This is a genomic window from Streptococcus sp. 544 (genome assembly GCF_013277385.1).
Classification (GTDB): domain Bacteria; phylum Bacillota; class Bacilli; order Lactobacillales; family Streptococcaceae; genus Streptococcus; species Streptococcus mitis_BA.
The window spans coordinates 122930-180600 of sequence record NZ_VMMU01000006.1 but is presented as its reverse complement, the minus strand read 5'-3'; the positions used below and the strand labels follow the sequence as shown (position 1 = coordinate 180600).

The 57671-nt window shown below is 40.1% G+C and carries 57 protein-coding genes and 3 pseudogenes (2 of these 60 running past the window's edge); 11 read left to right on the top strand and 49 right to left on the bottom strand.

What is annotated here, in order from left to right:
* The 8 genes from HT728_RS03605 to HT728_RS03570 all read right to left on the bottom strand — a co-directional run.
* Positions 1-68, bottom strand: partial view of an ABC transporter permease gene (locus tag HT728_RS03605; protein WP_023942990.1) — the 5' portion only. 991 nt of this gene lie to the left of the window's left edge; the window shows 68 of its 1059 coding nt (coding positions 1-68); it begins with the start codon at positions 66-68; the stop codon falls past the left edge of the window.
* Positions 61-1596 (bottom strand): ABC transporter ATP-binding protein, encoded by a 1536-nt coding sequence (locus HT728_RS03600; RefSeq protein ID WP_173233831.1) that lies wholly within the window; start codon positions 1594-1596, stop codon positions 61-63. The genes HT728_RS03605 and HT728_RS03600 overlap by 8 nt, the downstream gene beginning before the upstream one ends.
* A 142-nt stretch (positions 1597-1738) precedes the next feature.
* Positions 1739-2791, bottom strand: a complete 1053-nt coding sequence (locus tag HT728_RS03595; protein WP_049543026.1) for a BMP family protein — start codon at positions 2789-2791, stop codon at positions 1739-1741.
* Positions 2792-2880: 89 nt separating this feature from the next.
* Positions 2881-3270, bottom strand: a complete 390-nt coding sequence (locus HT728_RS03590; protein ID WP_112443532.1) for a cytidine deaminase — start codon at positions 3268-3270, stop codon at positions 2881-2883.
* Positions 3257-3919: a deoxyribose-phosphate aldolase gene (gene deoC, locus HT728_RS03585; RefSeq protein ID WP_112443531.1), complete on the bottom strand. Its 663-nt coding sequence runs from the start codon at positions 3917-3919 to the stop codon at positions 3257-3259. Before deoC ends, HT728_RS03590 begins: the two co-directional genes overlap by 14 nt.
* A 19-nt stretch (positions 3920-3938) precedes the next feature.
* Positions 3939-5216 (bottom strand): pyrimidine-nucleoside phosphorylase, encoded by a 1278-nt coding sequence (locus HT728_RS03580; RefSeq protein ID WP_173233829.1) that lies wholly within the window; start codon positions 5214-5216, stop codon positions 3939-3941.
* Complete coding sequence (locus HT728_RS03575; protein ID WP_345890027.1) at positions 5213-5803, bottom strand: class I SAM-dependent methyltransferase; 591 nt, start codon at positions 5801-5803, stop codon at positions 5213-5215. The genes HT728_RS03580 and HT728_RS03575 overlap by 4 nt, the downstream gene beginning before the upstream one ends.
* Positions 5804-6011: 208 nt before the next feature.
* Positions 6012-6416, bottom strand: coding sequence for a hypothetical protein (locus HT728_RS03570; RefSeq protein WP_173233827.1), 405 nt, complete (start codon positions 6414-6416; stop codon positions 6012-6014).
* 200 nt (positions 6417-6616) lie between these two features.
* Here HT728_RS03570 and coaA point away from each other — a divergent pair, with 200 nt between their 5' ends.
* The 3 genes from coaA to HT728_RS03555 all read left to right on the top strand — a co-directional run bounded on the left by coaA (position 6617) and on the right by HT728_RS03555 (position 8406).
* Positions 6617-7537, top strand: a complete 921-nt coding sequence (coaA, locus tag HT728_RS03565) for a type I pantothenate kinase (RefSeq protein ID WP_173233825.1) — start codon at positions 6617-6619, stop codon at positions 7535-7537.
* A gap of 67 nt (positions 7538-7604) precedes the next feature.
* Positions 7605-7841 (top strand): 30S ribosomal protein S20, encoded by a 237-nt coding sequence (gene rpsT, locus HT728_RS03560; protein ID WP_001274000.1) that lies wholly within the window; start codon positions 7605-7607, stop codon positions 7839-7841.
* Positions 7842-7893: 52 nt separating this feature from the next.
* Positions 7894-8406, top strand: a complete 513-nt coding sequence (locus tag HT728_RS03555; RefSeq protein ID WP_173233823.1) for a DNA topology modulation protein — start codon at positions 7894-7896, stop codon at positions 8404-8406.
* A 228-nt stretch (positions 8407-8634) separates the two neighbouring features.
* Here the strand turns inward: HT728_RS03555 and HT728_RS03550 are convergent, their stop codons facing one another.
* From HT728_RS03550 to HT728_RS03485, 15 genes and pseudogenes are all read right to left on the bottom strand, one after another.
* Entirely contained in the window at positions 8635-9366 is a 732-nt protein-coding gene (locus tag HT728_RS03550; protein WP_112443526.1) for an NAD-dependent protein deacylase, read from the bottom strand.
* Positions 9367-9595: 229 nt separating this feature from the next.
* Entirely contained in the window at positions 9596-10306 is a 711-nt protein-coding gene (gene deoD, locus HT728_RS03545; RefSeq protein ID WP_000022096.1) for a purine-nucleoside phosphorylase, read from the bottom strand.
* A gap of 335 nt (positions 10307-10641) precedes the next feature.
* Entirely contained in the window at positions 10642-11925 is a 1284-nt protein-coding gene (locus HT728_RS03540) for a chloride channel protein (RefSeq protein WP_164225956.1), read from the bottom strand.
* Positions 11919-12155 (bottom strand): annotated as a pseudogene (locus HT728_RS03535) (purine-nucleoside phosphorylase); the annotation flags it as partial. The gene HT728_RS03540 and the pseudogene HT728_RS03535, both read right to left, overlap by 7 nt.
* Before the next feature lie 142 nt (positions 12156-12297).
* Positions 12298-13107, bottom strand: a complete 810-nt coding sequence (locus HT728_RS10775; RefSeq protein ID WP_333503101.1) for a thiol-activated cytolysin C-terminal domain-containing protein — start codon at positions 13105-13107, stop codon at positions 12298-12300.
* 102 nt (positions 13108-13209) lie between these two features.
* Positions 13210-15024: pseudogene (locus HT728_RS10735) on the bottom strand (discoidin domain-containing protein); the annotation flags it as partial.
* A gap of 325 nt (positions 15025-15349) precedes the next feature.
* On the bottom strand, positions 15350-16159 hold the full coding sequence (locus tag HT728_RS03525; protein WP_173233819.1) for a purine-nucleoside phosphorylase: 810 nt from the start codon (positions 16157-16159) through the stop codon (positions 15350-15352).
* Positions 16156-16719 carry a DUF1697 domain-containing protein gene (locus tag HT728_RS03520; RefSeq protein WP_173233816.1) on the bottom strand — a complete coding sequence of 188 codons (564 nt, stop codon included), beginning with the start codon at positions 16717-16719 and terminating at the stop codon, positions 16156-16158. The genes HT728_RS03525 and HT728_RS03520 overlap by 4 nt, the downstream gene beginning before the upstream one ends.
* A gap of 1 nt (position 16720) precedes the next feature.
* On the bottom strand, positions 16721-17932 hold the full coding sequence (locus HT728_RS03515) for a phosphopentomutase (protein WP_173228683.1): 1212 nt from the start codon (positions 17930-17932) through the stop codon (positions 16721-16723).
* A 13-nt stretch (positions 17933-17945) separates the two neighbouring features.
* A complete protein-coding gene (gene rpiA, locus HT728_RS03510; RefSeq protein WP_173233814.1) occupies positions 17946-18629 on the bottom strand; it encodes a ribose-5-phosphate isomerase RpiA in 684 nt (227 codons plus the stop codon).
* A gap of 281 nt (positions 18630-18910) precedes the next feature.
* Positions 18911-19783, bottom strand: coding sequence for an NAD(P)H-hydrate dehydratase (locus HT728_RS03505; RefSeq protein ID WP_173233812.1), 873 nt, complete (start codon positions 19781-19783; stop codon positions 18911-18913).
* 58 nt (positions 19784-19841) lie between these two features.
* A complete protein-coding gene (locus tag HT728_RS03500) occupies positions 19842-20615 on the bottom strand; it encodes an HAD hydrolase family protein (RefSeq protein WP_173233810.1) in 774 nt (257 codons plus the stop codon).
* 4 nt (positions 20616-20619) lie between these two features.
* Positions 20620-21477: a bifunctional methylenetetrahydrofolate dehydrogenase/methenyltetrahydrofolate cyclohydrolase gene (locus HT728_RS03495; protein ID WP_345890026.1), complete on the bottom strand. Its 858-nt coding sequence runs from the start codon at positions 21475-21477 to the stop codon at positions 20620-20622.
* A 155-nt stretch (positions 21478-21632) separates the two neighbouring features.
* Positions 21633-22367 (bottom strand): amino acid ABC transporter ATP-binding protein, encoded by a 735-nt coding sequence (locus HT728_RS03490; protein WP_023942856.1) that lies wholly within the window; start codon positions 22365-22367, stop codon positions 21633-21635.
* A complete protein-coding gene (locus HT728_RS03485; RefSeq protein WP_001011642.1) occupies positions 22367-23050 on the bottom strand; it encodes an amino acid ABC transporter permease in 684 nt (227 codons plus the stop codon). The genes HT728_RS03490 and HT728_RS03485 overlap by 1 nt, the downstream gene beginning before the upstream one ends.
* 190 nt (positions 23051-23240) lie before the next feature.
* Here HT728_RS03485 and HT728_RS03480 point away from each other — a divergent pair, with 190 nt between their 5' ends.
* The 4 genes from HT728_RS03480 (at position 23241) to HT728_RS03465 (ending at position 27052) form a co-directional block, all read left to right on the top strand.
* Positions 23241-23471: a DUF1797 family protein gene (locus HT728_RS03480; RefSeq protein WP_000443574.1), complete on the top strand. Its 231-nt coding sequence runs from the start codon at positions 23241-23243 to the stop codon at positions 23469-23471.
* Between the two features lie 229 nt (positions 23472-23700).
* Positions 23701-25959, top strand: a complete 2259-nt coding sequence (locus HT728_RS03475) for an ATP-dependent Clp protease ATP-binding subunit (RefSeq protein WP_173233806.1) — start codon at positions 23701-23703, stop codon at positions 25957-25959.
* Positions 25960-26089: 130 nt separating this feature from the next.
* Positions 26090-26542, top strand: coding sequence for an NUDIX hydrolase (locus tag HT728_RS03470; RefSeq protein WP_173233803.1), 453 nt, complete (start codon positions 26090-26092; stop codon positions 26540-26542).
* 210 nt (positions 26543-26752) lie between these two features.
* A complete protein-coding gene (locus HT728_RS03465) occupies positions 26753-27052 on the top strand; it encodes a DUF1827 family protein (RefSeq protein ID WP_061439313.1) in 300 nt (99 codons plus the stop codon).
* A 185-nt stretch (positions 27053-27237) separates the two neighbouring features.
* Here the strand turns inward: HT728_RS03465 and ezrA are convergent, their stop codons facing one another.
* The 7 genes from ezrA to HT728_RS03430 form a co-directional block, all read right to left on the bottom strand.
* On the bottom strand, positions 27238-28965 hold the full coding sequence (gene ezrA, locus HT728_RS03460; RefSeq protein WP_173233801.1) for a septation ring formation regulator EzrA: 1728 nt from the start codon (positions 28963-28965) through the stop codon (positions 27238-27240).
* An 81-nt stretch (positions 28966-29046) separates the two neighbouring features.
* Entirely contained in the window at positions 29047-30993 is a 1947-nt protein-coding gene (gene gyrB / locus HT728_RS03455) for a DNA topoisomerase (ATP-hydrolyzing) subunit B (protein ID WP_173233799.1), read from the bottom strand.
* 14 nt (positions 30994-31007) lie between these two features.
* Entirely contained in the window at positions 31008-31571 is a 564-nt protein-coding gene (locus HT728_RS03450) for an HAD family hydrolase (protein WP_173234117.1), read from the bottom strand.
* 84 nt (positions 31572-31655) lie between these two features.
* Positions 31656-32210, bottom strand: a complete 555-nt coding sequence (locus HT728_RS03445) for a DJ-1 family glyoxalase III (protein WP_173233797.1) — start codon at positions 32208-32210, stop codon at positions 31656-31658.
* 10 nt (positions 32211-32220) lie between these two features.
* On the bottom strand, positions 32221-33444 hold the full coding sequence (locus HT728_RS03440) for an FtsW/RodA/SpoVE family cell cycle protein (protein WP_173233794.1): 1224 nt from the start codon (positions 33442-33444) through the stop codon (positions 32221-32223).
* Positions 33445-33480: 36 nt separating this feature from the next.
* Positions 33481-35931, bottom strand: a complete 2451-nt coding sequence (locus HT728_RS03435; RefSeq protein WP_173233792.1) for a bifunctional DnaQ family exonuclease/ATP-dependent helicase — start codon at positions 35929-35931, stop codon at positions 33481-33483.
* A gap of 199 nt (positions 35932-36130) precedes the next feature.
* Positions 36131-37060 (bottom strand): peptidase U32 family protein, encoded by a 930-nt coding sequence (locus tag HT728_RS03430; protein ID WP_173233790.1) that lies wholly within the window; start codon positions 37058-37060, stop codon positions 36131-36133.
* Between the two features lie 139 nt (positions 37061-37199).
* Here HT728_RS03430 and HT728_RS03425 point away from each other — a divergent pair, with 139 nt between their 5' ends.
* Entirely contained in the window at positions 37200-37487 is a 288-nt protein-coding gene (locus HT728_RS03425; RefSeq protein ID WP_173233788.1) for a DUF3270 domain-containing protein, read from the top strand.
* Positions 37488-37515: 28 nt separating this feature from the next.
* On the opposite strand, the gene ciaH is transcribed toward HT728_RS03425, so the two are convergent.
* The 16 genes and pseudogenes from ciaH to HT728_RS03345 all read right to left on the bottom strand — a co-directional run bounded on the left by ciaH (position 37516) and on the right by HT728_RS03345 (position 53525).
* The gene (gene ciaH, locus HT728_RS03420) at positions 37516-38850 is read right to left on the bottom strand and encodes a two-component system sensor histidine kinase CiaH (protein WP_173233786.1); all 1335 of its coding nucleotides are present in this window, start codon (positions 38848-38850) and stop codon (positions 37516-37518) included.
* Entirely contained in the window at positions 38840-39514 is a 675-nt protein-coding gene (ciaR, locus tag HT728_RS03415; RefSeq protein WP_000590639.1) for a two-component system response regulator CiaR, read from the bottom strand. Before ciaR ends, ciaH begins: the two co-directional genes overlap by 11 nt.
* 211 nt (positions 39515-39725) lie before the next feature.
* Positions 39726-42272 carry a M1 family metallopeptidase gene (locus tag HT728_RS03410; RefSeq protein ID WP_173233784.1) on the bottom strand — a complete coding sequence of 849 codons (2547 nt, stop codon included), beginning with the start codon at positions 42270-42272 and terminating at the stop codon, positions 39726-39728.
* Positions 42273-42394: 122 nt separating this feature from the next.
* On the bottom strand, positions 42395-42835 hold the full coding sequence (locus HT728_RS03405; protein WP_173233782.1) for an ASCH domain-containing protein: 441 nt from the start codon (positions 42833-42835) through the stop codon (positions 42395-42397).
* On the bottom strand, positions 42795-43679 hold the full coding sequence (locus HT728_RS03400; RefSeq protein ID WP_173233780.1) for a putative PEP-binding protein: 885 nt from the start codon (positions 43677-43679) through the stop codon (positions 42795-42797). Before HT728_RS03400 ends, HT728_RS03405 begins: the two co-directional genes overlap by 41 nt.
* Positions 43680-43720: 41 nt before the next feature.
* Positions 43721-44449, bottom strand: a complete 729-nt coding sequence (locus tag HT728_RS03395; RefSeq protein WP_173233778.1) for a GNAT family N-acetyltransferase — start codon at positions 44447-44449, stop codon at positions 43721-43723.
* Positions 44450-44504: 55 nt separating this feature from the next.
* Positions 44505-44752: pseudogene (locus HT728_RS03390) on the bottom strand (NUDIX domain-containing protein).
* 10 nt (positions 44753-44762) lie between these two features.
* Entirely contained in the window at positions 44763-45461 is a 699-nt protein-coding gene (locus tag HT728_RS03385; protein WP_173233776.1) for a 3-oxoacyl-ACP reductase, read from the bottom strand.
* Positions 45454-45690 carry a DUF2829 domain-containing protein gene (locus HT728_RS03380; RefSeq protein ID WP_000141912.1) on the bottom strand — a complete coding sequence of 79 codons (237 nt, stop codon included), beginning with the start codon at positions 45688-45690 and terminating at the stop codon, positions 45454-45456. The genes HT728_RS03385 and HT728_RS03380 overlap by 8 nt, the downstream gene beginning before the upstream one ends.
* 99 nt (positions 45691-45789) lie before the next feature.
* Positions 45790-46716, bottom strand: coding sequence for an aldo/keto reductase family oxidoreductase (locus tag HT728_RS03375; protein ID WP_173233774.1), 927 nt, complete (start codon positions 46714-46716; stop codon positions 45790-45792).
* Between the two features lie 74 nt (positions 46717-46790).
* Positions 46791-47606 carry a hypothetical protein gene (locus tag HT728_RS03370; RefSeq protein ID WP_173233772.1) on the bottom strand — a complete coding sequence of 272 codons (816 nt, stop codon included), beginning with the start codon at positions 47604-47606 and terminating at the stop codon, positions 46791-46793.
* Between the two features lie 3 nt (positions 47607-47609).
* The gene (locus tag HT728_RS03365; RefSeq protein WP_000665422.1) at positions 47610-47930 is read right to left on the bottom strand and encodes a PadR family transcriptional regulator; all 321 of its coding nucleotides are present in this window, start codon (positions 47928-47930) and stop codon (positions 47610-47612) included.
* Positions 47931-48249: 319 nt separating this feature from the next.
* The gene (gene metG, locus HT728_RS03360) at positions 48250-50247 is read right to left on the bottom strand and encodes a methionine--tRNA ligase (RefSeq protein WP_173233770.1); all 1998 of its coding nucleotides are present in this window, start codon (positions 50245-50247) and stop codon (positions 48250-48252) included.
* Between the two features lie 123 nt (positions 50248-50370).
* A complete protein-coding gene (locus HT728_RS03355) occupies positions 50371-51630 on the bottom strand; it encodes an ABC transporter permease (protein ID WP_173233768.1) in 1260 nt (419 codons plus the stop codon).
* Position 51631: 1 nt separating this feature from the next.
* Positions 51632-52333, bottom strand: a complete 702-nt coding sequence (locus tag HT728_RS03350) for an ABC transporter ATP-binding protein (protein WP_000811469.1) — start codon at positions 52331-52333, stop codon at positions 51632-51634.
* Positions 52317-53525, bottom strand: coding sequence for an efflux RND transporter periplasmic adaptor subunit (locus tag HT728_RS03345; protein WP_173234115.1), 1209 nt, complete (start codon positions 53523-53525; stop codon positions 52317-52319). Before HT728_RS03345 ends, HT728_RS03350 begins: the two co-directional genes overlap by 17 nt.
* 289 nt (positions 53526-53814) lie before the next feature.
* On the opposite strand from HT728_RS03345, the gene gor reads away from it, so the two are divergent.
* Positions 53815-55161 (top strand): glutathione-disulfide reductase, encoded by a 1347-nt coding sequence (gor, locus tag HT728_RS03340; protein ID WP_112443493.1) that lies wholly within the window; start codon positions 53815-53817, stop codon positions 55159-55161.
* Between the two features lie 196 nt (positions 55162-55357).
* Entirely contained in the window at positions 55358-55894 is a 537-nt protein-coding gene (locus tag HT728_RS03335) for a biotin transporter BioY (RefSeq protein WP_173233766.1), read from the top strand.
* 53 nt (positions 55895-55947) lie between these two features.
* On the opposite strand, the gene HT728_RS03330 is transcribed toward HT728_RS03335, so the two are convergent.
* On the bottom strand, positions 55948-56163 hold the full coding sequence (locus HT728_RS03330) for a YdbC family protein (protein ID WP_000807437.1): 216 nt from the start codon (positions 56161-56163) through the stop codon (positions 55948-55950).
* A gap of 98 nt (positions 56164-56261) precedes the next feature.
* Between HT728_RS03330 and HT728_RS03325 the strand changes: the two genes are divergently transcribed.
* Positions 56262-56582, top strand: a complete 321-nt coding sequence (locus HT728_RS03325) for a hypothetical protein (RefSeq protein ID WP_173233764.1) — start codon at positions 56262-56264, stop codon at positions 56580-56582.
* A gap of 30 nt (positions 56583-56612) precedes the next feature.
* Here the strand turns inward: HT728_RS03325 and HT728_RS03320 are convergent, their stop codons facing one another.
* Positions 56613-56951 carry an ATP cone domain-containing protein gene (locus HT728_RS03320; RefSeq protein ID WP_001196041.1) on the bottom strand — a complete coding sequence of 113 codons (339 nt, stop codon included), beginning with the start codon at positions 56949-56951 and terminating at the stop codon, positions 56613-56615.
* Between the two features lie 11 nt (positions 56952-56962).
* Positions 56963-57671, bottom strand: the 3' portion of a protein-coding gene (gene trmD, locus HT728_RS03315) for a tRNA (guanosine(37)-N1)-methyltransferase TrmD (RefSeq protein WP_138029520.1). It continues 11 nt past the right edge of the window; the window shows 709 of its 720 coding nt (coding positions 12-720); the start codon falls outside the window, past its right edge — the gene reads right to left on this strand; it ends in the stop codon at positions 56963-56965.

Genomic DNA, 57671 nt, shown 5'->3' with positions numbered 1-57671 from the left:
GCTCCAAGTAAAATTCCTAGGAAGACAGAAATCAAGGGAACCGAAATTTGTTGTAATTTTTTAGACATCACTCTTCTCCTTTCCCAAGTTTCCACCAGCCATCAAGACACCAAGTTCTTGTTTATTGGTTGTTTCTGGTGATACAATACCTTGAATCTTCCCATCGTGGATAACGGCAATACGGTCTGAGACGTTTAAAATCTCATCCAATTCAAAGCTGACAACAAGAACAGCCTTCCCATTATCACGCTCTTCAATCAAGCGCTTGTGGATATATTCAATGGCACCGACATCCAAACCACGAGTTGGTTGGCTGACGATAAGGAGATCAGGATCACGATCAATTTCACGAGCAATAATTGCTTTTTGTTGATTTCCTCCTGAGAGTGCAGCTGCAGGAACAAATTCGCTGGCAGCACGAACATCAAACTCCTCCATTAGCTTTTTAGCATAAGAAGTAATATTTGAATAGTTCAAAATTCCATTTTTACTATGTGGTTCTTTATAGTAAGTTTGAAGGGCAATATTTTCAGAAATCATCATTTCCAAAATCAAACCATCACGGTGACGGTCTTCTGGAACGTGACCAACACTCAACTCTGTAATCTGACGTGGGTGCAAGCCCACAATTGAATCTCCTTTTAGCTCAATGCTACCAGATTCAACCTTGCGAAGACCTGTAATGGCTTGAATCAGTTCAGACTGACCATTCCCATCAATCCCCGCAATACCAACAATCTCTCCAGCACGAACATCTAAGGACAGATTTTTAACAGCTGGAACACCGCGGTTTTCATTGACCACCAAGTCTTTAATAGACAAGATCACTTCTTTTGGTTGAGAGACTTGCTTCTCTGTTTTAAAGGAAACAGAACGTCCAACCATCATTTCTGCCAAATCAGCATTAGTAGCCCCTGCAATTTTGACGGTTTCAATTGATTTCCCACGACGGATAACTGTAACGCGGTCAGAAACTGCGCGAATCTCGTCCAACTTGTGAGTAATCAAGATAATTGATTTTCCTTCTTTGACAAGATTTTTCATAATAGCCATCAACTCCTCAATTTCTGATGGAGTCAAAACAGCCGTTGGTTCGTCAAAAATAAGAATATCAGCTCCCCGATAAAGGGTTTTTAAAATTTCTACACGTTGTTGGGCTCCAACTGAGATGTCTGCAACCTTGGCAGAAGGGTCCACAGCTAAGCCATAACGTTCAGAAAGAGCCTTGATTTCTTTGCTAGCTCCAGCGATATCTAGCACACCATTTTTAGTCAATTCACTTCCTAAAATAATGTTTTCAGCCACCGTGAAAGCCTCTACCAACATAAAGTGCTGGTGAACCATTCCGATTCCCAAGCCAGCTGCTTTAGATGGGGAGTCGAGGTTGACAACTTGACCGTTGACCGCGATTTCACCACTAGTTGGTTCAAGAAGTCCTGCTAACATGTTCATGAGCGTGGACTTACCAGCCCCATTTTCTCCTAAAAGTGCATGAATTTCACCCTTTCGTAGGTGCAGGTTGATTTTGTCGTTGGCAACAAATTCACCAAACACCTTGGTAATATCACGCATCTCTATGACATTTTCGTGTGCCATGTGCTCTTCCTTTCAGAGTCTTATTTTATTTCAATAAAACTTGCTAGTTTGTCTAGTAGCAAGCTTTACTGAGACAAAATGACTTTGTCTCAACTCTTAAAAAGCGGCCGATGGCCGCTTCCTAAGAAATAACTTCCATCCATTATTTTGCAGGAACTTTTACGCTTCCATCAAGGATTTTAGCTTTAGCATCTTCGACAGCTTTTTTACCTTCTTCTGAAAGGTTAGTTGTTACCAAGTCAACCCCTTTATCTTTCAATGAGTAAACGATCACTTGACCGCCAGGGAATTCACCTTTTTCTGCCTTGTTAGAAATATCTTTTACAGTTGTACCAACTTGTTTCAAAGTAGATGCAAGAACAAAGTTTGATTCTTTGCCATCTTTAGAAGTGTATTTACCTTCTGCTTCTTGGTCACGGTCAACACCGATAACCCAAACTTTTTCATTTTCAGGACGGCTTTCGTTGAGTGATTTTGCTTCTGCAAAGACACCAGCACCTGTACCACCAGCTACTTGGTAAACAATATCTGCACCGGCTGCGTATTGTGCAGCTGCAATTGTTTTACCTTTAGCAGCATCACCAAATGAACCAGCGTAGTCAACTTGGACTTTGATAGATGGGTCTACTGACGCAACACCAGCCTTGAATCCTGCTTCAAAACGAGAGATAACTTCTGACTCCTGCCCACCTACAAAACCAACTTGTTTTGTCTTAGTTGTTTTTGCTGCAGCTACACCTGCAAGGTAACCTGACTCATTATCAGCGAAAGTTACGCTCGCAACATTCTTTTGATCTTTAATCACATCATCAATCAAGACATAGTTCAAATCAGTGTGCTCTGCTGCTGCATCTTTAACTGCATTGTGAAGGGCAAAACCAACACCGAAGATTAGGTTGTAACTTCCAGCCGCTTGTTGCAAGTTGTTAGCGTAGTCAGCTTCACTTGTTGATTGGAAGTAAGTGAAACCGTTATCTTTTGAAAGATTGTGTTCTTTACCCCAAGCCTGCAAACCTTCCCAAGCTGATTGGTTGAATGATTTGTCATCAACACCACCAGTATCAGTGACGATTGCTGCTTTTGTCTTCACATCAGAAGATGAATCTGCCTTACGAGAAGAGCGGTTACCACATGCAGCAAGTCCAACTGCTGCCACTGCTACTAGGCCAAGACCTAGCCATTGTTTCTTGTTCATTACTGAACCTCCTAAATAAGATGTGCAACGATGTTGCAAGTATGGATTGGTTGGCCACAAGGACCGTGCCACTCAAAGAGCGACTCAGACTAGTTTAAGTCTGTAAAAGAATATGGAAGTAATTCCCCGACCGTCATCTCGACCGTCGATTTATCTTTTGCGACTAAGGTCACTTTTAGATCTTGTTCAAAAAATTCGACCATTACTTGGCGACAAGCACCACATGGTGAAATTGGTTTTTCAGTTTGACCATAAACAATCAGCTCTGAAAACTCTCTTTGCCCTTCAGATACAGCCTTAAAAATGGCTGTTCTCTCACCGCAATTGGTCAAAGGATAGCTAGCATTTTCGATATTCACTCCCGTGTAAACACTTCCGTCTTTTGCCACTAAAACTGCTCCGATAGGAAAGTGAGAATAGGGGACATAGGCACGTTTGCTGGTTTCAATTGCCAGTTCAATCAACTCAGTAGTCGCCATCTGCCAATTCTCCTTTTAGAATTGCTACTCCAGCTGACGTTCCGATACGGGTCGCCCCTGCTTCCACAAAGGCAAGAGCATCTGCATAAGAACGAGCTCCACCAGCAGCCTTGACACCCATATCAGGCCCAACTGTTTCACGCATCAATTGAACATCTGCTATCGTAGCGCCACCAGTTGAAAAGCCAGTAGATGTTTTAACAAAATCAGCTCCTGCTTTTTGGGCTAATTGACAAGCCACAACTTTTTCTTGATCTGTCAGAAGGCAAGCTTCAATAATGACTTTCACTAACTTGTCACCACTTGCTTCCACGACTGCGCGAATATCTGACTCTACCAAGGCTAAATTGCCTGATTTGAGAGCCCCAACATTGATTACCATGTCAATCTCATCAGCCCCATTTTGGATAGCTTCTTTTGTCTCAAAAGCTTTCACAGTTGAAGTTGTTGCTCCCAAGGGGAAACCTACTACTGTGCAGACCTTGACATCTGTGCCTTCAAGCCCTTTTTTGGCATGTTCAACCCAGGTCGGATTAACGCAAACACTGGCAAAATCATACTCCCTAGCCTCAGACAACAAACAATCAATTTGATTTTCTGTTGCATCTTGTTTTAAAAGCGTATGATCGATATATTTATTTAATTTCATATTCGGATTCTCCTGCGGTTTATGAGATAATTTCTATAATTTCTCGTAAACTTTGCACCCTATCATTTATTTTAACATATTTTTGAAAATCTGTAACTAGCTGAGGAGAAATTTTTCCATTTGTGTATACTTTTGCAACAATTTCTCCCTTTTGAACGGAATCTCCAACTTTCTTTTCAAAAACAATTCCTGTCTCATAGTCCAAGGCATCAGACTTGACTGCACGACCAGCTCCCAGTCTCATAGCATAAAGCCCAAATTCCATAGCCGGAAGAGCAGAAATGACACCCGTTTCCTGAGCAGGGATTTCCACCACATGGGCAACATTGACTGGGCGATAGAGGTCCTCCAAGTCTCCACCTTGGGCTTGGACCATCTCCTCAAACTTAGCCAGTGCTTGACCATTTTCAAGATGTTGGCGAACTTCTTCAACTGTCTTGTTTACATTTGCCAGGCCAAGCATAATTTGAGCCAATTCACAGATAAAGTGGGTAATATCCTGACGGCCTTGACCTTGCAAAATCTCCAATGCTTCAAGGATTTCCAGACGATTTCCAATCGCTCGTCCCAAGGGCTGGCTCATATCCGTAATGACTGCTACCGTTTTTCTACCAACTGCCTTACCAAGTTCCACCATGGTTTGAGCCAATTCACGCGCCTCATCAACCGTTTTCATGAAGGCACCCTCACCGACAGTTACGTCTAGCAAAATAGCATCCGCTCCTGCCGCGATTTTCTTGCTCATCACCGAACTCGCAATCAAAGGAATCGTGTCGACAGTTGCGGTCACATCACGGAGAGCGTAGAGAAGTTTATCTGCTTTAACCAGCTGGTCTGATTGCCCAATGACAGATACACCAATATCCTGAACCTGACGAATAAAATCCTCTTGACTGCGCTCGACTTGATAGCCTTTAATGGACTCCAATTTATCAATTGTCCCACCAGTATGGCCGAGACCACGACCACTCATTTTTGCGACTGGAACTCCAAAACTCGCTACTAAAGGAGCTAAAATCAAGGTCACCTTATCACCAACACCACCAGTAGAATGCTTGTCAACCTTAACCCCATCAATAGCAGATAAATCAAACTCTTGCCCTGTCTGAACCATATTCATGGTCAAATCAGATATTTCTCGAGTCGTCATTCCTTTGAAATAGATAGCCATAGCAAAGGCAGACATCTGATAATCAGGAACAGTTCCTGACACATAGCCTTCTACCAGCCATTCAATTTCACTCGAAGTCAGTTCTTGACCATCTCGTTTCTTTTGGATTAAATCAACTGCTCTCATTCTTTCACACTTCTAAGGATATAGTATCCCTTGTCTTTTTTTAGGATTTCACAATTGCCAAACACATCTTCCATCTTAGACTTAGCACTTGGAGCCCCTTGTTTTTTCTGGATGACGATGGTCAAATCTCCACCAATTTCCAAGAAATCTTTACTTTTCTCGATGATTTCATGAACGACTTTTTTTCCAGCACGAATAGGGGGATTGGAAATGATATGGTCAAAATGTCCTTCAACTTGTTCATAGATGTTGGACTGGAAAATCGTCGCTTCTACTTTATTTCGTTCAGCATTTCTCTTAGCCAAATCCAAGGCACGATTATTGATATCGACCATGGTCGCCTGAACGCCGTAAGCCTTGACTAAGAACAAACCTAATGGACCATAACCACAGCCGACATCTAGGACTGTCTCTCCTTGGTTGACCTCAAGACACTTGAGCAAGAGTTGACTTCCGAAGTCAACCATCTTCTTGCTAAAAACACCTGCATCCGTCAGAAAGGTCATTTTTTCTCCCAACAAGTCCACTCTCAACTCATGAATGTCGTGAGCAGCGTCAGGATTCTCTGCATAATACATTTTACTCATGAAACTATTTTACCATAATTTGACTTAAATTGTAAATCGTTTACATATCCAGAATGAGACAAAAAGATTGAAGGAAGTTGCTTTACAATAGCTCCCCTTCAATCTCTTTCAACCTTTATAAGCAAATAGTATTTCATCTAGGACTACAGCTATCATTGCCATGATAAAACAACAAATTTATTGTCTATAATCAAGCGCATTTTTATTACTATTGCTTAACCTTCAGATACTTAATTATCAACAAAATTCCCAACAAAATATTTAGATAAAAGCCCAACTGATACGTTTTTGTCAGGATTTCCAAACTTGTCCAAAGCCGTACCAAATCTTCTAGCGACATGCGGAAGAAATAACCCTCTGTAGCAATCCACAAAATCAAAAATAGATAACTTCCAGCAGCAAGCCATTTCGTCCACCGTTTTTTTAGTAGGCAAGCAATCAAGAGCGAACAGATAAATACAGCTGTTACAATAGCATGTTCCATCAAAAAAGTAAAACCGTAATAGATTTCCACAAAGCGTCTGCCATTATCCGCATTCGCCCCTTTTATAAAAGGTAGTGCAAAACTTAAAATAAAACAAAGTTCCAATATGTAACGTTTTAAGATTTTCATAGTACACCTCCTATAAGTTGTGAATCCCAAAGTCCCCTTTATTAGCTTATAAGTCAGGAGAAAGTAGCTCCTACTTCATCAATAAATTGGTCAACCTCTATCTACCTCTATTATACGATATTGGCTTACTATCATCAAGAAACCGCTTTATTTTTTTAACTTTTTATGATATGATAAACAAAATATCTAGGGGAAAACAAATGACCAACGAATTTTTACATTTTGAAAAAATTAGCCGCCGGACTTGGCAATCTTTACATCGAAAGACCACACCCCCTTTGACAGAAGAGGAATTGGAATCTATCAAGAGTTTTAATGATCAGATTAGCTTGCAGGATGTTACTGATGTCTATCTTCCCTTAGCCCATCTCATCCAGATTTACAAGCGTACCAAGGATGATTTGGCCTTTTCAAAAGGAATTTTCCTCCAACGTGAAAGTAAATCTCAACCTTTTATTATTGGGGTTTCTGGGAGTGTTGCCGTTGGAAAATCCACAACTAGTCGCCTACTGCAAATCCTACTATCCCGTACGCTTACAGATGCTAGGGTTGAATTGGTAACAACTGACGGCTTTCTCTATCCCAACCAAACCTTGATTGAGCAGGGGATTCTAAATCGTAAGGGATTTCCTGAAAGTTATGATATGGAAGCTCTTCTCAACTTCTTGGACCGCATCAAAAATGGACAAGATGTGGATATTCCTGTCTATTCTCATGAAGTCTACGACATCGTACCCGAAGAGAAACAAAGTGTCAAAGCTGCTGATTTTGTAATTGTTGAGGGAATCAATGTCTTTCAAAATCCACAAAACGATCGTCTCTATATCACTGACTTCTTCGACTTTTCCATCTATGTTGATGCTGGAGTGGATGATATTGAGAGTTGGTATCTGGACCGTTTCTTGAAAATGCTGAGCCTAGCCCAAAATGACCCTAATAGCTACTATTATCGTTTTACACAAATGCCGATTGGGGAAGTGGAGTCCTTTGCCCATCAGGTCTGGACCAGTATCAATCTCACAAATCTACAAAATTATATTGAACCAACTAGAAATCGTGCAGAAGTGATTCTTCATAAAACAAAGAACCATGAAATCGATGAAATTTACTTAAAAAAATAATTTTCCCTTGTCAAAACGTAAGTTTTCAGATATAATGGTATAGTTAGTAAATATGGAGGTAAGAACATTGGCAAACATTAAATCAGCTATCAAACGCGCTGAATTGAACGTTAAACAAAACGAAAAGAACTCAGCTCAAAAATCAGCTATGCGTACTGCTATCAAAGCTTTCGAAGCAAACCCATCTGAAGAACTTTTCCGTGCTGCTAGCTCAGCTATCGATAAAGCAGAAACTAAAGGTTTGATTCACAAAAACAAAGCAAGCCGCGATAAAGCTCGTCTTTCAGCTAAACTTGCTAAATAAGAAACAGTCCATAGAGGCTGTTTTTTTGTCCTCAAATAGGAAAAGGTAGAAAATGAAAATCGCAATTATCGGATATTCTGGTGCTGGTAAGTCAACTCTAGCTGAAAAGTTATCTCTCTACTACTCCATCCCAAAACTTCACATGGATACACTCCAATTTCAACCTGGTTGGCAAGACAGTGACCGTGAATGGATGTTAACCGAGATGAAACGTTTTCTCACCAAGCATGAAGCTTGGGTCATCGATGGAAATTATTCTTGGTGTTTCTATGAGGAAAGAATGCAGGAAGCTGACCAAATCATCTTTCTCAATTTTTCACCATTTACCTGTCTCTTTCGAGCTTTTAAACGTTATCTCAAATACCGAGGCAAGGTCAGAGAAAGTATGGCAGAAGGTTGTCAAGAACAATTTAATCGGGAGTTTATTCGATGGATTCTCTGGGATGGTCGAACAAAAAATGCTAAGGATAGATACCAATACTTAAACAATACTTACCCAGAAAAGATGCATATTCTCCATTCTCAAGCAGAGATTGATTGTTTTTTGCGATCTTTAAAAAAGTAAACAATATAGTAGCATTTCATTAAAATCAGCATGTACTGATTGACTAAAAAAGGAAGTTTTTCATCCAGAAGTCATCTTTTTTCCTTTTATTCAACAATTAAAAATAACTCGAGCAATTTATAAATCAACAATAAAATTCCCCTAGAAATGAAGAGAATCTTGTTCATAGTTTCTGAGTTCGTGATACAAAAAAACTGAAGGAAGTATAATCCTACTTCTTTCAGTTTTTTATTGTCTCAATTTAGAAAAAACTTCTCCAATCTTACCTTCGATAACTAAATCAGCTTGGCTGTCTTGAGGAGTGCTGGACTTGTTGATAACAACAAGATTTGACCCTGAAAAATAATTGACTAGACTAGCTGCAGGGTAAACAACTAAGGAAGTTCCACCAATGATCAACAAATCTGCTTGCTGAATGGCTCGAGCTGCGCGACTAAATACATCCATATCTAGCGCTTCCTCATAAAGGGTCACGTCAGGTTTGACCACCTTGCGACAATCTAAGCAGTAGGGAACTGGACCTTCAAGTTCCAAAAAGGCAGTCAAATCATAAAAGCGATGACAGCCCAAACAATAATTACAATCTGCACTACCATGCAGTTTCAAAACTTTCTGAGATCCTGCCATTTCATGGAGACTATCGATATTTTGCGTCACAATCGCCTTTAATTTACCTGTTTTTTCCAACGACGCTAGATAATCATGTGCTAAATTCGGCTTGGCATCAGGATAGACCAGATACTTTTTGTAGAAATCAAAAAAATCCTCTGGATAGCGCTCAAACATAGTGCGTGAAACCAGTTGCTCGGCAGTAAAATGGCGACCCAGTTTCAGACTATATATACCATCTGAACTACGAAAATCTGGAATATTAGACTCTGTAGAAACCCCTGCACCACCGAAAAAGACAATGCTCTGACTTTGATCAATAATACCTTGTAATTGTTCAATCTTATCCATTTTGTACTCCTAGGAATTTTCAAGTTAAAAAGTTGAAAGTCTTGACTTCTTGTCAACTTGGCTTCCAACTTTATTTGATTATGATTTAGATATTAAACTGACTAGTCTCGGTCCTTTGACACAATTAGGCTTCCTTCAATTTCCTTATTCTTACCTATTTCAGGATCGATTCATTGTTGATAGTTATCATTTTGAGAACAAGAGAAATCATTCTGAATATAGCCTACCTTTAGTCTGCAATCAATGTTTCCAAACCGACCTTCATCATATCAGTGAAGGTGTTTTGACGTTCTTCTGCAGTTGTATCTTCATCTGGATTAACCAAACTATCTGAAATAGTCATAATAGCTAAAGCATCAACATGGTGTTGAGCAGCAAGATAGTAAAGAGCCGCTGCTTCCATTTCCACAGCCTTGACTCCCCATTTACCAAGCTCGATATTCTTTTCAAAGTAGTTTGAGTAAAAGACATCAGATGATAAAACGTTCCCAACGTGGGTTGTCATACCAAGTTCTTTGGCGATATGGTAGGCCTTGTCCAGCAAGTCAAAGCTAGCGATTTGTGGGAAATCATACTGTGGCCAGTCATTACGGACGATGTTTGAATTAGTTGCAGCTGCTTGCGCCAAAACCAATTCACGAACGTGTACATCTTCATTCAAAGAACCTGCAGTTCCCACACGGATCAATTTTTTCACGCCGTAGTCAACAATCAACTCACGCGCATAAATCGAAATAGATGGCATTCCCATCCCAGTTCCCATGACAGATACACGGTGACCCTTGTAAGTACCAGTATAACCAAACATGTTACGCACTTCGTTAAAACAAACAGCATCTTCAAGGAAATTCTCCGCAATAAACTTAGCACGAAGAGGATCCCCAGGAAGAAGAATTTTATCAGCAATTTCACCCTGCTGAGCAGCAATATGGATAGACATAATTAAGATATAAAGGGCGACAGAGAACAAAGTAAAAATAGGAAACTGACGAAGCATCTCAGATGCTAGACAGTTTATCTTTTTTACACAGTTCTCCGCCCGTATTCAGTTCAATGAATACAGTTAACCCATCCTTTCTTTTATTGTTATGAAAAGTTTTCCGCTCGTGTTCAAATCAAAACACACGCTCTACCTTTCTTTTTTTATATTATATAGCTAGGAAAAATCGGATTCGATCAAGATTCCAATAGGCCTACTTCATTTTTATTTAAAACAGTTATAAATATTTTTTAATCTTTTAAATCAAATCCTTGACTGGAAGAAATGGGCATTTCCTACCTAATTACTTTATTCTTTGACTTCTGACACAGTATGTTAGCCCAAGAAAAACGGTCTAATATTTTTGCAAATTCATAAGCTAAAACAGCTGTTACTAAGAGATACGGAAGAGAATCTATACCTAGCCCAGTGAAACCTATAACTAATCCAGTTGCAGACCAGGGGGCCCTCAAGGTCACAGACAAAAAGCAAACAGATCCCAAAAGCAAAATGCTTGGCTGGCTATCCCCACCTAGAATCATTCCAAAGAGAGCAGCTCCAGCCATCCCCAAGGCAAAAGATGGCGTAAGTGTACCACCATAGGCTCCTGCCCACAGAGTAATAAGAACGACCAGTGCTTTTAGGATAAACAAGAGGAATACTGTTTTGCCATTGCTACCATTCAATACTTCCTGAGCCATCATACGTCCATTTCCAAGTAGATGTGGAAAATAACTTGCCAACCCAGCAAGAAAAAGAAAAGCTGTAGGCAATGTGAGAAGTACTCGTTTATCTTTTATCCTGTTTGAAGACACTTCTTTACTCAAGCGACCAAAAAGCCAAGCTAGTGGGGTTAAGAAAAAAAGTAATAAGGGAATAATCCACATTTCCTTTAATGACCATGCGATGGCTGGAATCTGGTAGAGAGCCTGATCTGAAATAACCAAGCCTGCTGTATAGGTTGAGACATAGGTAGTCAAACCGACTAAGACAACTCGTTTAATAGATAGAGCAATTCCTAGAGTTTCAAAAACAAAGAAGACACTTGTTAATGGAACCTGGTAGACAGCTGCTAAACCAGCACCAGCACCACAAGCAAGGAGAAAGATTTGATCCTTCTTAGAGAGAGAACATATTTTTCCAATTGGTCCTGCAAATAGAGTTCCAATCTCTCGTGGCGCAGCTTCTTTACCAATAGGTGCTCCCCCTCCAACTGCAATAATCTGCCAAATTGAATGAAATAGCTGTTTTAAAAAATGAAGTTTGTATTGTGAAGTCTCATCCTTCATCTGTGCTTTAATGGAAAAAATCTGTGATTTTTTTTGCAAGAAATACCAGACCAAGGATGAGCTGGCACCCACGATTATTAAACTTAATCCTATCCGCGACGAGGAAACTCCATCTGTCAAGAATACAGTTTGATGCTCTGATTGACCAAAAGCTATCTCCTCTATTATCTTTAAAAGATAATGTAGAAAAATACCAGATAAACCTGAAACTATTCCTTGCAAAATGACTGCTAGGAATAATTTAAGATTATAAGGGATTTTCTGAAAAATACTCCTCACTTCTTTTAACATAGTAATAATTCAGTAAAAACGGCTTTAAGTAAGCCTTTAAAATCACCTTTAACACACTCAGTCACTTCTATAACCTCTTCGTGGTTAATCTCTTCTTTGAAACCAGTAGTATAGTTAGTAATACATAAAATTCCTAGAAGTTTCAAACCCGAGTAGGCTACAACAATAACTTCAGGAGCAGTTGACATTCCGACCACATCTGTTCCAAGCATCTTATAGGTACGAATTTCTACTCGTGTTCAAATCAGAACACCTCACTCTACCTTTCTGTTTAATTTTGTTCTTTCACAGAGAGCTACCTGAGTTCTATTCAAGCTCAGGTAGTACTTCTCTTATAAACTAAATCATCTCATTATTAAATAGTAGGATTTTTTACAAGACATCGTCATCAGAAATCTTAGAATTTAATGTTGTTCCCCAATGGGTAATTTTACGGTGGGGTTGAGCTAAAATTGGTCTGTTTTCATAGATTGTTTGCCATCTATTCCATAGTAGACCTGTCTTTTTCTCAATCTTAATTCGCAAATTTCTCATATTTTCTTTGATTGGGAGGTTGAGGACAAAACCTGCAGTCTGGTTGCGACCGTTTCCTTCCCAAGAACGACTACGAACAACTTGGTTTCCATCTTTATCTACTGTAACTTCTTCCCAAGTTATAGAGTAGCGGGCAATGTAAGCTCCACTATGTTGAATTGTCAATGTTTTATCTTTCACAGGAGTCTGACTGATTGGTTGAACTGGCTTAGAAACTTGTGTCGCCGTCTCACCATTCGTAGCTATAAAGCGGAAAACTTCTACTTCTGCAAGACTGAGGGCTTGATTGTTCTTACGTAGTTGCACACGAACACGGCGTCCCAATTTCCCATTTAATTGAACATCCAAGCTCGTTCCGTCAAGTTTAGAAACATACTGTCTAGCAACTTCTGTTCCTTTTTCATCATACAAAATCACATCAAAGTCTGACAGACGTTTAGAAAGTTCTCCATCCCCACGGTTATGAAGGCGAACAAGTCCTACCTGTTCTGTACGACCTAAATCAACTTCCCACCAAGGTTGATTTTCAAACTTAGTATGGGTAATTGATTGCTGGCTATAACTACTATTGGTATTGCCATCCAAGGCACGACTAGCATCTCCACCAAAATCAGTAGAACTTTGCTTAGCTTGTTTTTTCCAAGCGATATTCTCAGCACGATATACTTGGACTTCTGCAAGACTGAGGGCATTATAGCCTTCTAGCTCAATTCGAACATAGCGCGCTTTTTTATGGTTAATCGCAATTTGTGCTGATACATCTTTAAGAGATGTTATTCGTTTTCTTTCAATTTCTTTACCAGAACTGTCTAAAAGAATGACATCAAAGTTTGCCAATCTATCCTGGGCAGTGTCTGTGCGGTTGTAAATATTGATTTGGCGAATGGTTTCTTCTTTAGCCAAATCTACTTGCCACCAAGGCTTGGATTGGAAGTTGGTGTGAGTGACAGAATTGTGACCATAGTTACCATCAACTTTGCCATCCACAGCTCTTCTAGCATCTCCTCCGAAAGCTGTCGAACTTTGAGTAACCTGTTTCCCTAAGGCAATATTTTCCATTGGTTCAGCGCTTGGTTGACTAGAAGATTGAGGCAGAGCCTGTTTCTTAAAGAATCGCACTTTATCCAATTTCGGATCACGATAACCATGTTTATCCAAGGTAGCTCGTTTACCAATATTAAAGTTAGGAATATCATTCATTCGACTTTCAAAATAGCCACGAGAACGGTGTTTAAAGCGTGAATTACCTGTAAATGTAACGATATCACGATCATTATGAATCAAGGGAGTCACAACATTATCATTATCAACCACATAATGCTTAATTTTTCCACTAACAGCTAATTTACGGCTTTCCAAACCAACATCCCAGAAACCATTCTTAGCATTCCAAACAGTTCTGGAAGTAATCACTTTAGGAGCACTGAAAGTCGTTACTTTCCGTAATACATGGTTATAAAAATCAGGATATTTTTGGTAAGCTTCAACCGCTGCAATCTGAGCTAGGTAGCCTCCAAGAGAATGACCTGTCATATACAACTTGGTAATACTTGTATCCTTGGCTAATTCTCCAACAACTTTGCGGATATCATCCGCTTGAGCTGGTTTATTTCCCCCTAATAAAACCAAATCTGCACTTAAGTCCTTGGCATCATTAACTCGCGTTCCACGAATAGCCAACATGTGCACCGTTCCATCTTTGAGATAAGGAAGGTCGCTCTTGGTCTCAAATAAGAAAGCATCCAAGCCACTATCTGCATGGTAGGCTTTTTTCATCTTCCAGAAAGGAGCCAATTCATTGTGCATGAGTTTGTATTCTTGACGATCAAGATAGAGACTCGGGAAAGGATTCTTATGATCTAAAATTTTCCCAATATAATCATCGTCTCGATAGGCTAACTCCATAAAGAGAAGAGAATCACGGTCTGTGACATACCATTCTTTCTTATTGTCATCTTCTCCATCTGCCAAACCATCCCCATCACTGTCTGCTAGCAAGGGATGACTGTTATATCCTAGATAATCCTTACCATCTTTGTTGTACACATAAAGTTCATCTTTGTTTTTGATGCCATCTTGGTCATCATCCCCTTCCAAATCGAGAACTTTTTCACCATAGAGAGATTCATCAATCAAATCATTTTCTAAATGTAATTCCCCTTTGGAAATCTTCACCAAATCTTCTGCTGTTAAAGAACGAGTATTTGTTGGTTTTTCTGTCACAACTTCTTCTTTAGTTTCTTCTACAGGAGCATGAATAGGCGAGTCTTGAGCTGGCTCTGTTGTCTCTACTTTTGACTCTTCCCTTTTGTTTTCAAGAACTTCACTTGCTTCCAGAAGCGGTTGAGGAGCTAGTCTTGGCTCCTCTTTAAGAGGAGTTTCTAGTTTTGGAGCAACATTTTCCGGCTCTCTCAATTCCTCCTTAGAATCTAGCACTCTTGTTGCCACTTCAGATGTTACATCTTGCTTTAGTTCATTGGCTGAAATTCCAGCTGGAGCTAGAAATGCGAAGCCGACTGCAACAGATACAACCCCGATACTTAATTTTTTTATGCCAAAGCGCATAATTCGTTGACCAATTTTCATTATTTCTTATCTTTCTTTTCGTTTATTTGTAAGCAGACTCAAGCAAAATCTCATTGTGCTATATATGATAAGACTGAGAAATTCAGAAAGTAAATTCATTCTTATCTCTTCTTATCATACTAGTCTGCTTGGCTAGGAAGCTAATTCCAGCTTCCTAGATTCTTGTCTTTCACAATGCTGGCTATCAGACTCTTTCAGGTACAAGAGTAGGAAGAAACCCATAGTCTACCTATGTTTCTTCTTTAATCCGGATAGGCAGTCAATCCTGAAAAGACAGAGACATCCCCCTTTTAAATCTTTTTTCTTACAATTCTGCAAGAATCGCTTTAAGCAAGCCTTTGAAATCACCTTTAACACGTTCAGTCACTTCTACAACTTCTTCGTGGTTGAGTTCTTCTTGGAAACCAGCCGCAAAGTTAGTAATACATGAAATTCCTAGAACTTTTAAGCCTGAGTGGGCTGCCACGATAACTTCAGGAACCGTAGACATACCAACTGCATCTGCTCCCAGTGTCTTATAGGCACGAATCTCTGCTGGTGTTTCATAAGTTGGACCGGTTACACCGATATAGACACCTTCATCAAGCTTGATACCCAGTTTTTTAGCCACTTCATGGGCAGTAGCACGGTATTCTGGAGTGTAGGCCTTAGACATATCTGGGAAACGTGGACCAAAGTCATCCAAGTTTTCACCCATCAATGGATTTTGCCCCGTCATATTGATATGATCTGAGATAGCCATCAAAGTACCAGGACCATAACCAATACCACCAGCTGCATTGGTTACAATAACACCTTCACATCCAAGAACTTTCATGACACGTACTGGGAAAGTCACGACTTCCAGAGGATTGCCTTCGTAAAAATGGAAGCGACCTTGAAGAGCCAAGACCTTGCGACCTGCAAGTTCACCATATACCAATTTCCCAGCGTGACCAACTACTGTTGAACGGCCCCAGTTTGGAATATCCGCATAGTCTACTACAACTGGATTTTCGATTTCTTCTGCCAATTCTCCAAGACCTGACCCAAGGATTAGACCGAACTCAGGCGTTTGGATTCCCTTTTCTTTCAGGAAAGCAGCTGTTTCATTGATTTTGTCTAAAAATGTCATTGTGTGTCTCCTTTATTATTATTTTTTAGCATTTGACCGATTTTGTCAAAGGTTTTGGCATTGCGAATAGTAATATTGCGATAGAAAGGCACCTTGAGCAAGTACTTGTGATAGGCAGTTTTAGAGTAGGTTTCTTCAGAGAATTTTCCCCAGAAAATACCAAGTTTTCCAAAATGAAGCACCTCATCTTTCAGCTCTAAACTTTCAACTGTCGCGATGACTTGCTCCACGTCCAAGCCCTCAGTGTAAAAGAGGACGTCTTTTCGTGCCAAATCTTCATTCCACCAAGCTGGTAGATTCTCCACTTCTGCTTCATAGTCTTCTTGACTCATTATGGAAAAACTCTGAATAAATGGATAATGGACTGCAAAGAAAGTCTCTAATTTTTCAATCAATTGGGATTTTGAGTCTGCCGAAGTAAAGAAAATATTGCCACTGTTGATGTAGCTTTCAACCTTTTCCAGTTCCAATTCTGTCAGTTCTTGACGAAGCTCCGCCATGACGACCTTATTCTTGCCACCAACATTAATACCCCTCACCAGCAAAGCATAGTGCGTCATTTTATACCAATTTATCTAAGAAACTTTCCCCAATCATGGCTGTTTCAACACCAAAGTTATCTGCAACAGTCGCTGAAATATCTGCAAAATGTCCAACTGGAATCAAACCATTTCCTTTAAAGGCAGGACTGTAAGCCAAAAGTGGAATATATTCACGAGTGTGGTCTGTTCCTGCATAGGTTGGGTCATTTCCATGGTCAGCAGTAATCAAAAGAAGGTCATCCTCTCTCATGGCTGCGATAATTTCAGGCAAGCGTTCATCAAACTCATGCAAGCAATCACGATAACCATGAGCATTACGACGGTGGCCGTAAAGGGCATCAAAGTCAACCAAGTTTGTGAATGAGAATCCTTTTTCAAATTCAGCAAGGCCCATGGTCTTCAATAGTGTATCAATTCCATGGCTGTTTGACTTGTTGTGGCCCATGTCATGGTTAATACCAGCACCGTTAAATATATCATTGATTTTACCAACAGCATAAGTATCGATACCAGCTTCATTCAATTTATCCAAAACAGTCGGTGCAAATGGAGAAACGGCTAAGTCACGACGGTTGGCTGTACGAGTGAAGTTGCCTGGTTCACCTACATAAGGGCGAGCAATGATACGACCTAGAAGGGCAGGGCGCTCAAGGGTAATTGAACGAGCGTATTCACAGATACGGTACAATTCGTCCAAAGGAATAATATCTTCGTGGGCAGCAATTTGCAAAACAGGATCAGCTGAAGTATAGATAATCAACTCTCCAGTTTCCATCTGACGTGGTCCAAAATCATCGATAACGGCTGTTCCTGAGTAAGGTTTGTTGGCTTCACGAATGACCTTACGTCCTGAAAATTCTTCGATTTTTGTCAAGATTTCTTCTGGGAATCCATTCCAGAAAGTATCGAAAGGCTCAGTAATGTTGAGTCCCATGATTTCCCAGTGCCCAGTCATGGTATCCTTACCAAGGGATACTTCTTCCAATTTTGTTGCATATCCAGTTGGATTGCTTTCTGCCGGTACAGTCTTAAGAGGAGTTTCACGAGGAATATTTCCAAGACCTATTTTAGCCATATTTGGGACATTCAAACCAACTGTTTTTGAAATGTGTCCCAGTGTGTCAGAAGCTCCATCTGGAACCCCTGCATTGACAAAGTTATTAGCATCTGGTGCAGCTCCGATTCCTACAGAATCCAGTACCACCAAATGAATACGATTAAATTTAGACATCTTATGCCCCCTTCTATTTTTCTTTTCTTGAGGTTAAAATCTGAACCCCATCTCGTCCAGCAACAATGACCTTATCCACCATTTGGTTGAATAAACCGTGCTCTACGACACCAACGACATGGTCCAATTCTTGTCCGAAAGCAATTGGATCTTCAATGACATCCAAGGCAAGATCGATGATAAAATTCTGCATATCCGTCACAAAACGTTGGCCATCTTTTTCACGGAAACTTGGTTTGTAGCCAGCTCGTTCAAAACGACGAAAGACCTGTTCTGCACCATACTGAACCACTTCTACTGGCAATTTAAAAGCACCTAGTTTTTCGACTAGCTTGCTTTCATCCACCACCCAAATGTATTCTTTTGATGGTGTCGCAACAACCTTCTCCATCAGAAGAGCACCACCACCACCTTTGATTCCATTAAACTGACTATCCACTTCATCCGCGCCATCAACTGTCACATCGACAAAGTCTACTTGGTCAATAGATTTGAGTGGGATATTAAGGCCTTCTGCCTGTTTAGTGGTCGCACTAGAAGTCGTTACAGCTATAATCTGCAATCCTTCTTCCTTGATACGACGACCGATTTCTTCGACAAAATAATAGGCAGTCGAGCCTGTTCCAAGTCCAACGACCATGCCATCCTTGACAAACTCAGCAGCCTTGATACCTGCCATTTTCTTCAGATTTTCCACCGATTTACCTCCATCATTCTCAGTTCTTATTTTACTATGAAACCGCTTTTTATTCAAGTGAAAAGATCAAATTTACATTTTTCATCAATCTTTCTTTAAAAATATGCATTTTCTTTTTACCAAACGAATAAAAATGAGTTTATCTTTTATGTATTTGATTTGTTCATCTCTTTCCAGTTCCAAAAATAAGACCTTAACTTTGATACGTCTAGTTTAGCATTAAAGCAGGCGCATTTCAAGAATCATAAATTAAGAGAAGGAAGTAGGTTTATCTATCTATTTTAAACAAGTTTATCTTTGCTTACCCTCTCTTGTTGACAAATAATTTTCATTACTTTAGGAAGACAATTACTAATTCCCGTTGGCAAGACCACATAATGTTCTTGAGCTAGTTCTTGGGCAATAGCTGAATGAAGATGGGTCGCTACTGTCACACGTTCGTAGAGACTGGCCTGTCGGAATTGGCCTGCAAATCCTGCAATCATCCCAGCAAGCGTATCTCCCATTCCCCCAGTCGCCTGATAGGGACCGCCAACCTGTAACTGGTAATAATCAGATTGGCCAGCTTGCCAAATACGAGTAGCTGGACCTTTCTCCACCAAAATTGTTCCTTGAGGGAAGGAAGTTAGGGTACTAGTCGTTGCATCTTCGTTTTGCTTTTCAATCGTAATACCAGACAACTTTTCCCATTCTTTTTGGTGGGGAGTTAGGATAAGCTGGTTAGATGGAAACGACAAACTTGTCCTAGCAAGGATGGTTAAGGCCCCTCCGTCTACAATCAAAATCTGATTCTTTTTTAAGCCAGCAAAGACCTGTTTGACTAGTTCTTCTCCAAAAGCATCGTCTCGTAAACCAGGCCCCATCAAGACAACTTCTGCCTTCTCCAATTGCTCTTGTAACAATTGCTGGTCTTGAAGAGAAAAGGCCATAGCCTCAGGTAAATGACTGTGCAAAGCTGGGATATTTTCTCTATCTGTTCCAACAGTCACCAATCCTGCACCGCTTTTTACTGCTGCCAAGGCAGCCATGATGATGGCACCACCATAAGGATAAGTTCCACCCAGCAAGAGCAGACGACCGTAGTCTCCTTTATGACTTGTACGAGAACGTTCAATAATAATTTTTTCTAGTAAGGTTTGATCAATCACTTTCATCCTTTTTTCCTCTCACTTTTATTATACAACAAAAAGGAGGCGCAAACCTCCTTTTCTACTATTTTCCCTTAAATTCCGTAAAAGTCTGTAAGATTTTGTCTGCTACTGCCGGAGAAGGAGCTACCTTTATCTTTAGCGTTTCATCTGCATATGGAGTAAGGCCAGCGAAATCTCCAATCTGGACAGAATAGAGAGACGTTTTAAACAGTTCAATATCGTTTTGGTCATTTCCAAAAGCAATGAAGTTCTCCTCACATAACTTTTCAACAGTTGTCGCCTTATGAGTATCCAAGGGGTTGACATAAAGACACTTTTCATGCGTATGATAGGACAGATGGGCTAGCCCCAGTCTTTCTAACTGACCAAGCAGATCATCAAGCAAATCCTCATGGTCACCCATATAAACGACTACCTTAATCGGAGTCCCTAAGTCCTCAAGCTTCTGATGACGAGCTACCTTTAGGGGATCCACACTGGAGATAAATGGAATCTTCTCTAGAATCTGACCACTATAGTCAAAACAATCATCTACAAAGAAAGGGTGATTATAGGTCTGGCAATAATCCACTAGCGTCTGATAAATCCTAACATCGAGATTCCTTTCATAGATAGCTTTTCCCAGATAATAGGCTACACCACCATTCAAACCTATGACCAAGCGCTGACTAAGCTCGGAACCTAATAAGCCCAAACAATCCCGATAAGAGCGAGCTGAGGCAAATACAACCTCATGTCCATAATCTTCAGCCTTTAAAAGAACCTGCCTAATCTCTTCATCTATGGTCATATAGTCAAAAGACAGCGTCCCATCCAAATCAAATACGAATTTCATTTTCCTAGTCCTTGTCCAATGTCCGAACTGCCGCCTGATAGGTTTGCTCCATCAGCATAGTAATGGTCATAGGACCGACACCTCCAGGAACTGGCGTAATATGGCTAGCAAGTGGGGCAACTGCCTCATAATCAACATCACCACAGAGCTTACCATTTTCATCGCGGTTCATCCCAACGTCAATGACTACCGCACCTGGTTTCACAAAATCAGGAGTCACAAACTTGGCGCGACCAATTGCGACCACAAGAATATCTGCTTTAGCAGCCACCTTGGCAAGATTATGAGTCCGTGAGTGAGTCAAAGTTACTGTCGCATTTTTGGCCAAAAGAAGCTGGGCCATGGGCTTTCCAACGATATTGGAGCGACCGATGACGACCGCATTTTTACCTTCTAAGTCAATCCCATATTCATGGAACATTTCCATAATTCCTGCCGGTGTTGATGGAATCATGACTGGATGTCCAGACCAAAGGCGTCCCATATTTAGGGGATGGAAACCATCCACATCCTTTTCTGGGTCAATAGCTAATAAAACCGCCTCTTCATCAATGTGTTTTGGTAATGGCAACTGGACCAAAATCCCATGCCAAGCTGGATCCTGATTGTATTTGGCAATCAGGTCTAACAATTCCTCTTGCGTAATGTTCTCTGGAACTCGCACTACTTCGCTACGGAAACCAGCCGCAAGGGCAGAACGTTCCTTGTTGCGAACGTAGACTTGGCTGGCTGGATTGTCCCCAACCAAAATCACTACCAAACCAGGCACTAGACCTGTTTCTTCCTTTAATTTTGCAGTCTTTTCAGCCAACTGCCCCTGCAATTTGGCCGCTAAAGCTTTCCCATCAATAATCTGTGTCATATCACTTCTCTTTTCTTTCAAATATCTTCCATTATACCAAAAACTGCCAGCACCCTCTAACACTTCTTTCCTAGGCTATCCTATAGTTTCAAACTATAAGAAAAAGCTCAGGTCGAGCTTTTCTTTAATATCTTGTCTTGAAATTTTAAAATAGATTATAAAACCTTACTCAAGAAGTCTTTAGTTCGTTGTTCTTGGGTTTGTTCAAAAATCTGCTCAGGTGTCCCGTCTTCAACAACTACACCGTCTGCCATAAAGATGACACGGTCTGCCACCTCACGGGCAAATCCCATCTCATGTGTTACGATAACCATAGTCATCCCTGACTTGGCAAGATCTTGCATAACAGCCAATACCTCACCTACCATTTCAGGATCCAAAGCTGAAGTTGGCTCGTCAAAGAGCAAAACATCTGGTTCCATGGCCAACCCACGCGCGATGGCAATCCGTTGTTGCTGTCCGCCCGACAGACTCTGTGGATAAGCAGTTGCCTTATCTGGCAAACCAACTTTTTCCAAAAGCTCTTTGGCCCTCTTCTCTGCAATTGCCTTGCTTTCACCTTTGGTCTTGATAGGTGACAAGGTGATATTTTCCATCACAGTCATATTAGGAAAGAGATTGAATTGTTGGAAAACCATGCCCATCTTCTCACGCATGGCAAAGAGGTCATTCTTCTTGTCCGTAATATCAACTCCCTCAAAGATAACCTTCCCTTTGGTTGCTTCTTCCAACAAATTCATAGAGCGAAGCAAGGTAGATTTCCCGCTTCCTGAAGGACCGATGATAACGACAACTTCTCCTCTTTTAATCTCGAGGTTGATGCCCTTCAATACTTCATTCTTTCCAAAGGATTTATGTAAATTTTCAATTTTTATCAAGGTTTCTGTCATTATTTCTTATCTCCTTGTCCCATACGTTTTTCAAAAGCTTTCAAGGCTACGGTCAAAATAGAGGTCATAATCAAGTAATAAAAGGCTGCAAATAAAAGTGGTGTCAAAGGCAAATAGGTTGTTGTAGAAACTGTTGTAGCCCCATTCCATAACTCCATAACACCGATAGCTGATAAGAGGGAGCTGTCCTTGATAATGGTGATAAATTCGTTCCCCAATGCTGGCAAAATATTTTTGATTGCTTGTGGCAAAATCACATAGCGCATCGCATTTTTAGGACGAATCCCTAACGAATAAGCCGCTTCTAGCTGACCTTTTGGAACCGCATTAATCCCAGCACGAACAGTCTCAGAAACATAAGCACCACTGTTCATAGAGATAATCAAAATCCCTGGAATCAGACGAGAAAGATCAACACCCAAAATTCCAACCTGAATAGTCGGGGCATTGATATGCATAAGAGCAAAGGCAATCATAATCTGAACCATCATCGGTGTCCCACGGAAAATCCAAACGTACAAGTTGGCGAGCCAGACAAGCGGTTTAAACTTTGAACGTTGCCCAAAAGCCAAGACAACACCTAAAATGGTTCCCAAAAAGACAACACAGATAGAAATGAGAACCGTCACGACAGCCCCATAGTTAAAATAAGGTAAATACTTAGGTAAAAAAGAAAAATTCATAGTCACACTGCTTTCTAAAATAGAATACTGTATGATTATAACATGTATTGAATTAAAATTCAAACTTTTTATTTGATTTATTCAAAAAAACTTTAAGCTAGTAGAATTAGCGAGAAATCTTAGTTTTTTCTAGTCAATTTGGCCTCCTTTATGGTAAAATAGTAACGATAAGAAATGAAGGAGAATCAAAATGGAATCACATTTGGTTAGAATCATCAACCGCCTTGAAGCAATGGCAAACGATGGCGGAAATTTAAAACGTAATTTTGAACGCGAAGGAGTTGTTGTTGCAGAAGTTGCGTACAGCCACGACGAAGAAAACGGCTCAATCTTTACCCTTCGTGATGTAGAAGCTCGCGAAACCTATACTTTTGATAGCATTGACTTGATTGCAATGGAGATTTACGAACTTCTCTACTAATCTAAAACAAGCAGGATTACCCCCTGCATGTCTAACCAAAATCCTTTTTGTCTCACAAATAGGATTTTTTTATAGTCCAAATTCACAAAAATTTTCATTGTAACAACTTCTCAAAGCTGCAATCTTTTTACTTGCTTTACACCCCAATCCTGTTATAATGAAAGTATAGAAATTTGACTATTTTTGACCTTTAAACAGGTCAGGCTAAAGAAAGAAATGAGGTAGATGTATGCTTTGTCAAAACTGTAAAATCAACGACTCAACAATTCATCTTTACACCAATCTCAATGGAAAACAAAAACAAATTGACCTCTGTCAAAACTGCTACAAGATTATCAAAACAGATCCTAACAACAGTCTCTTTAAAGGAATGACAGATTTGAACAATCGTGACTTTGACCCCTTTGGTGATTTCTTCAATGATCTAAACAATTTCAGACCTTCTAGCAATACTCCTCCGACTCCCCCAACCCAATCAGGTGGAGGTTACGGTGGAAATGGCGGTTATGGTTCCCAAAATCGTGGACCTGCCCAAACTCCGCCCCCAAGCCAAGAAAAAGGCCTGCTGGAAGAATTTGGTATCAATGTAACTGAGATTGCCCGTCGTGGAGATATAGACCCTGTTATTGGGCGCGACGATGAGATTATCCGTGTCATCGAGATTCTCAATCGTAGAACCAAGAATAATCCTGTTCTTATCGGTGAACCAGGTGTCGGAAAAACGGCCGTTGTCGAAGGTCTAGCTCAGAAAATCGTTGATGGCGATGTTCCACATAAACTCCAAGGTAAACAAGTCATCCGTCTGGATGTGGTTAGCTTGGTTCAAGGAACGGGTATCCGTGGACAATTTGAAGAACGCATGCAAAAACTCATGGAAGAAATTCGCAAACGTGAGGATATCATTCTCTTTATCGATGAAATCCATGAAATTGTTGGTGCTGGTTCTGCGAGTGATGGTAATATGGATGCTGGAAATATCCTCAAGCCAGCCCTTGCCCGTGGGGAACTACAACTGGTCGGTGCCACTACCCTAAATGAGTACCGTATCATTGAAAAGGATGCTGCCCTAGAGCGTCGTATGCAGCCTGTCAAAGTCGATGAACCAACAGTGGAAGAAACAATCACTATCCTCAAAGGAATTCAAAAGAAATACGAAGACTACCACCACGTCCAGTATACCGATGCTGCAATTGAAGCAGCTGCAACTCTTTCCAATCGCTACATCCAAGATCGCTTCTTGCCTGACAAGGCCATTGACCTCCTAGATGAAGCTGGCTCTAAGATGAACTTGACCTTGAATTTTGTCGATCCTAAAGTCATTGATCAACGCTTAATCGAGGCTGAAAATCTCAAGTCTCAAGCTACACGAGAGGAAGATTTTGAGAAGGCCGCCTACTTCCGCGACCAGATTGCTAAGTATAAGGAAATGCAAAAGAAAAAGGTCACAGACCAGGATACTCCTATCATCAGTGAAAAAACCATTGAGCATATTATCGAGCAGAAAACCAATATTCCTGTTGGCGATTTGAAAGAGAAAGAACAATCTCAACTTATCCATCTAGCTGAAGACCTCAAGTCTCATGTTATTGGGCAAGACGATGCTGTCGATAAGATTGCCAAGGCTATTCGCCGGAATCGTGTCGGTCTCGGTACCCCTAACCGTCCAATTGGAAGCTTCCTCTTTGTCGGACCAACTGGTGTCGGTAAGACAGAACTTTCCAAACAACTAGCTATCGAACTCTTTGGTTCGGCTGACAGCATGATTCGCTTTGACATGAGCGAATACATGGAAAAACATAGTGTGGCTAAGTTGGTCGGCGCTCCTCCAGGTTATGTTGGCTATGATGAGGCTGGGCAATTAACTGAAAAAGTTCGCCGCAATCCATATTCTCTTATTCTATTGGATGAAGTAGAAAAAGCCCATCCAGATGTCATGCACATGTTCCTTCAAGTCTTGGACGATGGTCGTTTGACAGATGGGCAAGGACGCACCGTTAGCTTCAAGGACTCCATCATCATCATGACTTCAAATGCTGGGACTGGAAAAGCCGAAGCCAGCGTTGGATTTGGTGCTGCTAGAGAAGGACGAACTAACTCTGTCCTCGGTGAACTCGGTAACTTCTTTAGCCCAGAGTTTATGAACCGTTTTGATGGCATTATCGAATTTAAGGCTCTCAGCAAAGATAATCTCCTTGAAATCGTCGAGCTCATGCTAGCGGATGTTAACAAACGCCTTTCTAGCAATAACATTCATTTGGATGTAACTGAAAAGGTCAAGGAAAAATTGGTTGACCTTGGTTATGATCCAAAAATGGGGGCGCGCCCACTTCGTCGTACTATTCAAGACTATATTGAGGATGCAATCACTGACTACTACCTTGAAAATCCAAGCGAAAAAGATCTCAAAGCAGTTATGACCAGCAAGGGCAAGATTCAAATTAAATCTGCCAAAAAAGCTGAAGTGAAAACTTCTGAAAAAGAAGTATAAATCCTATAGAAAAGGAGTAGAAAATGAAAATTTTCTGCTTCTTTTTTACTAAAATAACTGTAATTTCTTGACAGCTTGCCCTTTGTCCATTATGATAATAATAACGATACTAGATAATGAGGAAAATTCAATGGCAAACCCAACTTTCGGAGAAAAAAAAGCGAATACAGACTATGTTGCACGCTATGGAGTGTATGCAGTTATCCCTGACGCTGAACAAAAACAAATAGTTTTAGTTCAAGCTCCTAATGGTGCTTGGTTCTTACCAGGTGGCGAAATTGAATCAGGTGAAAATCATCAGGAAGCCCTAAAGCGTGAATTGATTGAAGAGCTTGGATTCACAGCTGAAATTGGTACCTACTACGGACAAGCTGACGAATATTTCTACTCTCGTCACCGTGACACCTACTACTACAATCCTGCCTACCTCTATGAAGCGACTTCTTTCAAAGAAGTACAAGAGCCACTAGAAGACTTTAATCATATTGCTTGGTTCCCTATTGACGAGGCTATTGAAAATCTCAAACGTGGTAGTCATAAATGGGCCATCCAATCTTGGAAAAAACAGCATAAGATTGACTAATACTCTTCGAAAATCTCTTCAAACTACGTCAGCGTCGCCTTACCTTAGATATGGTCACTGACTTCGTCAGTCTTATCTACAATCTCAAAACTGTGTTTTGAGCAACCCGCGGCTAGCTTCCTAGTTTGCTCTTTGATTTTCATTGAGTATAAATCAAGCGACTTTATTCAAAAAGTGCTATAATAGAATTAGAAAATCGGAGGAAATATTATGAAGCTTATCAATACGACAAACTCACACTCGCAACTTGTAAAAAGTCAGCTAGAAAGTACCGATGCAACCCTTGTTGAGGTTTATTCTGCAGGGAATACAGATGTTATTTTTACCCAAGCTCCGCTTCACTATGAAATCCTCATCTCAAATAAACACCGTGCTATTCGTGAGCCTGAAATCGAAACCATTCAAGAATTTTTCTTGAAACGTAAAATTGATAAGGAATCTATTGATGAGGCCAATATCAAGACACTCTACTCAGAAAAATTGATTGGAATTTCAATCCCAATCAAGTAAAGAACTTGAGTAAAAACTCGATTTGAGAGAAAGTCCAATAAGTCTTTCCATAATAAAACGCATAGTAGCAAGAGTTCCTAAACCCGCTATTATGCGTTTTTATCATTTTGAATCCTTTTGCTCACGATATTACTATAGAAAAAGATTTGATTCTGCTCCTCACACAATCAAATCTTTTTCTTTTATTAAAAACGAATCGTTTCACGTGTTTTCTCATATGAGGTAACAAAGCGATTGGTTACACCAGGCTCTGCCACTTCCAATGCTTGAGAAATCTTGTCAAATGAAGCATGATAATCAAATTCTTTTTCAAAAATATCTAAAGCTTCGTTAAATGCTTCTTGAATGCGTTCATCAAATGAGCGGTAACGGTTAGAATACTGTAATAATTGTTCTGTCAAAGTTGCATATTGTACAATATTATAAGTTTCCGTTTCTAAAGCTTCCATATCATTCGTTGCAATTTCAAGAACTCGGGTAACAGATTCAATGTTAATCATTTTCTGTTCTAACTCAACCATTAAATCCTCGGTATTATTGCTTGCCGTAAAGAATAACTTCAAGAAAGTTTGTGGAATACCTGGCAGATTGCGTTTTTCCATGTATCGCTTGATAGTATGGAGACGATTGACATAAACATTGGCCTTTTGACGTGCATTGATATCATCTTTCTCAATTTGTGTCAGGCGCTCACTAACTGAAATTTGCTCATCTTCAATATCTTTTAGTTGAGTTTGTAAATCCTCAAGATTTTCTTCAAGAACTGAATAAGCTTGGGTTGGTTCTTCTTGATTTGAAGTTACCTCAACAATAGCTGCCTCAAAATTCTCTAATTCTGTCTGAATACGACGAACATGGCTTGCAGCTGTCTCAGGAAGTAAATAGGTCTTGCTCAAACGTGCAATATCTTCTCCCAATAAAGTATTATTCTCTTTCATATGTTGAAGGTAAGTTGGAAGAGTTGCAAGTAGATTTTCCACTACTTTCTGAGCAGCAATTTCTCGAGTAAAAATATCATACAAGGCATTGATTTCCTCTTGTGCCTGTCCATTCTCATATTCGGCATTATCCAATTCCAACTGACGAATATTCTCTTGGTTTTTCTTGAATGCTTCATAAAGCAAGTGGAAACGTGCTTCAATATCCGTTTCAACAAAATGATAATTAGCATCAATTAGTTTACGATAACCATCTTCTAAATCTTCTAGTTGATCTGGTAGCTCTTTAGATAATGTTGTTACAATTGCTGGTATACGATCAACAATATGTGTCAAAGCCAAGATATGATTTTCAGCATTATCCAAAATCACTGCGGCTTCCACAGGGTCACCCGATGAATTCAAGGTTACAAATTGTGAAAATTCAGATTGGATATTTTCTAATTGTTTTTCAATTTCATCCAAGGCTTGACCATACTGTTCTGAATTTTCAGCAACTCTATGCTGAAGTTCCTCAAATAAATCCAAAGCATGAAGAACACGACCACTATTTTTAGATTCTTGCTTCTCTAAGTCTGCCAAAGCATTGCGAATTTCAGCAATATCTTCTTCAATCAAAGTAATTTGACTCTCAATTTGGTCAATTTGATGACTGGCCTTGAGAAAACGAAATGAATGGTTATAGCCTTCTGCTTCAAAGAGATTATTTTCAATATCGGCAAAAGAGTTGAGAGATAAATCGACCCATTTTTGATTCCATTCACGGAAAGCCACTTGACTTTGTCCAATCAAGTGCATATTTTTTACAGCTTCTACTTCATCATTTACTGGAAGATTGTATAGTTCTTCTTTTCTTTCTTCTAGCGCCTCTAATCTTCCCTCATTTCGCTTACGTAGAAAGATTGCCACTACATAAGCCAGAACTAAAATGACTGCAATTGCAACCATTAAATAAATTAGTTGTCCATTAGACATATCAAACTCCTTTTTTACTTGAAACAATCGTAATGATTATATCATATTTTTTAGACCAAGGGAACTACTTCTCCCGATTTTTTAGACATCAAGTGTACTATAAACGGCATTTTCTTCGATAAACTCACGACGAGGTTCTACTCGATCCCCCATCAACATATCAAAGATTTTATCTGCTTCTGCAGCATCGTCCACAGAAACTCTGGCCATCAAGCGATGTTCGGGATCCATGGTTGTTTCCCATAATTGGTGATCATCCATTTCACCCAGACCTTTATAACGCTGAATGGTTGGTTTGGCACGTCCTTCACTATGGCGAGCCAAGGCTTCTTGGAGTTTAATTTCTTGATCTGCTCCTGGCTGAATATATTCTTTAATCTCGCTTCCAACCTTGACACCATAGATTGGTGGTTGGGCGATATAAACATATCCAGCTTCTAGGATTGGTTTCATATAACGATAAATCAAGGTCAAAAGAAGGGTACGAATGTGGGCTCCATCGACATCGGCATCCGTCATCAAAACGAGTTTTTGGTAACGGGCTTTCGAAACATCAAATTCTGCGCCAAATCCTGTTCCCATGGCTGTGAAAAGACTACGAATTTCTTCGTTAGCTAGAATCTTATCCATACTTGCTTTTTCAACGTTCAAAATCTTACCGCGAATTGGAAGGATAGCCTGAAACTCACGGTTACGACCAGATTTGGCTGATCCACCAGCTGAGTCTCCTTCGACGATGAAGAGTTCTGTTTCAGCAGGATTGTTAGAAGAGCAGTCTGCTAGTTTCCCTGGAAGGTTGGAAATTTCCAAACCAGATTTTTTACGAGTGACTTCACGCGCACGCTTGGCAGCCACACGAGCCTTAGCAGCTAAAATCCCTTTTTCCACGATACGTTTGGCAATCTGTGGATTTTCCATGAGGAAATCGGAGAAGGCATCACTGAAGAGGCGATTGGTAATCTTGACCACTTCGCTATTCCCCAGTTTGGTCTTAGTTTGTCCTTCAAACTGTGGATTTGGGTGTTTAACTGAGATAACTGCAGTTAATCCTTCACGAACATCTTCCCCTGTTAGGTTGTCTTCATTGTCTTTTAGTAACTTATTCTTACGAGCATAATCGTTGATGACACGTGTTAAGGCTGTACGGAAACCTTGTTCATGCGTTCCACCTTCATGGGTATGAATATTATTGGCGAAACTCATGACATTTTCATGGTAACCTGTTGTGTACTGCATGGCTACCTCAACTGTGATATCATCCATCTCACCATCTGTGTAGATTGGTGTATCAAAGATTACATCCTTGTTCTCGTTGATATATTCAACATAACTAGCAATCCCACCCTCATAATGGTAATGCTTGGTTTGTTCCAAACCTTGGCGCTTATCTGTAATTGAAATTTGAAGACCGCGATTTAGAAAGGCCAACTCTTGAATCCGTTTATTTAATTTATCAAAATCAAAAGTTGTTGTTTCAGTAAAGATTTCTGGATCTGGTGTGAAGTGAACCGTTGTTCCAGTTCTATCTGTATTCCCAACCACCTCAAGGTCTGCGACAACATGACCACGACGGTATTCTTGGTAATGAATTTTACCGTTTTTGTGGACATGGACGTCTAATTGAGTGGAAAGAGCATTAACGACTGATGACCCTACTCCGTGAAGACCACCTGAAACCTTGTATCCGCCACCGCCGAACTTTCCTCCAGCGTGAAGGACTGTAAAGACGGTCTCAACAGCAGGACGGCCTGTTTTTTCCTGAATATCGACTGGGATACCACGCCCATCATCGACAACAGTAATCGAATTATCTGGCTCAATAAAGACTTGGATATGGCTGGCAAATCCTGCCAAGGCCTCGTCAATTGAGTTATCAACAATTTCCCAGACTAGATGGTGAAGACCTTCTTTTGAGGTTGATCCAATGTACATCCCTGGACGCATACGAACAGCCTCTAAGCCCTCTAAAACTTGAATTTGACTGGCATCATAATCCTGTGCCTGCAGATTTTTGATTTCTTCTGTCATCTTATTCCTTTTTCTTATATGTCTAATACTTGTCTTAAATTCACGATACTGGTAAACAAGTGGGTATCGAGTCTTGCAGCTTGACCTGCTTCGATATCAATCGGTCGATCACCAATGACAAGACCAGAGCCAATCTGATATTTTTCTCTTAAATAAATCATAGACTCAGGATTTGGCTTTCTCTTAAAACCTGAGCTAGAAGTCACTACTTCCGTAAAATAGGTTGCTATAGAAGTTTTTTCTAAAATTTCTAAGACCTGATTATTTCGATGAGAGACCAAAAAATGACGGCCACCTTGATTTGAAATGTCTTCCAATAATTCAGAAACTCCTTCAAACAAAATCGGGTGTTCAAGCTCTCTGGCTTCATTTTCCTTGTATTTTTCTAAAAAATTCTCTAAATTGGGAGCGAATGTCTCAATCGCAAAAGGAGTAGAAACCTTTAAAGCTTGATAGACACTGTCATGGTCTTGTGTGACGCCATACAGTGCCAATGTTTCAACAAATGCGGCTGTTGAAGTTTCATAATTATCCAGTAAAGTTCCACCTAAATCCCAGATATAATCGTGATATTTCATACCCTTCATTATAGCATTTTTTTATGAAAAAAGCGATGATTTCCCTGATTTTTCCACATAAAAAACGAGAGAATAACTCCCGTTTTACTGATTTTTACCAAAGACATCTCGATAGAGCATTCCTGTTCGTAAACTCTCTTCGTCCCCTCCTAGTTGCTCCACCAACTCGTAGGCAAAGGCAAGAGCTGTCGAAGGGCCTCGACTGGTTGTCAACTGACCATCTACCACTACTGTTTCCTTGACATATTGACCATCAAGGATTTGCTCTTGAACGCCGTCATAACAAGTAAACTTCTTGTTTTTCAACACTCCTGCTTGATTGAGGGCAATTGGTGCCGCACAAATGGCTGCCAGTTTCTTCCCTTCTTGCTCGAAGCTTTGCAATTCTTGCATCAAGGCCTGATTGTCCCGTAAATGTGCAGAACCAGGCATGCCGCCAGGAAGAACAACCATATCATAGTCTGATAAATCACCATCAAAGACACGATCTGCTCTTACTTGGATTGCGTGCGAACCTGTCACTTGCTCCTCAAAACCAACCATATCACAAGTAATATTTGCCCGACGCAAGACATCCACAACTGTCAAAGCTTCAATTTCTTCAAAGCCCTGAGCCAACATAACTGCTACTTTTACCATGATTTTCTCCTTATTTGATTTGTTTTAATACAACCTTTTTCCGCTTGAATGGGACTTTTCCGCTCTTTTCTTCAGCTAGATTGGTCTGGTAACTCATCGATAAAAGCAAGCCAACACCAATCAGATTACTGATAATAGCTGATCCTCCTTGAGAAATGAAAGGCAGTGGAATCCCGGTCAAAGGAAGCAAGCCCGTTACAGCACCGATATTCTCAAAGATGTGGAAGAGCAACATCATAATCAAACCTGTGGAAATATAGGTGTAGAACTGGTTATTTGATTTGAGAGTAATCTTCAACATACGATAAATGAGCATGAGATAAAGGGCGATAACAAGGACAGAGCCAATAAAGCCAAAATCTTCTGCGATCACCGTGAAAATCATATCCGACTCTCGAACCGGAATAAGCAGATTCGAAGCATTAAAACCTTGACCAAATAAGCCACCACTCCCAATGGCAATCTGCCCTTGAGCCTGCTGGTAAGTCGTTGTTTGGGCAAACTCAAAGGGATTGAGCCAAGCCAAAATCCGATTGATTTGGTAGGTCGGCATTCCAATCTGGTGAAGAAAAGCTCGTCCGTCCTTGCTAATAAAGATAGCTAAGAAACCAGCAACTCCTGTTACAGCAGTCACAAATACTGGGATAATAATTTTCCAAGAAACTCCTGATAGCAAGACGATGCCTGAGAAAATGGCTACAAAAACCAAAGCCGTCCCCAAGTCACTTTGAAGTGCTAAAAGAACTAGGACTGGAATGGTAAAGACAATCATCCAAAAAATTAATAAAAAGTCCAGCGGAACTGTGCGTCTCCATTCCTTATGTTTCTTTGTAAATTGAACAATCACACGAGCCAACATGAGAATATAGGATATCTTCATAAATTCTGACGGTTGGAATAGGGTAATTCCATTTATTGATACCCAGTTTTTGGCACCCGTTGATGCAACTAGGCTTGGATTATAAAAGACGATCGGCAAGACCATGAGTCCCAAGCCTAAAATATACAGAAAGGGTGTCACCTTCCAAAGAAATTCTGTATTAAAGAGCATGACGATAAAACCAATCACAAGCCCCAAGGCGATCCAGGCGACCTGCTGCCCTAAAATGGGCAGAATATTGTTTGGATAATCATGACTAACAGCTATATAAATAGCCACCACGCCAATAACCAGTAGAAAAAATACTGGCAATAGCAAACTATAATCGACTCTAGAGTCGAGAGAACGTTTCATATACACTAACCTTATACTTTCATACAATACTATTTATCAAAGTTCATTTAAAAATTTATCAACAGCCTCATCAACTTCGGATCGAGAGACGGTTTTAACAGTCGCTTCTTTTGCTAGAGATGCTACTATCTGTTTGCCATATCGCTTTCCGACAATTCTCCTATCCAAAACAAGGGTTAAGGAACGTTGGTGTTCGCGTCTCATACTTCTTCCCAAAGCTTGCTTTAAACGAATAATGGCCATTGGCAATTGATAATCATAAAAGGCATTTTTCCCTTCTTGAATTAGTTCCTGATTGATCTTTTTCGTCAAGGGCTCTTGAGGATTTTGGAAAGGAAGTCTTGGTACAACCTGAATCACAAAAGGATGGCTTGAAAAATCAACTCCCTCCCAGAAACTTGCTGCACCAAGCAAGATTTGTTGTTCTCCTTTTTCAAAGCGTTTCTTCAGTTGATGAACATCGCCATTTTTATACTGGGCTAAATGACTTACAGGGAGTAAATTTGATACTGCTAGAAGCATGTCTTTGGCAGTAAAGAGAGCCAAAATCGGTTGTTGGAAAGCTTGAACTCCCATCAGTAAATCAGCTACCTCCTTGGCATAAACTTCTAAGGAGGTTTCTGTTACCAGGGGAAAATCTTTGACCAAGACCACTTCTTGATCCTGTTTTTTACAAGCTTCAATCTTAACAAATTTAGCTTCGGGATAGCCTAACAGGTCTGCCAAAGAAACTCTTTGACTAATCTCAAGAGTGGCCGACACTCCCAAGACTTGACATGAATCAGGCACTAAGGAAGATAGAAGAATACGGCCTGATTTCGTAGAAGAAATCTGAATTTTCTTTTGACTCGTTTCAATTGCTTCAAGCCAGTAATCTCGGTCAGCTGTAAAATAGCGAACCAGCTCCTCAAAGCCTTCTACTTCTAGTTCTGAAAAATACTGGTGGAGATTGGCAAGAGAATCTAAGATATTTTTCTTAGATTTTCCAGACTGAAATTGTTCAATCAAGTAAAGGCACTCAAAGCGAATACTTTCTAGTATTCGTTGTTGGACCTTATTTTGCTCCTCCAGTAAAGCCTTATCAAGCAAATCGATAATAGACTGGATATCGTAGGTTTCTTGAAGCAGATTTTCTAGGGCCAACAAAACTTTTTGGACTTCATCAATAATCAGTAAACGGTCGCTGACAAATTCAGGATTATCTTCAAGTCTGGTTACAAGATAGGCATGATTGGTCACTAAAAGTTTGCAGGTTTGTGCCCTTTCTTGACTACGTTTCCAAAAATCTTCCGTCACAAATAAACTTTTAGAAGATAACTTCCCATCATGACGAAGGTCTGTCAGAAAATGTTGGTAACGGTAGAGCTGACCAATCTCATCCAAATCTCCGGTTTCTGTCTCTGTCAACCAGACCAAGAGTTGCATTTTAAAGCGTCTAAATAAGCGATTTTCATCATTTTCCTGCAAGGAACGATAAAAGGCATCCAACTTCAGGTAATTTTGCGGCCCCTTTAAAGAATGAATATCTGTATGGAACACCTCTTTAAGACGTTTACCTTCTTCTTCCATGATTTGATTTTGAAGAATCTTTGTCGGAACACTAAGGACAATCTGACGATTTTCCACTTGGGACAAAGCGGGTAAGAGATAGCCATAGGTTTTCCCAATTCCAGTCGGCGCTTGAATTAATGATACAGGCTCATCCTTCAATAGCAAACCAACCTCTTTAGCAAAACGTTCTTGCTCCTCCCTCACTTCAAGATTTAACAGAGAAATATTCTTAGAAAAATCTTGAGATAGTTTTCGTGACTCATTTGGGGTTGCAGGTTTCTTGAAATATAGCCCTTGAACTTCGACCAAGTCAGAGGAAGTCAGGATAGATTGGTTGCGAAAAATTTCTTCAATAACCAGGTAAGACTCATATAAGAGAGCGTCAGCCATTTCCAGCAAGCGTTCCAAGAGTCCTTTAGGAAGTTGGGCCATCTTTTCTCGTAAAAATAAGAGTAATTCTGCTGTAGCTTGGGCATCTGAAAGAGCTGTGTGGGCGTGTTTTAGAGGAATTCCTAATTCTCGACACAAAATCGGCAAACTATATTTTTCCAGTTCTGGGAAAAAGACCTGAGCCAATTCGACCGTATCAACACGAGGATTTCTTAGTTCATAGCCTTCAAAAAATAAATTTTCCGCCAAAAGATTGGCATCAAACTGAACATTGTGGGCTACAAAAATCCCATCCTCCACCAAGTCAAAGATTTTTCTGGCAACTTGCGAAAAATCAGGTGCTTGCGCCAGACGTTGGTCTGTCAATCCTGTCAGTTCTTTGATATGAGCATCTAAGGGTTCATGTGGATTGACATCCGTCGTATAGTGATCAACGATTTTTCCGTCCTCAATCACGACAATTCCCACTTGGATAATTTTAGCCTTACTACCTGTGCTAGTTGCCTCTAAATCCACCACAACATAGCGATTACCAATCGTTTTCATTATAAAAAATTATACCAAAAAAAGGGCCATTTGGCACCTGCAAACATGGGATAATTTTCAAACTCAAGAAGGTTACTTGTATTAAAATTCCCAGTAAACAGAGCATCCTAGCTTACTGATTTGTTGAAAATGGTGAAGAAATACGAAAAATTGAGAGAAGAAATATTTGCATCTTCCTTCTCTCAACGAATCATTTACTTTATTTAACCATGTCAGGATCGTAATCATAAAATCCTGTATCAAGGAAACGGTTTTTAGGGTGAAGTTTACGAACTTCTTCATCCAGCAAGAAGGCTTGGTCATGGCTAAAGTTGTCCTCTTGAATCAAGCTACGCGCTTGGATAAAGAGTTTTGCAATCTCAACAAAGTTCTGACCAGGTGTATAGAGACCTTCTAATTTCCAGTGAGTAAAGCCATGCTCCACCAATTCTGTTAATTTTGTCATCAAATCAAGGTCGTTATTAGCAAAGATGTGGGTACCATGATTGTCTTCAAAAATGGAATAATGGCTCTCTGGGTCACTTGGCTCAGCCAAGAAGAGGTCACGCTTGCGCGTCTTTTCATCATCGATATGCGTAAAGTTATAGTAGTTTTGCAAGAGCGGACGTTTAGAATGATGGATGACACTAGCACCGTACACCAAAACTTCAGCAGGAATTTCCAAAATCTCTGGCATTTTGAAGAGTTCAGCCGATGGAATTTCACGCGCCAAAACAGCCTCAGATGCGCCAGCCTTTTGTCCCCAGAAGTTAATCTGGCGACTACTTGTTACCATAGTCGAAGCATCGTAGATGGTCTTAAAGGAATAACCATCGCGATTGACTACGTAAAAAACACCTGCATCCCCAATCGTAATGTAATCGGTCTCAATTTCTTCCAAGAAATCGAGGAAGGGCTTAATACAATCCATCATGCCTTGGTGCATGAGGGCGTTAACCGCAACGATCAATTTCTTACCAGCATCATGAACCAGATTAGCGATTTCACGCAATTGGTCATGACTAAAGGTTGTTGGCAGACGAAGGCCAAAATCTTTCTCACCGACATAGATACGGTCTACGCCAGCTTCGAGCAATTGTTTAACTTGTTCAATACTTTCAGCAGTTGCTGTAATGATAATCTTTTCCATAGGAAAAATTATACCATATTTCTCCAAAATCAGCTATTCTTTAAAAATGAAAAGGGACCTTATTCTTTTTGTAACCTTTCTGTAATAATTCTCTGCTGAAAAAATGATAAAATAGGTATGTACTGTTAAGGAGAGAATCATGCCCGTAAGAAAATTACAATCCTATGAGGTAGACTATCAAGAAGAATTAAACTCGCAACTTCCTCATTATCAAGCTTATACACCTGAAGCACAAGCTGATAGCAATTTCAAAGAAATTTTATTTTTTGTCAATATCGCTGTTTTTTGTATCTGCATTGCCATCTTTAGTTTTATCTTTTTGTCATTAAAATTAACAACTGTGCTCGCCTTACCTGCAGCAATAGTATCCAGCTTACTTGTTTTAAAAGTCCAACGCTCTATTATCAAACGAAAACTAAAAAAATAAACATATCGCCCCATCTGGAGCGATATGTTTATTTTTTCTTTTTCGATGGTGTGTGGATAGCAATCTTCACTTCAAAGATCGTTCCCTTGGGTTTATTATCTTTGACAGTAATGGTTCCTTTTAAGGCGTCTACAATTTGCTTGGCCAGAGATAATCCTAAACCAAAACCACCTTTTTGTCGGGTTCTAGCCTTATCAACTCGATAAAAGCGGTCAAAAATTTTCTTCTTATCTTCTGTCGAAATACCGACTCCATTATCAGAAACAAGTAAATACAGATTGCGATCGGTCGCCGAGATAAGAAAATCAATTTCACCATCCTCTTCAGTATACTTGACAGCATTATCAAATAGGATAGTCATCAACTGCTTCAAGAGAAGCTGATCTGTGACAATCGTGCGATGGATCCGATTTTCAAAACGGAAGACACGATCATTTTCCGAAGCAATCATCTCATAGTTTGTGAAAGTCGTATTAAAAAAGCTAGTTGGAACTTCTGCAAGTTCTGGCTTAATCCCATCATCTCTCCGAGCTAAGTTCAGCAAGTTTGTCGTCAAAAAACGCATATTTCGGACTTCTTCCAAGCTCGATGCAATGCTTTCACTCACATCCATAATGGTAGCTTCTGGCTTACGAAAAAGGGTCTCTAAGCGATTTTGCAAAACTGCGAGTGGAGTTCGTAACTCATGACTGGCATTTTCCACAAAGGACTGTTGCTTCTGCATGCTCTCAAGCAGGGGCCTAACACTAACCCTAGCTAGATAGAGACTGGCAAGCAAAGACAAAATCCAGAAACTTGCCATCACAATCACAATCAATTTCTCATGCTTTTGACTGGCCTGCTCTAACTGACTGGTATTTATCAAGACAGCAGCATACTTGATATTGGTTGAAACCGAACTAATATTGGTTTCCATCAAAATCATACGATAGATTTCTTCCTGCCCATAGCTATTAAAAACCTGAATCTGATAGATATGGCCTAGTTCTTTCTTTTCTAACTCAATCTTATCCAAGCCCAAAAATCGATTTCCAGAAAGAAGTTGAGTAAAGTTCTTATCAAAGAGAATGACTTCCGTATTGGAACTGACATTGGGTTTTATCTCAGTCTTGCTAGTATCTGTAGCGGCATTTTCTAAATCTTTAATCTCTTCTGTTGCCCTATTTACTGCCAGCTGAATAACTGCTTGAGGATTTTCACTCAGTCCGTGGAGCTTATCATCCACCGAAGTATAAAGACTCGAATGCATGACTTGTAAAATAATCAGAGTCATGGTAGAGAAAATCAGAGTGAAGACACCAAAGTTGCGGATAAAATAACTAAAGTCATCCGCACACCATGTTTTTTTTAGTTTACTGAACATCTTTTAAAATATACCCAACACTGCGCAAGGTTTGCAAATTCTCTGCAAAAGTGGTTCCTTTTAATTTCTTACGGACTTTTGAAACATAAACTTCGACAACCGAAATCGTTGTATCACTATCAAATCCCCATAGACGATCAAAAATCTGAGTCTTAGGCAAAATAACATTTTGATTTTGAAGGAAATAAACTAATAAATCAAACTCTTTCCCCAGCAATTCGACAGGAGTATCTTCGACTTTAACGGTATTGGTTGACAAATTAACCACAATATTTCCATAAGTCAAGGTATTTTCATTAAACTTACCTGAACGTTTGAGAAGGGCTTGAATCCGCATTTTGAGTTCTTCTAGGTAGAAAGGTTTAGTCAGATAATCATCTGCTCCCAGTTCAAATCCATGTCCCTTGTCATCCAAACTTTCCTTGGCAGTCATAATCAGAACTGGAGTCGTAATCCCCTTTTCACGCAATTCTTTCAAGACTTGGAAGCCATTTTTTTCAGGTAACATCAAATCGAGCAAAATCAAATCATAGACGCCACTTTCAGCTTCATAGAGACCTTCTTCTCCATCAAATACCTGCATGACATCCGCAAAATCGTCTAAAAAGTCAAATACTGAATTTGACAGGCCTAGGTCATCCTCAACTAATAAGATTTTTATCATGAGAAACTCCTCCTTATTAAAACCATTATACCAAATTTGCCTTAAAAAAAACTCAACTTTCTGCATTTTATACTCAATGAAAATCAAAGAGCAAACTAGGAAGCTAGCCGCAGGCTGTACTTAAGTACGGTAAGGCGACGCTGACGTGGTTTGAAGAGATTTTCGAAGAGTATTACATGAGATAGCTGAGTTTTCTTTTATTTAGTCTTAATTATTTAGTTCCGTATTGAAGAACAACTGCTTCCACTGCAGCTTTTTCACGGTTAATCAAGTCAACACGCGCTGCAATTTCCTTGATTCCCATACCGATGTTACGGCTAAGAGCAAGGTCAGAAAGTTGCGGTTCAAAGAATTCCTTGTACTCTGCCAAGCGTTGCTGAGTCTTAAATACGTGAGCAGGAAGGATAACAAAGCTATCAAAGCTCATATCTCCACCAAGGGCTGCCTTAATCCAAGCCCAGTTTTCACGCGCCCAAGACCAAGCTGGTTCCTGAGTTACTTGGTGAGCTAGGAATTGGTAATACCAAGCAGACAAGTCCTGTGGTTTGACCACAAATTTGTCCTTCCAAGAAGTAATCAAGTTTTGGATATTATCCGCATCTGTACTGTAAGCAAGAGCTGCTGCCAACTGGCGTTTAAAGACAGCATCTGTTGCATGAGTATAAGTATCAAGATAAAGTGCTAACAAGTCTTTAGTCTCATGATGTTTCATCTCATTGATCAGAACTTGTGAGCGAATAGCTGCTGGAAGTCCTGCAAGCTGATCCTTGTGGGCTGCGAAGATTTGGCTAGCGACTTGACTAGCTTCTGCATCATTTGAGCGAATCATCATAGAAACAGCCACCTGACGAACCAATTCATCCTCATCTGATTCGCCATCTTTAGCTTCAAAACCAAGACGGTCATAATTATGACGAGCCAATTTAGCAACCAATGCTTTGAAGGCTCTTTCAGCTTCTGTTCCTTCATCGATAAAGCGCTCAAGGGCCGAAATCACTTGAGAAACAGCTGAAACAACAAGGTAAGATTCTTCCTTAGCAAGTTTATCAAGAACTGGGAGCAAGTCAGCATAAGAAATGTGTCCTGCCTCAGCAAGCAAACGACGTTCTTGGACGATTTGCAATTTGCTTGTGTTATCAAGCTCAACTAGGTCAGCAAGAACTGCATCCAACAAGTCTCCTTGATAGTCGGTAATGTAGTGAGCTGTATTTTCAGTATTGAGACGAAGTGCTCCTTCATTTTCAGCAAGAAGAGCTGCGTAGCCTGGAATTTCGATATTTTCAGTTTCAAGTGTATCAGGCAAGCCTTTCCAGTTACTATTGAGTGGCACAACCCAGAGACGGTTCTTGTCTTCGTGCTCACCGATAAAGAATTGTTTTTGTGAAATCTTCAAGACATCATTTTCAACTTTGACAGTGAGAACTGGATAACCAGGTTGTTCCAACCAAGAATCCATGAAGGCTGCGACATCACGTCCTGACGCTTGACCAAGGGCATCCCAAAGGTCACGACCAATTGTATTGCTGTATTGATGTTTTTCAAAGTAGGCATGCAAACCTTTGGCAAAATCCGCATCACCTAGCCAACGACGAAGCATGTGCATGAGGCGACTTCCTTTGGCATAGACGATAGCTCCGTCAAAGAGCGTATTGATTTCATCTGGATGTTTAACTTCGACGTGGACAGACTGAACACCATCTGTCGCATCGCGTTCAAGAGCGTGAGGTACTCCACCTGTTTGGAAATCTTCAAAGATGTTCCAACTTGGCTCGATGGCGTCCACACAGACGTACTCCATCATGTTGGCAAAACTTTCATTGAGCCAAAGATCATCCCACCATTTCATAGTAACGAGGTTCCCAAACCATTGGTGAGCCAATTCATGTGCCACAACTAGGGCAACTTGTTGACGGCTAGCAAATGTAGAGTTCTCATCCACAACCAAGTAAACTTCACGGTAGGTCACAAGACCCCAGTTTTCCATAGCTCCAGCTGAGAAGTCAGGAAGGGCGATATGGAGAGATTGAGGGATTGGATACTTGACTCCGTAGTAATCTTCGTAAAACTCGATGGAGCGAACGGCGATGTCGAGTGAGAAATCAAGGTTAGATAGTGGGTGAGCTTTGGTTGAGTAGACACCTACAAGAGTACCGTTTTTAGTTTTAGCCGTCACACCTTGCAAATCACCCGCAACAAAGGCTAACAAGTAAGAAGACATGCGAGGTGTTGTCTCAAACTTCCAAATACCTGTTTCCTTACGGTTTTCAACTTCAATTTCTGGCATGTTAGACAAGGCCAATTCACCTTCTGCTTGGTCAAAACGTAGAGAGAGATCAAAAGTTGCTTTGGCTTCTGGCTCATCCACACATGGGAAGGCTTCGCGCGCAAAATGGCTCTCAAATTGAGTAGACAATACTTCCTTCTTCACTCCATCAACTGTGTAGTAAGATGGGTAAATCCCTGTCATGTTGTCTGTAATTTTTCCTGAGAAAGCGATAACCACTTCAACTTGACCAGCCTCAGCCAATTCGATATGAAGGGTTTCATTTTCATGGTCAACTGTAAATGGACGAGCTTCCCCTGCAACTTCTACAGAAGCGATTTCCAAGTCTTTTTGGTGGAGGGAGATGCGGTCACTCTGTGCTTGACCAGTGATGGTCACTTTCCCTGAAAACGTCTTGGTCTCACGACTCAAGTCTAAAAATAAATCATAATGTTCAGGAACAAATTGCTTAATAAAATGTTCAACTGCTTGCATAGTTTTCTCCTATTCTAAGTTTAAGAGCTAGAGCTCTTCTTCAAACAAACTTATTATATCATGTTTTGCCCAAGAAAAAAGGATTGGACAGCGATTTCCAAAACTTTCTTCCTTCTAACAGTCTACAGTGGGTAGACCTTGCGAAATTCTTCTAAAACAACCTTGCTTTCAGGTGTAAAAGTCAGTCCTGCTTCTCTCAGCCACTCGTCGAAACAATCCTCATGAACCTGACGCCAATAGGCTAGGGATTTGTCTCCTTCCCCTTCCTTAAATGCATGGTCAGCCGAAACATACTTGAAAGATTCAACAGAAACCCTTGTAATTTCGACAATGCAGACAGCCTGATTTTGACTGTCTAAAATGACATCAAAAGTTCCTTCTTGAGGAAGAGACTCGGCTTCTAGTGCATAGAGGTCGTAGGCTGATGCTGTTGCAGTCTTTTCACCTCTTAAAACCAAATCTGCTAAAAGGTCTGGTTCCACTCCAAAAGCCCAAGCATCGATTTCATCTCCTATAGAGGGATTAATTTTCTTGTATGCATTCCACATTTCTTGCGGTGTCATGGGTGCTCCTTTGTAATTTCTTACTTTCTTCTTTTATATGTTTGAGATGGTCTGGATGGTCAATTTCTAAATCAAAAATCTCCGGAATAGAGCTATAATGGAGAATGCATTCGATACCCATCTGATTCATTTTTTGTATGAGAGAAACATTCAGATAGCCTGCTACAGCAAAGTCAATATTTTTAATCCTTGCTTTATCCTGCATCTGTATTAACATATATAACATAATTGGACTTTCCATATCATGCCATTGACTGTTTCTCACAGTCGCAAAAACAAAAGAAGTCAAATCATTCATTCCAACTATAATCTTTGAAATGCCCGTTTCCAGTATCCTGTCTAAGTCAAAATACGCTGACGGTAATTCAATCATCGTGGCAATTTTCCCAGTAAAACCCTGCTGACGCAATACTGTAATAGCTTGGTTTAATTGGTCGGCATCATTGACAAAAGGAAAAATAAGAGACAGATTGGGATTAGTTTGATAGGCTTCTGTAACAACATTTGCTTCAGCCTGAAATTCATCCGGACACGCCAGTAGACGCCTAGTCCCTCTATATCCAAATAAGGGATGATTTTCATCAAAATACTCTTTAGTCCCCTTTAGGCAATTAGCTTCTGTATTCGTTAATTCAGAAAAACGATACCAGATCTCCTCATCTGAGTACAAGGAACAGATAGTATCTAGATAATCTTTTACAAATTGCTGACAACTTGGTAATAGTATATTTTGATTGAGCTCTCTCAACAAGTATTCCCCACGAATCATGCCAACATGATGAAATAGTTGTGGGTAAACTTTTTCATCAAGTTTTTCGCCACTAAGGGCAAGTTGGTTTTTCATAGCCATTCACCTCGTCTTAAAAGATACAATATCATATATAATTATATGAAACTTTCCTCTAGTTCAAAAGCCTCATAAGGTTCAACTAACTCATATCCTAAAAATTCTGCTACTTTTTTGGAAGCCTCGTTATGAGCATCCCAAAGTGGAAACATATCTCTATTTAAACTCTCTAGAATCATTGCAGCACCAAGCTTTTTAGCAAATCCATTTCCTTGTTCGTTTGGTCTAGTTGCAACTTCCACTTCAACTGCTCCACGGTAAACTAACCCTGAGGAAATTCCAGCAATCAGTTCATTATTTTTAAGAATCACAAAGCCAAATCCACCTTTTAAAACAAAATCCTGATAGGACTCAAAATCCCCCTGTAAATCTTGTGACCATTCTTCCTCAGAAAAGCAGTTATAAATATGATTATCAATAGGCACAATATTGTAACCTTCCTCTAAATGAGTAACTAGATTATTTAAAAATTCAACTTGAAAATTTGCCTTATCTTTAAAAGAATAGCGAGTAAAAGAATTTAACCCCACTTTCCGATGCAGAAAATCTTGCCAATTAGTATTTTCTGAAATAATAATCTTATAATCTAAACCATATTTTCTAACAAAATCTTCCCAAAATCTGGAATCCAACTCCCCTGCTAGGTATAGAAAATTCCCAACATCATAAAAGCTTGTTGTCCTATCACTGTTTCGGTAGACAGTTCCGATTTGAGATTTAAGACCATAGAGAACCATATTTTTCTTCCATGTTTTAAATAGTTCCATTATCCCCCTACTTCACCTTCCAATTTCTATAGCTTGTCATATCTAATTCTGGAAATCATAATAATTCTGATTTGACTTTCAAGACTAGTGGCGATGCATTTTTTTGGAATAACTTCTAACAGTAAATCCCGTCTCTTCCATAACTTCTCTAGTCAGCGTTTCCGTCAGTCCTTCACCAAGTTGCTGACTGCCTCCAGGTAGATCATACCGATGTTAATAAGGGCCTCTCGTTTTTTCAATGCAGAGTAACTTCCCATTTTCAAAGCAAACACCATAGACACCAAAGTGATTTTTGATTTCCATTCAACTACTTCTACTTCAAAGACCAGCCACCGTCTACTGTAAGGATTTGTCCTTGCATGGCGCTTGCTTTTCTACTTGCTAAGAAAAGACTGATCTCTGCTACTTCCTCTGGCTCAATCCAGCGTTTGATTGGGGTTTCACTAGCCACCCAGTCCGCTAAACCACCTGGTTCAAAGTCGGTAGCGGTCATAGCTGTCTTGACTGCTCCTGGAGCGATACCAAAGACCTGAATCCCAGCTTCAGCATAATCTAGAGCCAACTGCTTGGTAAATCCAGCCAAGGCATGCTTAGATGAAGTATAGGCGTGACCACCTCCACCTGCTAGGCTAGAAGCAATAGAGCACATATTGATAATGGAGCCTTTTTTATTCTCTAGCATTTGTGTCAAATAATGCCGAGTCAACTCTACTGGAGTAACGTAGTTGATTTCAAAAATCTCTTGAATTTCCTGCGCTGATTGTTCCAATAGGGGTTTATAATCATCCAACACTCCAGCAGTATTGCACAAAACATCCACCTGAGGGCACCAGTCAAAAATAGGCTCCAAGTCCAAGGTCAAATCTCTCTGTAAAAAGTGAAAATCACCCTCTAAGAGTGGATTTTCACCTTGGTCAACTCCATAAACTTGATAGCCCTTCTCTAACAAGAGTCGAGCTTGAGCCAGACCAATCCCTGAACTCACTCCTGTAATGAGTACACGTTTAGTCATGCGCTTCTACCCAATCCGTCGCCAAAACATCACAAGGTGTCGGACTCCACATGGAAAAACCTTCTCCCTCCCCAGAAACGTTGATTAGGAAATAAGGTGTCACTTCAAGTGCAACCCCATTTTGCTCGATAGTGTCAAAAAGTTGGACATAGTTTTCAGCACCTCCCCAACCAGTTCGTACATATTTTTTCTTAGCCTTTAACCCAGGTAGAATTTCTTCAAATGTCATGTTTTTCTCCTTTAAAATCAATAATTCTTCCCTTCATTATAACAAAAAAACCGCTTTGCAACGGCTTTTTGACTGTGATTTATTTACATCTGCTTCTACTTACGGCAAATTATTCCCTGCTGCAAGATAAATTTCATACCATTCTTTTCTTGTTAAGCTAAAGTTTGCCGCTTGGCTAACTTCTCTCAAGTGATTAGGATTTGTGGTACCTACGACTGCCTGCATTTTTGCTGGATAACGCAATGTCCAAGAAATGGCAATAGTTGAAGAGGTTACTCCATATTTAATAGCTAAACGATCAAGTACTTGATTTAAAGCTTGAAATTTCTCATTTCCAACAAAATTCCCTTTAAAATACCCGAATTGTAAGACAGACCATGCTTGAATGATCACATCGTGTAATTTACAATATTCAAAAATGCTGCCATCTCGCATAGCTGCTTGACTATCTTCCATATTAACATGAAAACCTGATTCGAATCCTGGAGTAAAAGCCGCACTCAATTGTAGCTGATTAACAGCTAACGGCTGCTTGACATCTTTTTTAAGCAACTCCATCATCATAGGATTTTGATTAGAAACTCCAAAATTTCGAACCTTACCTTGTTTATAAAGGAGATCAAAGGCTTCTGCTACTTGGTCAGATTCCATCAAAGCATCTGGTCGATGAAGAAGCAAGCTGTCCAGATGATCAATCTTCAATCTTTGCAAAATACCGTCTACTGATTTTATAATATAGTCCTTAGAAAAATCAAAATAGGTAAATTCTTCTATGCGAATGCCACATTTGGACTGAATCCACATCTTTTCTCTTAAATCTGGACGATTTTTTAGGACAAGACCTAACAGTTCTTCACAACGACCACGACCATATATATCAGCCAAGTCGAAAGCATTGATTCCAACAGAAAGTGCTGTTTCTACAAGCTCTTCAACTTCTTTTACAGACTTATCTTTTATTCTCATCATTCCGAGAACAATTTCTGATAATTCTTTGTCATCTTGACCAAGAGTTATGTATCTCATCAAATTTTTCTCCTTTAATTTCTAACATTCTTCCCTTCATTATAACAAAAAACCGCTTTGCAACGGCTTTTTGACTATATTTCACTCCATTTTATCTTCTTAAACCCACGGAACAGGAGAAAGATACCAATAAAGAGAACAGCTAAAGGAATAACTTTTGTAAGGAAAACATTTGAAATGCCCATCCACTCATAGTAACGAAGCAGAGAACCTACCACAAGATGGGCAATAATCATACTAACAAATGGACGAAAAATCGGTTCTTTCCAATTCCAAATACTGATGACTAGGGAAATCGTAAAGACAGACAAACTATCCCAGGGAGCCGGAAGATAAAAGGCTCCTTCTTGAATGAAATTTGCCATTCCTACATATCCCAGAACAACTAGCAGAACAAGAATCCCAACGACAATATAAGTGCCAATTTTCATCTTAGGAGAATCTTGGACTAGCCCCCAACGTAAGATTGTGGCCACAAGAGCAAATCCAATCAGAAAAAGAAGAAGTTGCCCTAAAAAAGTAAGCAAATTGACTGTTAAGAGAGGACCTTTAGAAAAATCACCCAGTAGATGATAGTAACGTAATATCGCTAGGACAAAAATTGGCGTCAAAAGGGACTCCTTGATAGAACTCCGTGGTGCTTCCTTGAGAATCTCTTTCATTATTTTTTTAGGATTCTTACCTAAATAATCCTCTGCACTCATGCCATCTCGTTCTGCTTCTGAGAAATCTAACATCATCAAATAAATCTGCTCTCTGAGATAGTCTTCATCATAGAGAAATCCAGCAAGATTAAAACTATCCCACAGCTCCTCAAAATACTGCTGATTCTCCTCAGAAAACTCATGCAACAAAGCGCTTGTTTCTTCGTAATACTTCATTTTCGTCATGGTTTACCCCCCATTCTTAATTCCTTCTACTTTTTGACTCAAATCGTCCCATTGTTGCCAAAAGACCGAGACACGCTCTTCTCCTTCTTTAGTTAACGAAAAATACTTCCGATCTGGACCATCTGGCGACGGACGCATGTCGCCTCTTATCCATTGATTTTTTTCTAACTTTTGCAACAAAGGATAAATAGTTCCTGGAACGATAGTATCAAATCCAGCCTCTCGCAAAGTCTGAACCAACTCATAACCATATCGCTCTTTTTGACCAATCATATCCAAGACACAACCTTCAAGAACACCTTTTAATAGCTGAGTTTCCTTCATCCCTTCCTCCTTCTAATCTATTTTGTAATACCTACTAGTAGCTTCATCTATAGTATACTACTTCTACACTAGTTTGTAAAGCATAATAGTTAATACTCTTCAAAAATCTCTTCAAACCACGTCAGAGTCGCCTTGCCGTATGTATGGTTACTGACTTCGTNNAACCTCAAAACAGTATTTTGAGCTGACTTCGTCAGTTTCATCTACAGCCTCAAAGCAGTTCTTTGAGCAACCTACGGCTAGCTTCCTAGTTTGCTCTTTGATTTTCATTGAGTGTAAATAGAAAAACAGAACTAGCATAAACTAGTCCTGTCTATTTTTACCCAATCACACTTCCATTTGGTACAGCTGGATCAACTGTGAGAAGGGTTAATTGTCCATCATGTTCAGCTGATAAGATCATACCTTGGCTGACATATTTTTTCATCATATTACGTGGTTTGAGGTTGGCAACAATCTGGACTTTCTTGCCGACCAATTCTTGTTCATTTGGATAGTATTTTGCAATTCCTGAAAGAATTTGACGATCTTCACCATCACCTGCATCTAGGCGGAATTGAAGCAACTTATCTGAACCTTCTACTTTAGACACTTCTTTGACTTCTGCGACACGGATTTCGACCTTGTCAAAGTCTTCGAATTTGATTTCGTCCTTGTTGAGTTTGAGTTCAACTTCGTCTGGGTTCCACTCTTTTTCGACTGCTGGTTTGTTGCCTTCCATTTGTTCCTTGATATAGGCGATTTCTTCTTCCATATCCAGACGTGGGAAGATTGGAGTTCCCTTAGCAACTACTGTTACACCTGCAGGAAAGTCTGCTAGATTTAAATTTTCAAGGCTAGAAACTTCTGCTAAACCAAGTTGAGTCAAAACTGCACGACTAGTTTCCATCATAAACGGCTCAATCAAGTGAGCGACGACACGAAGGCTGGCTGCCAAGTGACTCATGACACTTGCCAATTGGTCACGAAGAGCTTCATCCTTGGCCAAGACCCATGGTGCGTTCTCATCGATGTATTTATTGGTACGAGAGATAAGGGTCCAGACTGCTTCAAGGGCACGTGGGTAGTCAACTGCTTCCATGTATTTATGGTAATCAGCAATTGATTCAGCAGCTACTTGAGCAAGAGCATTGTCAAATTTAGTCACACTTTCTACATAGGCAGGGATTTGACCATCAAAATACTTGTTAATCATAGAAACCGTACGGTTAAGGAGATTCCCAAGGTCATTGGCCAATTCATAGTTGATACGGCCTACATAGTCTTCTGGAGTGAAGGTTCCGTCTGAACCAACTGGAAGGCTACGCATGAGATAGTAACGAAGTGGATCTAGTCCATAACGCTCTACCAACATTTCAGGGTAAACCACATTCCCTTTAGATTTAGACATCTTGCCGTCTTTCATGACGAACCAACCATGGGCAATCAAACGATCAGGTAATTTAACATCCAACATCATAAGAAGGATTGGCCAGTAGATGGAGTGAAAACGAAGGATGTCTTTCCCTACCATGTGGAAGACTGTTCCATTCCAGAACTTATCAAAGTTACCATGTTCGTCTTGACCGTAGCCAAGAGCTGTCGCATAGTTAAGAAGGGCATCAATCCAAACGTAGACAACGTGTTTTGGATTTGATGGGACAGGCACTCCCCATGTAAAGGTTGTACGAGATACCGCCAAATCTTCCAAACCTGGCTCGATGAAGTTACGTAGCATTTCATTGAGACGACCATCTGGAGTGATAAATTCAGGATGGGACTTGAAAAAGTCTACCAAACGGTCTTGGTATTTGCTGAGGCGAAGGAAGTATGATTCTTCGGATACCCATTCAACCTCGTGACCTGATGGAGCAATACCGCCAGTCACATTTCCAGCTTCATCACGAAATACTTCTGCAAGCTGGCTTTCTGTAAAGAATTCTTCATCTGATACTGAATACCAGCCAGAGTATTCACCCAAGTAAATATCATCTTGAGCCAGCAAGCGCTCAAAGACCTGTGCGACAACTTTTTCGTGGTAGTCATCAGTTGTACGGATAAATTTATCGTATGAAATATTTAGTAATTGCCAGAGTTCTTTAACTCCAACTGCCATTCCATCAACATAGGCTTGTGGTGTAATGCCAGCTTCTTCCGCTTTTTGTTGAATCTTTTGACCATGCTCATCAAGACCTGTCAGATAAAAGACATCGTAGCCCATTAGGCGTTTGTAACGGGCTAGGACATCACAGGCGATGGTTGTGTAGGCAGAACCGATATGAAGTTTCCCAGATGGATAGTAAATCGGCGTTGTAATATAAAAATTCTTTTCAGACATAATTTTTCCTTTCCAGGCAAATGAAACCTGTTTTTCTAACACTTCATTATATCACATTTTTAAGGATTTTCGATAGGGAAATCTATACAAAAACAAGATAGACGAGTGTCCATCTTGTTGATCTTATTCATAACGAAGGGCTTCGATTGGATCAAGTTTCGATGCCTTATTGGCTGGCAAGACCCCAAAAATCATACCCACACTAGCCGAAACCGCAAGACTAAATAGGGCAACTGGGATTGATACTCCCACCTCTATACCCGCAATCAAACCTTGTAATAGCAAACCTGCTAAGGCAGTTAAACCACTTGCAATTGTCAAGCCAATTAATCCACCTAACAAAGTCAAAATCATGGATTCAATCAAAAACTGGATTAAAATATTAGCACGTGTTGCACCCAAAGCCTTACGGAGACCAATCTCACGGGTACGCTCTGTAACAGAAACCAGCATGATGTTCATAACACCAGTTCCTCCAACAAAGAGAGAAATTCCTGCAATGGCACTAATAATCGTCGTCATAAAACTAAACGATTGTTGAACTTCTGCAAATGCAGCTGACTCATCTGATACTTGATATTCTCCCTGTTGCAAGCCAGCAAGCTCTGTCATTTTTCGTGCTAATTCTGGACCCAGAGTTTGAGTCAAGCTTGTGTCATTCACTCGAAAGACAATATTAGCTATTTCATCTACATTAAAATTCGCAGCAAGGGAAGTATTTGTAGTAATGGGCAAGCCACCAAAACCATATATTTTTGAACGTTTAGCCTCTGGACTAGTATAAACCCCAATGACTCGATAACTAAAACCATTGACTTCTACAACCTTGTTAATAGCCTCTTGAGGAGAGCCAAATAAACTAATGGACAATTCTTCATCAAGCAAAATAACACTTGCAAACTCTTTGAAATCTTGCTCTCTCAGACTACGACCTGCAATGATTTCATTCTTAACAGCGTCCATATAGGTTCTATTCCCGCCTGTCAAATTGGCATTTTCAACCTTTTTATCTTTATAAGTCAAGATGGCGTTCGTTGAGTTGGTTACATAGTAATTATCCACTCCCTTGAGTTTGGCTGCCTCTTTAACCCAGGATTCTTGCGGTTTTGGCGGTTCAACATGAACTTCCTCTTCTTTTCCAGAAACCGTAAAAGCTGATTGTTTCTGAGTAAAAGACCCATCTTTACTTTTTTTAGAAGAGAAAAAGACACTAATATTCTTCTGAGATTTGGTCATATCTTTGTTGAGTTGACGAGATAGGGAATCACCTAGAGCCATAATCACAACAACTGATGAAACACCGATAATAATCCCAATCATGGTAAGCAAAGAACGCATCTTGTGAGCCATGATAGATGAAAAGGCAAATTTCAGATTCTGCATCTTAGTTTTCCTCCTTTTCTAACTGAGCACTATCAGATGAAATAACTCCATCTCGAATGACAATCTGGCGTTTAGCATAAGCAGCTATTTCAGGCTCATGCGTTACCATGATAATGGTTTTTCCTTCTTTGTTCAAGTCAACCAATAGTTGCATAATTTGATTCCCTGTTTTGGTATCCAAGGCTCCTGTCGGTTCGTCTGCTAAGATAATAGAAGGATTGTTTACCAAGGCACGCGCAATAGCCACACGTTGCTTTTGACCACCAGATAATTCCGAAGGCAAATGATGACTACGCTCAGTCAATTCAACCTTGTCTAAATACTCCTCAGCTAACTTGCGCCGTTTTGAAGCCGAAACTCCTGCGTAAATCAAGGGCAATTCTACATTTTGCAGAGCATTGAGTTTAGATAGAAGAAAGAACTGCTGAAAGACAAAACCGATTTGTTGGTTGCGGACCTTGGCTAGTTGTTTTTCACCCAGTCCAGCTACTTCTTGACCTTCAAGATAATATTCTCCACTGCTTGGTGTATCCAACATCCCAATCGTATTCATGAGAGTAGACTTACCAGAACCAGATGGTCCCATGATGGCAACAAACTCACCCTCATTCACTTCTAGGTTGATGTTTTTGAGAACCTGCAGTTCTTGGTCACCGTTACGGTAGCTTCTGCAGATATTTTTTAGACTAATTAGTTGCTTCATCAGCCTTCACCTCTTTTCCTTCCTCTAGAGAAGACGTTGGGTTACTGATGACCTTGACTCCATTTGTCAGACCTGAAGTGATTTCTTGGTTGTCTGCATCAGCATTGCCCAAACCAACTTCCACTTTCTTGGCCTTTTTCTGCTCGTCAAGCACCCAGACATAGTTCTTATCATTTTCAGTCACAACACTTGTTAGAGGAACCAAAATGGCTTTACTCTTATTCTTGACCTCAACACTTACTGAGAATCCTTGTTTCAAATCACCGATTTCACTTGTAACATCGATGGTATATGGATATTTAGAACCAGAATTACCACCTGCTGCGGCAGTAGCTGCACTTGCTGCTTCACCATTGTTTTTAGGGTAGTCAGAAATGTAGCTAATCTTACCAGTCCAGCTCTTATCTTGGTAAACTTTAGAAGTAAAGGTTACTTCTTGGCCTACAGAGAGGTTGGCAAGGTTATATTCAGATAGTTCCCCCTTAACTTGCAAGTTTTCATTGCTAACGACATGAACTACCACCTGGCTAGCTCCAGTTGGAGATTTAGAAACATTACGGTTGACTTCGACCACAGTTCCCTCTAAGGTACTGAGAACCGTCATTGCATCCAACTGACTTTGAGCCTTGCTTAATTGCGCTGCTGCATCTGCACGAGCATCACGAGCATCACCTAGTTGTGCATCAATAGAGGATACCGAATTTCCTGCGACTGGAGCTTGAGTTTGGGCTGCAGCTCCTTCGTCTCCTGCTGGTGTTGGCAACTGTGGAGTCGGAGCTGAAGCGGCTTCATTTCGCGCTTGATTGAGTTCATTGATATGACGATCTGCCTTCGCAACTGCTCGACTCGCTGAATCATAGGCCGCCTGGGCTTCTGAACTACTGTACTTGACTAAAGCCTGCCCTTCACTGACTTTATCACCCACAGAAACAAGGATTTCATCTAAATCACCCTTACTAGCATCAAAATAAACATATTGTTCATTTTTTGCTGTTACTGTCCCTGATAATAAAACAGAGGATGCCACGCTTCCTTCCTTGGCAACAACAAGATGAGTAGCCTCATCTTTTACAGCAGTCTGAGAAGGTTGTCTAAAGAGCAAAATGCCCCCAGCACCCAATACAACCACACTTGCAGCACCGATTGCTGCATACAATTGCCACTTTTTAGCTTTACCATTCTTTTTCATAATGAAACTCCTTTTTGATTTAAAGTTCTTAACAATATTATACAAAAATTATCAATTTGAAACAATAACATTTCAGAACGAAATAATGACATTTCAGGATTTAATTATTGTTCGGAATTTATTTTACAATCGTTGTACTAGTTATATAATACACTTTATTTTTCTTTTTTGCAAGCCTTTTCTTTAATTTTTTTGAACGTAGCAGATTTTTGCAATCACATCAAAAAAAAGATAGAATATGACTATCAAAAAATGACACTCTACTATTTAAAAGAGTATAAAGGAGTTTTCAATGAGAGAATATGATATCATTGCTATCGGTGGAGGTAGCGGAGGAATTGCTACCATGAACCGTGCTGGTGAACACGGAGCCAAAGCGGCCGTTATTGAGGAAAAGAAACTAGGCGGAACATGTGTCAATGTCGGTTGTGTTCCTAAAAAAATCATGTGGTACGGGGCGCAAATCGCTGAGACTTTCCATCAATTTGGAGAAGACTATGGTTTTAAAACTACTGATCTTAACTTTGACTTTGCAACCCTACGTCGCAATCGTGAAGCCTACATCGATCGCGCTCGTTCTTCTTATGATGGCAGTTTTAAACGCAACGGAGTAGACTTGATTGAAGGTCATGCTGAATTTGTAGATTCTCATACTGTTAGCGTAAATGGTGAGTTGATTCGTGCTAAACATATCGTGATTGCTACAGGTGCCCATCCAAGTATTCCAAATATTCCTGGTGCTGAGCTAGGTGGCTCTTCTGATGATGTATTTGCCTGGGAAGAATTGCCAGAATCAGTTGCTATTCTAGGCGCTGGTTATATCGCCGTTGAATTGGCTGGCGTACTCCACACTTTTGGTGTCAAGACAGACCTCTTTGTTCGCCGCGATCGTCCTTTACGTGGTTTTGATTCTTACATCGTTGAAGGTCTGGTCAAGGAAATGGAAAGAACAAACTTACCACTTCATACTCACAAAGTCCCTGCCAAGTTAGAAAAAACTACTGACGGCATTACCATTCATTTCGAAGATGGTACTAGTCACACAGCTAGCCAAGTTATCTGGGCTACGGGTCGCCGTCCAAACGTTAAGGGCTTGCAACTTGAAAAAGCTGGAGTAACTCTGAACGAACGTGGCTTTATCCAAGTGGATGAATACCAAAATACTGTTGTTGAGGGAATCTACGCTCTAGGTGATGTAACAGGCGAAAAAGAACTAACTCCAGTAGCTATCAAGGCTGGGCGTACCCTATCTGAACGTCTCTTTAACGGAAAAACAACTGCAAAAATGGACTACTCAACTATTCCAACTGTTGTCTTTTCACACCCTGCTATCGGAACGGTTGGATTGACCGAAGAGCAAGCTATTAAAGAATACGGTCAAGACCAAATCAAGGTTTATAAATCAAGCTTTACGTCTATGTACTCTGCTTGCACTTTCAACCGTCAAGAAACTCGTTTCAAATTGATCACAGCTGGTTCAGAAGAAAAAGTTGTCGGACTTCATGGAATTGGATACGGTGTTGATGAAATGATTCAAGGATTTGCTGTTGCTATCAAAATGGGAGCAACCAAGGCTGACTTTGATGCAACTGTGGCGATTCACCCAACTGCATCTGAAGAATTTGTAACTATGCGTTAATCGAAATAAAAGAAGCTGATACAAATGTGTCTGCTTCTTTTTTGATGTTTTCGAATCAACAAAACAATTATCCAACTTAACCAGTAAGCAAAATCGGCCGTTACAGTTTTTTGTTACCTTCGCTATAAAAATAGATTGACAATAATTACTCTACGAGTATAATAGTTACTATACATTATAAAAGAGGTTAACTATTTTGAAAAAAGCTCACGTTTATGCCATCCCTGCTATTGGGGCTGCTCTCATTGCTGTTTTGGCACAAATCAGTCTTCCAATTGGACCTGTGCCCTTCACTCTGCAAAACTTTGCAATCGGCTTGATTGCTACTGTCTTTAGACCGAGAGAGGCTGTACTTTCTGTTGGACTCTATCTTCTTCTAGGTGCCATCGGTCTTCCTGTTTTTGCAGGAGGTGGAGCTGGATTTCATGCTTTGATTGGTCCTACTGCAGGCTATCTTTGGTTTTATCTTGTTTATTCTGGACTTACCTCTTCTCTAACTAACAGTGATAGTGGTTTTGTTAGAATTTTTCTAGCAAATCTCTTGGGAGATACACTTGTTTTTGTTGGTGGGATCATTGGATTGCATTTCCTAGCTGGAATGCCATTTGAAAAAGCTCTTGCTGTGGGAGTATTTCCCTTTATCATCCCAGATCTTGGTAAAATTATTGCTATTAGTATTATTAGCCGTCCATTACTTCAACGCCTTAAAAATCAGGCTTACTTTACTAACTAAAAAAGGATATCGAGTTGTCATGACTCAATATCCTTTTCTTTCATTTTGAAAACTTAGTTGCCTTTAAAGGCATCCACCATTGTTTGAAATTCTTCATTGGAGAGTGTAATCCCTTTGCCCATTTTAGTATGGTCTGGACTCCAAGCACGAATATCAAACTTTGCAGGGGCACCATTAAAGCTCACACGGTTGATTTCCTTAGTCCAACCTTTTTCGTTTTCAGAAAGAGTCAACAAGTGCTCTTCGATTTTAAATGTAAATTCTGCCATTTTCTTCTCCTTTTTTAGCTTTCATTTGATTATTCGTAAAATCTTGTAGATTTTAGGAAAATTTTATATAATATTGATATAAAAGAAGGGAGGCCAATATGAGACATAAATTCCAGCAAGTTCTAGGTAAAATACATGACTTTTTAAATGGACTTGAAGAACCAGATCAGACTGAAAGCAACTCCCTTACAGCCACTATTGAAGAGGCTATCCAGAAACAAACCGCTGTTCACCTTATCTTGTCTGAGACAAGTTTTACAGGTGACATCATCAAATACGATCAACAAGGCCAACAACTTATCGTGAAAAATTTTGCCAAAAATGTGACCCGTATTATCCGCATAAGCGATATTCAACGTCTTCGCTTTGTCCCTTCAACCGTCCAAACAGCCCAAAAAAATAGATTTAAGAAAGAGTGAGATGTAGTTACTTCATCCCACTCTTTTTTCTTAGCGAACTTGTTCAAAATGTAAATGAACGGCGATATGATCTCCATAACCACTTCTTTCCAAGTCACGTTGTAAACGATAGGAAATGTAGTGTTCTGCAATGGTAATGTAACCTGCACCCAGCAAACGATGTTCAACCATAGACTGAATCATGCTAATGGTAGCACGTTCTACCTTGGCTTCTTCCAAGTCCAAAACCACTTTTTTAGTGACTTGTGCAAGGTTTTGACGTAAATCATCTGTCAATACATAGACAGTCTGGGCTGCCTTTAAAATAGCTTGGTAAATCTTGTCTGGATTAAATTCAGCAATTTCGCCATCACGTTTGATTACTTGCATAGGTTTCTCCTTTATTCTTTGTTTTCTTTGATTTCTGCCAGCATTTTTTCTTCTTCTGCTGTCAGTTGATAATGTTCAAGCAAATCCGGTCTGCGTTCATAGGTTTTCTTTAAACTCTCATACAGGCGCCACTGACGAATCTTTTCATGGTGCCCGCTCATCAATACATCTGGCACAACCATACCTCGATAATCATAGGGACGTGTGTACTGAGGGTATTCAAGAAGGCCTGAAGAAAAACTATCATCTTGGTGGCTAGACTCCTTGCCAATCACTTCTGGAATCAGGCGAACCGTAGCATCAATCATGGTCATGGCCGCCAATTCTCCTCCAGTCAAGACATAGTCTCCCAGGGAGATCTCATCTGTCACTAAGGTCTTAATGCGCTCATCATAACCCTCATAGTGCCCACAGATAAAGATTAGCTCTTCCTCTTGAGCCAAATCTTCAGCATAAGCCTGATCAAACTGCTTTCCAGCAGGATCGAGGAGAATAACGCGCGGATTTTTCTTTTCAATAGCATCAAAGGAATCGAAAATGGGTTGTGCTCTGAGCAACATGCCCTGACCGCCTCCGTAGGGCTCATCATCTACATGACGGGCCTTTTCAGCATTTTCTCGAAAATTATGATACTGGATATCCAAGAGCCCTTTTTCTCGAGCCTTTCCAACGATTGAGTGCTCCAGTGGAGAAAACATCTCTGGAAAGAGGGTTAAAATA

Excerpts from the sequence above, each read along its gene's own strand:
- HT728_RS03525 (WP_173233819.1), bottom strand. The coding sequence starts at position 16,159 with ATGACATTTTTAGACAAAATCAATGAAACAGCTGCTTTCCTGAAAGAA.
- HT728_RS03450 (WP_173234117.1), bottom strand. The coding sequence starts at position 31,571 with ATGAAATATCACGATTATATCTGGGATTTAGGTGGAACTTTACTGGAT.
- HT728_RS03475 (WP_173233806.1), top strand. The coding sequence starts at position 23,701 with ATGCTTTGTCAAAACTGTAAAATCAACGACTCAACAATTCATCTTTAC.
- HT728_RS03430 (WP_173233790.1), bottom strand. The coding sequence starts at position 37,060 with ATGGAAAAGATTATCATTACAGCAACTGCTGAAAGTATTGAACAAGTT.
- HT728_RS03350 (WP_000811469.1), bottom strand. The coding sequence starts at position 52,333 with ATGAAGCAACTAATTAGTCTAAAAAATATCTGCAGAAGCTACCGTAAC.
- HT728_RS03555 (WP_173233823.1), top strand. The coding sequence starts at position 7,894 with ATGAAAATCGCAATTATCGGATATTCTGGTGCTGGTAAGTCAACTCTA.
- HT728_RS03505 (WP_173233812.1), bottom strand. The coding sequence starts at position 19,783 with ATGAAAGTGATTGATCAAACCTTACTAGAAAAAATTATTATTGAACGT.
- HT728_RS03465 (WP_061439313.1), top strand. The coding sequence starts at position 26,753 with ATGAAGCTTATCAATACGACAAACTCACACTCGCAACTTGTAAAAAGT.
- HT728_RS03470 (WP_173233803.1), top strand. The coding sequence starts at position 26,090 with ATGGCAAACCCAACTTTCGGAGAAAAAAAAGCGAATACAGACTATGTT.
- HT728_RS03355 (WP_173233768.1), bottom strand. The coding sequence starts at position 51,630 with ATGCAGAATCTGAAATTTGCCTTTTCATCTATCATGGCTCACAAGATG.
- HT728_RS03480 (WP_000443574.1), top strand. The coding sequence starts at position 23,241 with ATGGAATCACATTTGGTTAGAATCATCAACCGCCTTGAAGCAATGGCA.
- HT728_RS03495 (WP_345890026.1), bottom strand. The coding sequence starts at position 21,477 with ATGACACAGATTATTGATGGGAAAGCTTTAGCGGCCAAATTGCAGGGG.
- HT728_RS03485 (WP_001011642.1), bottom strand. The coding sequence starts at position 23,050 with ATGAATTTTTCTTTTTTACCTAAGTATTTACCTTATTTTAACTATGGG.
- HT728_RS03445 (WP_173233797.1), bottom strand. The coding sequence starts at position 32,210 with ATGGTAAAAGTAGCAGTTATGTTGGCTCAGGGCTTTGAAGAAATTGAA.
- HT728_RS03370 (WP_173233772.1), bottom strand. The coding sequence starts at position 47,606 with ATGACGAAAATGAAGTATTACGAAGAAACAAGCGCTTTGTTGCATGAG.
- HT728_RS03435 (WP_173233792.1), bottom strand. The coding sequence starts at position 35,931 with ATGAAAACGATTGGTAATCGCTATGTTGTGGTGGATTTAGAGGCAACT.
- HT728_RS03500 (WP_173233810.1), bottom strand. The coding sequence starts at position 20,615 with ATGAAATTCGTATTTGATTTGGATGGGACGCTGTCTTTTGACTATATG.
- HT728_RS03515 (WP_173228683.1), bottom strand. The coding sequence starts at position 17,932 with ATGTCTAAATTTAATCGTATTCATTTGGTGGTACTGGATTCTGTAGGA.
- gor (WP_112443493.1), top strand. The coding sequence starts at position 53,815 with ATGAGAGAATATGATATCATTGCTATCGGTGGAGGTAGCGGAGGAATT.
- HT728_RS03365 (WP_000665422.1), bottom strand. The coding sequence starts at position 47,930 with ATGAAGGAAACTCAGCTATTAAAAGGTGTTCTTGAAGGTTGTGTCTTG.
- HT728_RS03325 (WP_173233764.1), top strand. The coding sequence starts at position 56,262 with ATGAGACATAAATTCCAGCAAGTTCTAGGTAAAATACATGACTTTTTA.
- ezrA (WP_173233801.1), bottom strand. The coding sequence starts at position 28,965 with ATGTCTAATGGACAACTAATTTATTTAATGGTTGCAATTGCAGTCATT.
- HT728_RS03405 (WP_173233782.1), bottom strand. The coding sequence starts at position 42,835 with ATGACACCGCAAGAAATGTGGAATGCATACAAGAAAATTAATCCCTCT.
- deoC (WP_112443531.1), bottom strand. The coding sequence starts at position 3,919 with ATGAAATTAAATAAATATATCGATCATACGCTTTTAAAACAAGATGCA.
- HT728_RS03380 (WP_000141912.1), bottom strand. The coding sequence starts at position 45,690 with ATGACATTTGAAGAAATTCTACCTGGGTTAAAGGCTAAGAAAAAATAT.
- HT728_RS03580 (WP_173233829.1), bottom strand. The coding sequence starts at position 5,216 with ATGAGAGCAGTTGATTTAATCCAAAAGAAACGAGATGGTCAAGAACTG.
- HT728_RS03600 (WP_173233831.1), bottom strand. The coding sequence starts at position 1,596 with ATGGCACACGAAAATGTCATAGAGATGCGTGATATTACCAAGGTGTTT.
- ciaR (WP_000590639.1), bottom strand. The coding sequence starts at position 39,514 with ATGATAAAAATCTTATTAGTTGAGGATGACCTAGGCCTGTCAAATTCA.
- HT728_RS03540 (WP_164225956.1), bottom strand. The coding sequence starts at position 11,925 with ATGTTAAAAGAAGTGAGGAGTATTTTTCAGAAAATCCCTTATAATCTT.
- HT728_RS03320 (WP_001196041.1), bottom strand. The coding sequence starts at position 56,951 with ATGCAAGTAATCAAACGTGATGGCGAAATTGCTGAATTTAATCCAGAC.
- HT728_RS03490 (WP_023942856.1), bottom strand. The coding sequence starts at position 22,367 with ATGACAGAAACCTTGATAAAAATTGAAAATTTACATAAATCCTTTGGA.
- ciaH (WP_173233786.1), bottom strand. The coding sequence starts at position 38,850 with ATGTTCAGTAAACTAAAAAAAACATGGTGTGCGGATGACTTTAGTTAT.
- HT728_RS03575 (WP_345890027.1), bottom strand. The coding sequence starts at position 5,803 with ATGAGTAAAATGTATTATGCAGAGAATCCTGACGCTGCTCACGACATT.
- HT728_RS03330 (WP_000807437.1), bottom strand. The coding sequence starts at position 56,163 with ATGGCAGAATTTACATTTAAAATCGAAGAGCACTTGTTGACTCTTTCT.
- HT728_RS03520 (WP_173233816.1), bottom strand. The coding sequence starts at position 16,719 with ATGACGCACTATGCTTTGCTGGTGAGGGGTATTAATGTTGGTGGCAAG.
- HT728_RS03410 (WP_173233784.1), bottom strand. The coding sequence starts at position 42,272 with ATGCAAGCAGTTGAACATTTTATTAAGCAATTTGTTCCTGAACATTAT.
- HT728_RS03440 (WP_173233794.1), bottom strand. The coding sequence starts at position 33,444 with ATGAAACGTTCTCTCGACTCTAGAGTCGATTATAGTTTGCTATTGCCA.
- gyrB (WP_173233799.1), bottom strand. The coding sequence starts at position 30,993 with ATGACAGAAGAAATCAAAAATCTGCAGGCACAGGATTATGATGCCAGT.
- coaA (WP_173233825.1), top strand. The coding sequence starts at position 6,617 with ATGACCAACGAATTTTTACATTTTGAAAAAATTAGCCGCCGGACTTGG.
- HT728_RS03375 (WP_173233774.1), bottom strand. The coding sequence starts at position 46,716 with ATGAGATACATAACTCTTGGTCAAGATGACAAAGAATTATCAGAAATT.
- HT728_RS03550 (WP_112443526.1), bottom strand. The coding sequence starts at position 9,366 with ATGGATAAGATTGAACAATTACAAGGTATTATTGATCAAAGTCAGAGC.
- deoD (WP_000022096.1), bottom strand. The coding sequence starts at position 10,306 with ATGTCTATCCATATTGCTGCTCAGCAGGGTGAAATTGCTGATAAAATT.
- HT728_RS03385 (WP_173233776.1), bottom strand. The coding sequence starts at position 45,461 with ATGACTAAACGTGTACTCATTACAGGAGTGAGTTCAGGGATTGGTCTG.
- HT728_RS03395 (WP_173233778.1), bottom strand. The coding sequence starts at position 44,449 with ATGGAACTATTTAAAACATGGAAGAAAAATATGGTTCTCTATGGTCTT.
- HT728_RS03425 (WP_173233788.1), top strand. The coding sequence starts at position 37,200 with ATGCCCGTAAGAAAATTACAATCCTATGAGGTAGACTATCAAGAAGAA.
- metG (WP_173233770.1), bottom strand. The coding sequence starts at position 50,247 with ATGTCTGAAAAGAATTTTTATATTACAACGCCGATTTACTATCCATCT.
- HT728_RS03595 (WP_049543026.1), bottom strand. The coding sequence starts at position 2,791 with ATGAACAAGAAACAATGGCTAGGTCTTGGCCTAGTAGCAGTGGCAGCA.
- HT728_RS03400 (WP_173233780.1), bottom strand. The coding sequence starts at position 43,679 with ATGAAAAACCAACTTGCCCTTAGTGGCGAAAAACTTGATGAAAAAGTT.
- HT728_RS03570 (WP_173233827.1), bottom strand. The coding sequence starts at position 6,416 with ATGAAAATCTTAAAACGTTACATATTGGAACTTTGTTTTATTTTAAGT.
- HT728_RS03590 (WP_112443532.1), bottom strand. The coding sequence starts at position 3,270 with ATGGCGACTACTGAGTTGATTGAACTGGCAATTGAAACCAGCAAACGT.